The sequence below is a fragment of the Pseudoalteromonas sp. A41-2 genome, assembly GCF_015767615.1.
Lineage (GTDB): Bacteria > Pseudomonadota > Gammaproteobacteria > Enterobacterales > Alteromonadaceae > Pseudoalteromonas > Pseudoalteromonas lipolytica.
In genome coordinates this window covers 2,845,515-2,903,185 of record NZ_CP065231.1, presented here as the reverse complement: position 1 = coordinate 2,903,185, position 57,671 = coordinate 2,845,515, and the positions used below count along the sequence as shown (strand labels likewise).

The window sequence follows — 57,671 nt, the reverse complement described above, 5'->3', positions numbered from 1 at the left end:
GCAGGATTATTAGTATTTATTGAATGTATGAAAGAGCTACCCGCCGCATTGCTCTTGCGTCCATTTAACTTTGAAACTTTGGCCACGCATGTTTTTCAGTATGTCAGTGATGAACAATTAGAGTTAGCGTCTATTTCGGCCTTGTTTATTGTTTTAGTAGGACTAATTCCTTTGTATTTCGTTAATCGTTCGATGGAGCACAATCACTCATGAGTCATTTGATAATTAAAGACTTAGCCTACCAATATAATGGCACTAAGGTATTGAGTGAGCTTACTCTAAATGTGAAGCAAGACGAAATAGTCTGTTTATTAGGCGCCAGTGGGTGTGGTAAAACCACCACGTTAAAAGCAATTGCAGGTATTTTACAGCCATCGCAAGGATACATGAGTATCGACTCACAAGTGGTCAATGACAATCATCATTTTATTGCGCCAGAAAAACGAAATATCGGCATGATGTTTCAAGATTACGCTTTGTTTCCGCATCTAACAGTAAGCGATAACATTGCCTTTGGTTTGAGCAATATGAGTAAAGCACAAAAACGTGAGCGCGTGAGTGAAATGCTCAGGTTGGTTAAACTAGATGGCTGTGCAAAACGATACCCACATCAACTCTCCGGTGGGCAGCAACAACGTGTCGCAATAGCGAGAGCTTTGGCATATAAACCCAGTTTATTACTACTTGATGAGCCATTTTCGAACATTGATACCCAAGTGCGTTTTGAATTAATTGCTGATATTCGTCGGATTATAAAAGACCAACAAGTTTCCGCTGTTTTTGTGACGCACTCAAAAGAAGAAGCGTTTGCCTTTGCTGATACGCTTGCGGTGATGCACGGTGGAAAAATAGCGCAACAAGGCACTCCCGAGCAGTTATTTAGCCAACCTAACTCAAAGGAGGTTGCAGAGTTTCTTGGTACGGGCATATACTTAACGGCAAAAGTCTTAACGCCAACTGAATATGAAACGACGTATGGTGTCATACATTCGCTAACCGAAAGCAAGCATCAAGGTCAACACGGTGTGGTGTATGTACGACCTCATCATATTAAGTTATGTGAGGCAGAGCACGGCGATGTAAGTAGTCAAGCCATACTAAACAGACGTTTTATCGGTACGCGTTATGTGTATAAGGTACGTATTGCTGGGCAGGAGCTAGAAGTTGCTGCCGAAAATGATCGTGTACTAGCGGTCGAGCAACCAGTAAAAATAAAAATAATGCCACATACGGTCAATTTTTTCGAAGATTAAACAGAACGTTATAATCCTGAATTCCTTGTCTGTATGTTTGATAACGAGTAGCTAAGGATTCATTATGGCGCAAGCGCAATCTGGGATTTGTGCTGAAGCAAACTTACACGGTTTGCACCTGTTTTTTAATGTTTATGATGGTCACGATGAGTCATTACGCAAAAAACTTAAACGCGTAAGCGTCATTCAAGACGAGTTTGCAGACCAATTCTCTGAAGCCATGTTGTCATGTGTGGTTGCGCTTGGTGCGCAGTACTGGCCACATATACTGCCAGAGTTTATTCCAAGCCAATTACAAAGCTTTCCAAATGTGACGCACAGTGAGCACGTCATGAGTGCGCAGCCATTCGATTTGTTTGTGCAAATTCGCTCTGATCGTGAAGATGTAAATCACCTTTTTGCTCTACAAATCATTAAATTATTTACACCTGATGTTGAGTTGGTGGAACAAGTTCGTAACTTTCGCTTTTTAGATGGCCGCGATTTTAATGGCTTTATTTATGCGGGAGACACTCCGCATGGGCGACAAAAGCGAAGCACCGCACTGATTGATAAGCCGGGTCATTTTGAAGATCAGGGAAGTTATATTCATGTGCAGCGTTTTGTGCATGACCTAAGCGTGTGGCAACATTTGTCGTTATCTGAGCAAGAGCAAATCATGGGGCGTACACGTCTTGATAACACGTTAATAATGCCAGCTGTTGAAACGAGTCATGCAGTACGAAGTGAATTAAAAGATGAAAAGGGTCAGCCTCTCATACTCAATCAAAGCATGCCGTTTGGTGACGTTCATAAACAGGGCATTTTAATGGTGTCGTGTGCAGCGCAAGGTGATGCGTTTGAACAGGTACTCAAAAGCCGATTAGGGCAGGGCGAATGTTATGACCATTGGCTCGATTTTACACAAGCCGACATGGGGTCTGCATTTTTCGCCCCGTCAGTAAACTTTTTGAAGCAGCTTTAACGTTAAACTGTATCGAATAATGTTCTAACGCGGTCTAGCGTGACATCGATTTCAGAAATTTTTGCAGGGGCGATAAAAATAGTGTCGTCGCCTGCAATTGTACCCAGTACACCGTCTGCCTTACCTAATGAATCAAGTAATCGGGCAATCAGCTGTGCAGCCCCTGGGCTGGTACGAATAATAATCATCATTTCGTTGTGCATGATGTCGATAACAAGCTGACGAAGAGGGCTCTTTGCGGTTGGCACACCCATTTCGGCAGGTAAACAATACACCATTTCTTGTTTTGCATTGCGTGTGCGTACAGCGCCAAATTTACTCAACATGCGTGATACTTTACTTTGGCTAATATTATCAAAGCCTTGGTCTTTTAATGCTTCGACAATCTCACCTTGTGAGCCAAAGTTTTCTTCTTTTAATAACGATTTAAACGCTTTGATCAGTGCTTCTTGTTTGTCTTGTGGTTGCATGTTGTCGTTTCTTTTATTCATCAAATATGAAGTAATTCTACACAATTCTGCATAGTTATGCAGTATTTGTTTGCATTTGTCGTCCAAATACCGTCACGTTACAGCTAAGTTTACAACTATGGTCGAAATTATACGCGAAATAAGCAGGATAAATTTGTTTTTAGTCGCTAATTTCATTATCTTTAGGGCCACAAATATTTCCTACCTCAAATTACGGAGAATTCCAATGAAAGTTGCTGTTTTAGGCGCAGCTGGCGGTATCGGCCAAGCATTGTCTTTATTATTAAAAACAAGTTTACCTGCAGGTTCTGAATTATCGTTATACGATGTTGCCCCTGTTGTTCCTGGTGTAGCGGTTGATCTTTCTCACATCCCAACTGACGTTAAAGTTGAAGGCTTTGGTGCAGACAGCTTGGACGCTGCATTAGTAGGTTGTGATATCGTTCTTATTCCAGCGGGTATGCCACGTAAGCCGGGCATGGACCGTGCGGACCTTTTCAACGTAAACGCAGGTATCATCAAAACATTAGCTGAAGGCATCGTTAAAAACTGCCCTAAAGCGTTAGTAGGTATCATCACTAACCCAGTAAATGGCACAGTGCCAATCGTTGCTGAAGTATTCAAAAAAGCGGGTACTTACGATGCTAACCGTGTATTCGGTATTACGACTCTTGACGTGATCCGTTCTGAAGCGTTTGTAGCTGAACTTAAAGGCTTAAGCGCAACTGACGTTAAAGTCCCTGTTATTGGTGGTCACTCTGGTACAACCATTCTGCCACTTCTTTCACAAGTTGAAGGCGTTACTTTCACTGATGAAGAAGTTGCAGCACTTACTCCACGTATCCAAAATGCAGGTACTGAAGTTGTTAATGCTAAAGCTGGTGGCGGTTCAGCAACACTTTCAATGGGTGCCGCAGCGGCTCGTTTTTGTATGTCTTTAGTGAAAGGCTTACAAGGTGAAGACGTGGTAGATTACGCATACGTTGCTGTTGAAAATGGTGATGCTGCTTACTTCGCACACCCAGTACGTTTAGGTAAGAACGGTGTTGAAGAAATTCTTTCTTACGGTGAGTTAAGTGCATTCGAAGAGCAAGCTAAGAACGACATGCTAGCGACACTTAACAAAGACATCCAAGAAGGTGTTGATTTTATCAACGGTTAATCCCGATTGATGCTAAACGCTTCACATGCATGTTGAAGCGCTTAAAACAAAAAAGCCTGCAATTGCAGGCTTTTTTAATGGCTCGAATAAAGTATCGCTTAGTGATCGCGGGCGACCGCAATCCGCGCTAAGCTTTCTAACGCTTGTTTGTATGGCGTGTCGGGTAAAAAAGCAATGCATGCAATGGCTTTATCAGCTTCTTGCTCTGCTTTTTGCATTGTAAACTCAAGGGCTTTGGTATCAGCGAGCGTCGCTAGAATGCTGTCTAAGTGATCCATACCATTGCCTAGTTCAATGGCTTCACGAACTAGTTTTACTTGCGCTGGTGTGCCTTTTTGTATCGCGTAAATAAGCGGTAAAGTAGGTTTACCTTCAGCTAAGTCATCACCAATGTTTTTGCCAAGTTGCTGTGCATCAGCATTGTAATCAAGTACATCATCTACTAGTTGAAAAGCAGTCCCTAAATGCATGCCGTATAGGTTTAATGCGTCGAGGACTTTTTCGTCTTGCTCGGTAATGATAGCGGCAAGACCCGTTGCGGCTTCGAAAAGCTTGGCGGTTTTGCTGTAAATAACCTGCATATAGCTTTGTTCGGTGGTGTTAGGGTCATTACAGTTCATAAGCTGCAACACTTCACCTTCAGCAATGACATTGGTCGCATCAGCTAAAATTTGCATGATCGGCATTTTGCCAAGCCCAACCATAAGCTGGAATGAGCGAGTGTAAATAAAATCACCCACGAGCACACTGGCTGCATTGCCAAACTCTGCGTTTGCGGTAGGTGTACCTCGACGCAAATTAGACTCATCAACCACGTCATCATGCAGCAAAGTTGCTGTGTGAATAAACTCAATGATGGTTGCTAGGGTAATGTGATCTTTACCCTCATAGCCTAAAGCTTTAGCTGCTAAAATAGCCAACATGGGGCGAACACGCTTGCCACCACTGTTAACTATGTATAAACCAAGTTGATTAACCAACGCGACATCTGAGCGCATTTGGGCATGTATAAGTTGATTGACGTCATCCATTTCATTTTCGATTAACGCCTGGATAGCTTTTATATCCATTGATCTCCGAGCCAATTTTTATGGGTATACGAGGCTGATTGTACATCAAAAATTGCGCTTGCTCGATATTTTGTGATGATTCAATAAAAAAACACGTTAAAGTTTCTGTTTTCGGCTCAATTATAGCGACTTAATTTTATCTGCTTGTTTAATAAGTGAACATTCTAGACTGATTTATTAGCTATATTTGCCTCGGTCATTTAATTGTCACAAGATCGCAAAAACCGCTTGGCAAGCGGTGTTTTTAGGATAAAATAAGGGAAAATATTGAATTGCCCTTAATGCAGCTATTTTTTATTCATTTTATCTAAAAAGAGGCTTGCTAGTTTTTGCGCATTAGCGTAAACTTCGCGCCCTATTGAAGAATATTTTAGTTGCGTCGATTTGAGGGCGCACAGACGGAGTTAATTATGTACGCGGTTTTCCAAAGTGGTGGTAAACAGCACCGTGTGACTGAAGGTCAAACAATTCGTCTTGAGAAATTAGACGTTGAAACTGGTGCAGCAGTTGAATTTGATTCAGTACTTTTAGTTGCTGATGGTGAGAAAATCGAGATCGGTGTACCGTTCGTAAACGGTGGTAAAGTGACAGCTGAGGTTGTTTCACACGGTCGCGGTGAGAAAGTGAAGATTGTTAAATTTAGACGTCGTAAGCATTCTCGTAAGCAAATGGGCCATCGTCAATGGTTCACTGAAGTTAAAATCACTGGCATTAGCGCTTAATTAGAGGTACTTAGAAATGGCACATAAAAAAGCAGCTGGTAGTACTCGTAACGGTCGCGATTCAGAAAGCAAACGCCTAGGTGTTAAGCGTTTTGGTGGCGAATCAGTTCTAGCGGGTAGCATCATTGTTCGTCAACGTGGTACTAAGTTCCACGCTGGTGCAAACGTAGGTATCGGTAAAGACCACACTATCTTCGCAAAAGCAGATGGTAAAGTTCAATTCGAACAGAAAGGTCCTTTAAACCGTAAATACGTAAATATCGTAGCTGAGTAATCATCTCGATATTTGAAAAACCCCGCCTTTGCGGGGTTTTTTGTTTTAAGGCACTCGATTATATAGCTAAGCATCTTCGGCACTGTACGAAGATGCTTAGCTATATAATTAGGTGTATAATACAGTTATTAACAAGCCAATCTTAAAGTGAGTAATCATGAAGTTTGTAGATGAAGTGGAAATTCGTTGTGACGCGGGTGATGGCGGCAGCGGTGTCGTATCTTTCCGACGTGAAAAATATGTGCCGGATGGCGGTCCTGATGGCGGCGATGGCGGCGATGGTGGCAGTGTCTATCTACAGGCCGATGAAAACTTAAATACCTTAATTGATTATCAGTTTGAGCGTTTTCATAAAGCAGAGCGTGGCACCAATGGTCACGGTCGCAATATGACCGGTAAGAAGGGCAATGATTTAGTCCTTAAAGTGCCTGTTGGAACCCGGATTACAGATGTTGACACTGAAGAGTCATTAGGTGATTTAACGATGCATGGCCAGAAACTGGTTGTTGCAAAAGGGGGCTTCCATGGCTTGGGGAATGCACGCTTTAAATCAAGTACGAACCGTGCTCCGCGCCAAAAAACATTAGGTACGCCTGGCGAAGTAAGAAATTTACGTTTAGAACTGATGTTACTTGCTGATGTAGGCTTACTGGGGTTACCTAATGCGGGCAAATCAACATTTATTCGCAGCGTATCTGCGGCTAAACCTAAAGTTGCTGATTATCCATTTACAACGCTTATTCCTAATTTAGGGGTTGTGCGTCCTGATGCTAATAAGTCATTTGTCATAGCCGATATTCCAGGATTAATCGAAGGTGCCTCTGATGGAGCGGGTCTTGGTATTCGCTTCTTAAAACACTTAGAGCGTTGTCGTGTGCTGTTACATATCATCGATATTATGCCTGTCGATGGCACTAACCCAGTGGACAATGCGTTTGCGATTGTTAATGAGCTTCATCAGTACAGCCCTAAACTTGCTGATAAGCCGCGTTGGTTAGTGTTTAATAAAATAGATTTGCTGCCAGAAGACGAAGCTGAAGCACTTTGCCAACAAATAGCTGAAGAGCTGGGTGAAGAAACTAATGTTTACCGAATTTCTGCCGCAAACAAGCAAAATACCCAAGCACTTTGTCACGATATCATGGCGTTGCTTGATAGTATGCCGAAAGAAAAATTCGCTGAAGAAGAGAAAGAAGAAGTTGAATTTAAATGGGATACATACCATCAAAAAGCAACGTCGAAAGATGACGACGACGATTGGGATGATTGGGACGATGATGACTACGATGTTGAAGTTATCTACCAACGTTAAAGTTTAAAACGGAAAAGGAGCCTCGCGCTCCTTTTTTATTAATAAGAAAAAAGTATTAAAGGTGTAGTGTGAAAATTTCAATGATTGCTGCAATGGCAAATAATCGTATTATTGGTCAAGACAATCAAATGCCTTGGCATTTGCCTGCCGACTTACAGCACTTTAAACAGGTTACTATGGCTAAACCTGTGATTATGGGACGTAAAACCTTTGAGTCTATAGGTCGACCATTACCAGGGCGTCAAAACATAATTATTAGCCGTAATGCTGATTATAAAGCGGAAGGGATTGAGGTCGTAACGTCGCCAGATGCGGCGCTAGCCCTAGTAAAAGAGGCAGATGAAGTGATGATCATCGGTGGAGGAAATATTTATCAGCAGTTTCTTCCTCACGCAGAGCGACTTTATTTAACCTTCATTGATCTTGATGTAGAGGGAGATACGCAGTTCCCAGATTACGAAAGTGTTGCTAACTGGACAGTTGTCGAGCAGGAAGAGAAACTGCCAGATAACAACAATCCACACCCGTATACTTTTGTTACTTTGTATAAAAAACCTTAACAATATTGCGATAAAATGGTTTGATTGGTACAATAATAGTCAAGCTTGGTAAGCTAAAAGTATTACATAAGGGCAAAATATGATGAAGTTACCAAATATGTTATTAGCCGCAGCAGTTGTTACGGCTTCAGTTGCGTACACAGCACCTGTTAAAGCCGACGATCAACAGTTGGCGCTTTCACTTTGTGAGTACATTGCTGCAGATGATAAGAATCGTTTACGTGATAAACTAAAAAGTTCACGCGTAAAGATCCGTAATATCATCGACGCTTTTAAGTGCAATGACAACAATATGCTTCGTCATGCAATTGTGAGTGGTGCAAACGATACGGGTGAGTATATTGTTAAGCGTTTACCATCTTCTTCATTTGAAGACGGTGCAGACATCGCATGGGCTGAAGCCAATGGCTTTGGTGGCTCGCCAGTTGTTGCTGCTATTAAAGAGCGCGCAGGTCTTTAATAGTAAAGCCAAACAGATTTATAAAAACCGCACTCGTTGCGGTTTTTTTATGTCTGTGAATAATACCAATTCAAAATCATACTAATACCTATCTGCAATAATTCTTACTCATTTTGAGTGATTACACCAGTCGCTAGCTGCGTTAAAAATGTCTGATTTACGACTGCATGGATGCCGGAGGGAGAGTAATGCAGGAGCAATTGCCGAGCACAACTAAATAACGAAATTTTTGTCTTGTTATCAACACGGTTTTATTGCCTCAAAATAGACCTCTTAATTAAGCGCAGTGCTATGAATGGGGATCATTGAATGAGCTGAAGGGGGAATAAAAAAACCGTGTTTGCAATGCTAAACACGGTTTTTCTATTTAGGTATAGCGAAGGCTATTTAAACTTTAAAGGCATCTACCGACAGTCGTAATTCTTCAGCTAATTTAGCGACTTCTGAGCTTGAGATGTTCGTCTGGTTAGCCCCTTCAGCTGTTTGCTCTGCAATAGCAACGATTGACTCTAAGCGCTCGCTGATCTCTTGCGAGACTTGTTGTTGTTCGTGCGCAGCTGTCGATATTTCTTCACTTACGTTATGTGCTTGGGCAACGGCTGCGGTGATTGAGTCAAGTGCAGTGTTGGCTTGGTCTGATTGCTCAACACATGATTCAGCTTGTTGCTTACCTTTAGACATTGCGGCAACAGCGGCTTCAGCACCAATTTGCAGTGATTCAATCATGGCTTGGATTTCCTGTGTAGACTCTTGAGTTTTGCTCGCAAGAGAGCGTACTTCGTCTGCTACAACAGCAAAGCCACGGCCTTGTTCACCTGCGCGTGCTGCCTCAATAGCGGCATTAAGTGCAAGAAGGTTTGTTTGCTCTGCAATGCCACGTATCACATCTAAGATACCGCCAATTGATGCACTGTCTTTATGCAGCTTATTAATGACTTGAGACGCGTCATCGACTTCACGAGCAAGCTGTTCAATCGTCGCTTTGTTTTGCGATGAGATACCTTTAACACGCTCGGCTTCTTTATCTGCGTTTTTAATTTCACTCAGCGCTTGTTGAGCACTGCTGCTAACCGCTTGAGAGGTACTGCTCATTTCTGTCGTCGCCGTTGCTGCTTGTTCTACTTGTGCTTGCTGGTTACGAATGGCTTGGCTTGACTCTTCGGTAATCGCCGATGTTTCCTCAGACGCAGCGGCAAGTTGCGTAGAACGAGAAATAATACCTTGGATTAGCGTACGTAAGCTTTCTATTAATGTATTACAGCTACGTGAAAGCTCACCAAATTCATCTTTTGCAGTGTCATCTAAACGTTGTGTCATATCACCACTGGCAACGATATCTAGAATACGGTTTACTTCAGAAAGTGGCTTAGTGATACGGTTTACAGTCATGGCTGCAACAACGATTGCAATGAGCGTTGCAATAATCATAGCGACCCAAGTCCAAAGCGTAGCCGTTGTTACGTTACCACTGACGTCTTGCTGTAAATCAAAGGCAAGCACTGTGGCATGATCAACGAGTTCACGCAGTTGTGTTAATGCTTCTGTTGTCGAGTTTTCGGCATTAGCAAGCTCCGCTTCAGTTTGAGCAATGGCATCAATTAAACGTTTTTTGTTGGCCGATAAACTATTTGAACCTTTTACATTGTTGGCAAGTGTTTCAAAGTAGCCGTTTAAATCATTGTATAGGCTTGCATTCGACTCAATAACAGCGGGGCGAATTAAGCTTAAGCTGCGCTCAATTTCTTCAAGGTAATATATTTGCTCTTTTTTAATGATTTCTAGCGTATTCAGTGTTTTCACTGTGAGCATATCAGTGCTGTTAGTCACTAATGATTGAAAATGATTTTCTAAGTTATTTGCCGCTTGATAAGCACGTGAGTGATTCTCTTCTAAGCCATCAATATCAATAATATCGAGTACCACAGAGTTTGCATCTTCAGCGCTAAGCTCAATACTTTCAAGTTGAGTACTGAGAGTTTTGTTAAGTTCAAGCTGCGTTTTTTTATCTTTAAACAGGTTATCAACCGATTTAGCAAAACGTTTATAGGTTTGTTCTACTTGTTGACTACTTTGTTTTAGTTTTGGGTCATCACTAACCACGTTTTGTAAATCTTGATAAGAATTATCATAACGTTTTTTCTGTTCATTAAAGCTGCTACGTGTCGCTGCTAGCTCATCTTGTGATGCTGTGTAAAAGCTCGCTTGTGCGGATTTACTCATTAAGATGAATTCGACCTGTAGCTCATAGCTTTTATCGAGAGCAGGGAGTGACAGCTGATTAACTCGCTGTGTAGATTGATCAATATTGGTAATTCTGATCAATGAGTTACCACCAATAAATAGCAAGAGTAGGGTAATGACAATAAAGCCGCCCCAAATACGCTGTCTAACGGTCAAGTTCATATGTAATTCCACTAATAGTACTAATCAGTATTTATCGGCAGGGTTGCTGATAAGTTAAGTATTTAAATTAAATTGGCTTTTATTTAAATTTACTTTAATTGATATAAATCTAACAGATGTTCAGTTATTTTTCAGTTAATTTAGATAAAAGAGTGAGAACTTTCGACAAAACGCTCTTTTTTACTGAGTTCCATGAGAGTCATTTCTCCTCCCCACACACAGCCTGTATCAAGGCCATGTATATTTGCTCGTTGGGTTTTTCCTTCAATTGCCGCCCAGTGACCAAAAACAATCTGCTGCGTTAATTGCGTTATATTCGGGTGTTCAAACCACGGTATTGTTGAGCTATTTGCACTGGTACTGGTTTTGTTTGTGAGGTCTAAATGGGCCTCTTTGTCTACAAAACGCATGCGTGTGAAGTAATTTACAATGTAGCGAAACTTAGCTTCATTACTGAGTGTTGACTGCCATTTAGGCGGATGAGTATCGTACATATGGCTAAAAAAATGTCGAGCATCAGCACCTTGATAGCAATTCTTTGCAAAGCGAGCGCGTTTCAATGCTTTCTTAATCGACCAATTGGGGTTTAAACCGGCATGACTTATGAACATGTCATACTTTTCAAGCCATAGAGCAAGTGGTTGTTGCTGTAAAAATTGAATATAGTCAGTGAGTTTAGAGCTGCTAAAAACAGCACTGAGCTTATCTTTTGGGTTGTGTGGTTTATTTAAATGATAACACGCGATCATGTGCAGGTCATGATTGCCAAGCGTAATGCTGACACTGCCTTGCATTGCATAGAGTCGCTCAAGGCACCCAAGGGAATCTGGGCCTCGAGCAACTATATCACCAACTAGGTATAGGTGGTCTTTGCTAGGATTAAAATTAACGCGCTTGAGTAGTGCGTCAAATTCACTGTAGCACCCTTGCAAATCCCCTATCGCGTAGTCAGCCATCGATACTTAATGCAGTATGTTAGGGCGTGCTAGACGAAACACGTCAATCGGGGCTTCAAATTCAGTGCCGAATTCGTTACGCATGGTGTAATAACCTTGCATTGTCCCTACAGGGGTGTCGAGCACTGCGCCGCTGGTGTATTTATAACTTTCACCTGGGGCAATAGTGGGGGTTTCACCAACGACACCTTCGCCTTGAACTTCGACTTCCTTGCCATTGGCATCGGTAATTAACCAGTAGCGACTTAATAGCTTAGCACTGCACAAACTATGATTTTTAATCGTGATAGAGTAAGCAAAAACGTATTTATCTTGTTCAGGCTCCGATTGACCTTCAACGTAGAAGGTCTCAACAGAGACCTTAATTGGCGAACCTAAATTACTGCTTGTTGTCATAAATCCAATTAGCTATATCAATAAATTGTTGTAAAGACAGACTTTCTGCACGAAGTGTAATATCAATACCAATGCCTGTAAGCTCTTCAGCAGTCAGAAGGTTTGATAAACTGTTGCGCAGTGTTTTACGACGTTGGTTAAACGCTTCTAAGCACACAGTGTTTAAAAGCTTGGTACATTTAGCTGTACGTTGCTCAGGCTTCTTAGGGATCAAACGAATGACCGCTGAATCAACTTTAGGTGCAGGTTTAAAGCACTCTGGGGGCACATCAATCACTGGCATTGCATGGCAGTAATACTGTGTCATGACAGTTAAGCGGCCAAAAGCTTTGCTACCAGGGCTTGCTACCATGCGCTTAACAACCTCTTTTTGAAGCATAAAGTGCATATGCTCAACGTTGTCAGCAAATTCAAATAAATGAAACAGCAGAGGAGTCGAAACATTGTATGGCAAGTTACCAAAAATCTTTAGTTTTTCGTCTTCTTTAATCAGGGTGCTAAAATCAAACTTCATTGCATCACCTTGATGCACTGTTAGTTTTGGCCCTAAAAAAGGATGGCTTACTAAACGCTCTGCTAAGTCTTTATCTAGCTCAACAACAGTTAGATGGCCACTTAAGTCTGCAACGGGTTCGGTGATAGCACCAAGACCTGGGCCGATTTCTACTAAATTGTCTTCGGGTTTAGGATCGATAGCCGTCACAATTTTATCGATGATCATGTCATCATTTAAAAAGTTTTGGCCAAAACGCTTTCTGGCGCGGTGTCCTAAATGTACTTTATCAGTCATTAATTTTGTGCTTTTTCATGGGCGAGCTTAATTGCTTCGCGGATCGCTAATTCAAAACTACCCACATCGGCGGTCCCTGTGCCGGCTAAATCAAGCGCCGTACCGTGATCCACTGATGTGCGAATAAATGGCAAGCCAAGGGTGATGTTCACCGAGTTGCCGAAACCTTTGTATTTTAGCACAGGTAATCCCTGATCGTGATACATAGCAAGCACGGCGTCAGCCTGTGACAGGTATTTATCTTGAAATAATGTATCAGCGGGCAGCGGACCAATTAAATTCATACCCTGATTATTTAATAATTCGAGGGTGGGGGCTATCGTATCTATTTCTTCGCGGCCTAAATGACCATCTTCACCAGCATGTGGGTTTAAACCACACACTAAAATACGTGGTTTTTCGATACCAAATTTAGTCTGTAGATCGTGGTTTAAAATCGTTGCCACTTTGCTTAGGCGCTCAACGGTGATAGCACGTGACACATAAGCTAATGGAATATGTGTAGTGACAAGGGCAACACGTAATCCCTCGGTTGCAAGCAGCATCACTACATCTGCTGTATTAGATTGCTGCGCAAAGTACTCGGTATGACCGCTAAACGAAATACCCGCTTTGTTGATAATGCCTTTGTGCACAGGGCCTGTGACTACTGCCGCAAAGGTGCCATCCATATTTTTTTCACTGGCGATACGAAGCGTATCTAAGACATATTGACCGTTTGCATCATTTAAGACACCCACTTCAACTTCTTCAGCTAGGTCAACCTGATGCAAATAGACACTGCCTGCCGGTGCAATTGCTGGAGCTTGGTCTTCATCAAATTTGATCAGGTCGATGTTTAAACCAAGCTGTTTGGCGCGTTGTTTTAATAACGCACCATCAGCAATTACGACAAGTTGGGCATCCCACGCGTGTTGCGCTAACTTAATTAATAAATCAGGGCCTATACCTGCGGGTTCACCTGGGGTGATTGCTACTCTTATTGTCATAATGATTATTCTACAGGGAAGATATCAACATGAGCTTGCTCACGCATTTCTTGCTGCCAGTTGAAGCTTTCTTCTTTAAACTTACGATTAAACAGCAGTTGATGCGCACGGTTACGTTTAGCAAGTTCAGTCTTATCTGCGACACGTTTATCAAGCAACTGCACAATATGCCAGCCAAATTGCGTTCTGAATGGCTCACTGATCTCGTTTTTATCAAGTGACAACAAGGTGTTTTTGAACTCAGGCACATAGGTGCTTGGGTCTGTCCAATCGTATTCGCCGCCTTTTAGCGCAGAACCTGGATCTTCAGAGTACTCTTTTGCAAGTTCAGCAAAGTCGGCGTTACCTTCACGCAAGTCTTTCGCAAAGCCTTTAAGCATCTCGCGCGCTTTTTCTTCGCTTAAAATGATAGACGGTTTAATAAGGATGTGACGAGAGCGAACTTCTGTGGTTTCAACCACTTGGCGACCACGTACATCTTGTACTTTAATAATGTGGAAACCTGCGCCTGAGCGAAGTGGACCAACGATATCGTCTTTTTTCTGACCTTTTACAGCCTCTGCAAAGAGTGAAGGCATTTCATTAATACCCATCCAGCCTAACTGACCACCTTCAAGCGCTTTTGAGCCACTTGATGATGAAATTGCAATGCGCTTGAACTCTCTACCTTCTTTTAAAAATTCAATGACTTTGTCAGCACGTGTTTTAGCGCTGGCAATTTCATCGGGTGTTGCATCACTTGGAATATCAATCAAGATGTGGCCGATATTGTACTCTTCGGCATTTTTACCTTGTGTTTCCATTATTTTTAAAAGGTTATCAATTTCTTGTGGGCTGATGTAAATACGGCGATCGACGTTAGCACGTGTAACTTGCTGGGTGGTGATCTCTTTACGTATTTCTTCGCGGTAAGCGGGAAAACTTTCACCAGCCGCTTCAATCGTGCGACGCAAATCAGCAATCGTGCCACCTTGCTCGCGCGCCATGTTTTCTAGCGTTTGGTCAAGCTGTGAATCCGAAATCTCAAGGCCCATACGCTCTGCAAGTTGCATCATAAGAGTTTGGCTTACAAGTCGTTCAATCGCTTGAATGCGCAACGTATCATCCGATGGGAGCTCTTGGCCTTGCTCGGCTGCTTGTGCTTTTACGCGATTAATAATTGTGTCGACTTCGCTTTGTAAGATAACACCTTGGTTAACGATGCCGACGACTTTGTCTATTTCGACAGGTTTTGCGAAAACGCTTTGGCATAAGCCAACTGTTAATAATGCTGATGCAAATAATTTTTTTAAATTCATACTTTTTCTAATACTCTTGCTAATAGTACTGCGGTACTAGTTATTAAGAAAATACGGTCTACGATAGCCAAAAATACCTTGTTGTAATAATTTTTGTGCATCATAACGGCTTTTACTACCAAGTCCTTTTAACACGATATTGAAGCCAATACTGGTATCAAAAGTGGCTTGCTCTTGGCCAATCGCTTGATTCAAATCGGTTTCGATTTGACGACGGCCAGTGATTTGAAACGCCCAGCAGCACGATTCATACTGCAGGCCGCTGAAAACCTCAATGCTACGACCACTTTCTAAATCGCGGTGATAGCTGCCAACAAACTGCCAATCATGTGTTAGCGGAATGCTGGTAAATAGACCAACTTGCTCGATTGTATTGCCTGAGACATCATTTGCATAGCGATGGTTCAATTGTACGAGCTGTTTATCGTCACCTTTATAATCTAAAGTGATATTTGACTGGATTATTTCTTTACCATCGGTGTCATATTGAATCCCCCCAGATAAATACCAGCGACGGTGCCAATGTAACATGGTTTGCGCGGCAAACAAGGCATTGTAGTTTGTATCAGACTGAATCCCTTGCGAAGTCGGTTTGGCATCATCGCTTAAATAAAAGATTTGCCCAGCACTGAAATTAAACACTTCTTCATTGTCGCTGCTAAATAAGCGCGTTGTTGCACCTAAAGTAAATTGATTTGCGGTTGCTATGCGGTCGATGCTCGAAAAGCGACGATCTCTAAACAAACCAAAAAAGTCATCTTGTAACTTGGTGGTATCGTAAAGGCCAATATTCGACTGGTCTTTATTGGGTGTATACAAATACTGAATTTGAGGTTCTAACGTTTGAATGCCTTCTTTGAAGAAAAAAGCGGTTTCACGTTCAAAGTTTAGTTGGCTGTATAAACGTACTTTTGGCAGTGTACGTGTGACTTTTTCTTCAAAGTCAGTGCCCGTTAGATCACCGTGTTGATTATAAGTGGTGTGTAATAGGCTTACTTCAGATAAAAAAGACCACGCATACTCTTGATACCCCAAACTGGCTTTTGGTTCAATGTGAAGGCGGCTTGCTTCATCAATCACTGCATTGTTATTGGTAAAGTAGCTAAGTTCACCGTCGAGTGTTAAATCGACACCATAAAAGTCGTATGGGTTAGTTTGTGAAAAACTAATTTGTGGTAATGCTGCATAAGATTCACGGTGATCACCGAGCACTTCAAAGCTTTGAAGTTTGATGTCGGTACGCCACGTATCACCTAAATGCGTTAGTGAGCCTGTACGATATAACTGGGTATCTGTGCGAGTGGCATAATTCGAGTTTAAATCGGTTAAGTAGTTATCATCGCTCACATTGGTAATATCAATGTTGCCGCGCCAGTTCTCACCAAAATAACTTTGCTGTTGCCAGTGAAATAAATAGCGCGAGTCAACACTTGGCTCTTCGTCGTCTTTATCAAGGTACTCTACAGCGATTAAACCGTTATTTTGTTCTGTTAAATAACGAAACTCACCAATCATTTGTAAGCCACGCTTAGACATATAGCGTGGCGTAATTGTTGCGTCGTAATTTGGCGCTATATTCCAATAATACGGCGTGATAGTTTCAAGACCGTAGCGACCAGAGCTTGAGAAATTAGGTGTTAATAACCCTGACTTACGGCGGTCATCTAATGGAAAAGTGAAATAAGGGATATACAACACGGGCGTATCGAATACGCGTAATACGGTATTGTGAGTTTCACCCCAGCCATCTTCACTCGATAAATCAATTTCATCTGCTTCAATTGCCCATACCGGTGTTTCGCCCGGACAGGTAGTAAAGCTTGCGTTCATAAGGTTTAGGCCAGACTCATTGACTGTCAGTTTTTCTGCGCCACCATGACCGAGTTGGTCGGTGAGCTTATAGTCAGCGCCAAGTAGGCTTAATTCAGAGTTATTTAAATCTGCGTTGAGCCCAGAGCTATTAATTTGGCTAACTTTATCGCGATAAACGATAGGGCCGGTTGCATTAAGTAGACCACGTTGTTTGTCAATCAGTGCACTTTGTGCGGACAAATTCATCGTTAGGGTGTTAATATCTACATTACCGGTAAATTCTGCGCTTTGGGTACCCAATAGTTCAATATCATCGGATTTGATATCGATCATATTAAGTTCAAGGCCAGGGAGCGGTTGCCAAGCTCTGGTTTGCATTGAAGTGCCACAAAAGTTGTGTGCCAGTTCAGTTTCGGCGAACGATGGTGCGCTAAGTACGCTTAGCATCATTATGCCCCAGGTTTTGCTCATTTAATGACCTTAATGCTCTTTGGTTGGATATAAGCTAGACATAATAAAGGAAAACAATGGCAAATACAGTAATTGACTTAGTGAAAAATAGATATCTTACTAAATGAATCGTTATAAAAGTTTACAGCAGTTTTTAAATCCTCATTTTAAGGAGGATGAATATCAATTAGCAGCCATCACTGGCGATGCGAGTTTTCGTCGGTATTTTCGTATTAATACCGCAGAACAAAGCTTCATTGTGATGGATTCTGATCCTGATAAATTAGATAACACGCCCTATATTGAACTAAACAAAGTGTTCTCTAAACATGGTTTTAAATTACCAAAAATTCTTCAGGCTGATGAAAAGCAAGGCTTCTTTTTACTGAGTGATTTAGGCAATACACATTTAGCTGACTTACTTGGCGATGAAGACCGCACGCTACATTATAAGCATCTCATAAAGCTCAGTGCACAATGGGCGCAAACACCGCCTGCTCAATATATGAAAGTGTTTGATGATGACTTTTTGCAATTTGAATTGAGCATTTTTAGCGAATGGCTTGCCGATGCGTTTATTGATTGTTCGTTGTCGGATGAGCAAACACAGATGTGGCAAGATGCCTGTCAACTGCTGGTCAATAATGCGCTGGCGCAACCTATAGTGACCGTACACCGTGATTTTCATAGTAGAAATATTATGCGTACAGGACAGCAGTGGGCGATTATTGACTACCAAGATGCAGTGCAAGGGCCAGTGTGTTATGACTTAGTGTCGTTACTTCGAGATTGCTACTTTCAACTTCCTGAACATGAACTCGACTATTTACTGCATTTTGCCTATGACGAATTTACCAAGCAGCAGTTAATTCACGGAATTACGTTTGAGGTGTTCAAACGGTGGTTTGATTTAACAGGAATACAGCGTCACTTGAAAGCGGCCGGTATTTTTTGTCGTTTAAAATTACGCGATGGAAAATCTGGCTATTTAAATAATGTGCTGCCAACGCTTCAGTATATTAGTAATGTAAGTAAAGATTACCCAGAGTTAAGTGCACTCAGTGAGTGGATTGAACACACTATCATTGTGCAGACTAAAAAGCGGTTAGACAAAGAGATTAAATGAAAGCAATGATTTTAGCGGCAGGCCGTGGAAAACGCATGATGCCGTTGACTAGTACGCTGCCTAAACCGATGTTAAAAGTGGCAGGTAAACCATTATTAGCACACCACATTATTAACTTACGCCAAGCAGGCATTGTTGATATTGTCATAAACCTTGCATGGCAAGGAGATAAAATAAAGCAGTACTTTGGCAATGGCGAAGCGTTTGGCGTCACCATACAGTACAGCCAAGAGTGCGAAGGTGGGCTTGAAACAGCCGGTGGCATACTTCACGCTTTGCCCTTGCTTGGCGAGCACTTTGTGGTGATTAACGGGGATGTATTTACTGATTACGATATGACGTCACTCACACAACTGCATTTAGAACCCGGCGAAGCGCACCTTGTTTTGGTTGAAAACCCAGCCCACAATCCTGACGGTGATTTTGCGTTACGCCATTTAGGTCCCGATAGTCAAAAGTACACGTTTTCAGGTATTAGCCGTTTTCATGCTGACTTTTTTAAAGGCCTAACACCGGGTGTGCTTGCACTAGGGCCTATCCTGCGTGAGAAGCTGGCAGAGTATCAAGTATCCACTGAGCTGTACCTTGGTCAGTGGGACGACATAGGCACACCAGCCAGACTCGACGAACTAAACCAGCGCTTAGCTGTAAAATAACAACGAGGGTTTATCATTATGTGGGGAAAAGTACTGGGATTCTGTTTTGGCTTTATGTTTGGCCGGTTTGTTGGCGCTTTGCTGGGGTTGTACCTTGGTCACATGTTTGATCGCAGCTTAAAACAAGACTTTGATAAAGCGGGCGGTTTCTCCGGCCTGTTTAAAGGTGATGATATTAATGAACGTCAAGCGCTGTTTTTTTCAAGCTGCTTTGCGGTTATGGGTCATATTGCCAAATCAAATGGTCGAGTCAGTGAAACGCACATTAAAGCTGCGAGTGTCTTTATGAATGAAATGGGCTTGTCGGGTGATGAGCGCCGTGAAGCACAAGATGCATTTCGAAGCGGTAAAGAAGCCGATTTTTCACTAAAAGAAACGGTTCATGATTTTAAAGAACGTTTTGCCCGTCGTCATGACTTGCTGCAATTGTTTCTAGAAATTCAAATTCAAATGGCATTCTCTGATGGTCATCTTGCAGAACAAGAAAAACAATTATTGCACGAGGTGAGTAAACAGTTAGGAATTTCGCGCACACAATTTTCATTCTTACTAAAACGTTACCAAGCTGAATTTGCATTTCGTCAGCAGCAACAGCGCTTTTATGAGCAACAAAACCAACAACACAGTACTCATAATGAGCAACAGGGTCATCGAGTCCCGCCAAACAATAGCATGAACCGTGCTCAGGCACTTGCGTTACTTGGCTTAAGTAAGGATGCGTCTGCGCGTGATATTAAAGTAGCTTATCGTAAGCTCATGGCACAGCATCACCCTGATAAGCTGGTATCGCAAGGGCTACCTAAGCACATGATGGAAGTCGCGGTGAAGAAAAGCCAAGATATTCAAGCCGCTTATGAATATTTAAAGAAGGCGGCGTAAAAAGCCGTCGACTTCTTTGAGCAACCGCTCGTGTTGCTCAGGTTCTGTGGGGGTTCCGAACAATTCTCGTTGTCGATAATCATATTTAGCGTTGCGCCTAACCCAGCGTTTTCTATCGTTGACGCTTTGAAGTGTGTCTGGGTTACCTTCACTGTAGAAAATATCTAATAGTGGTGGGCTAATGGTCGACAACGTGGCATTGAGATGCTGGTTTCGAATACTGTTTGGAAGGTAGCTTCCTAAACTAATAAAGGCATTCAACTCGTTATTGGGAAAGCTTGCATAGTGCTCAATAAGTAGCCCAGCACTGGCACCCTGTGCCAGTACTATAATGTTGCCACCTTCATCCATCGCGCTGTTATACAAAGCATTGAATCTAGCAATTAACTTTAGTTTGTAATCATCAAGTATCGCTTCACTTATGTTTGGCTTCGCTGAGACAAAGTGAGGCGCTTGTTGTGTTTGGGCTGGTGGAGCTGAGTCAGCTTGCTGATTATTTTGCGTTGTTGACTCAGTTTCAGAGTTATCAGTGGGCTCTGGCACCGCCATATCGGCAGGGTGCCAGTCAATATCAGGCATAGTCATAGCGAGTGTCGCATAGCCAATATCATTTAATTGCTTACGTAAAAAGTTGATCCCCGCATTATTGGTAGGCACGTCTTGCCAGTCTGGAATAATTAACACGATGCCACGTTGTGTTGGCGCCATAGATTGACGATATAAACTAATGAACTCATCGTCACCGGCCAGTAAAGTACGCACTTCATCGCTGGGTAAAAAACGTTGAATATCGTTTGTAACGAGGCTTGACCAAGGCGAAGGTTTAATAAAATCAGCCCCATTCACTGTGCTAACTAGCGCAAAACTGGCTGCGAAAAGTAACGTCTGTAAAGGGGATAAAGTCATGCCGATATCACTTAATTAAGGTCTAGGTATGTATCGGCAAGTCGGCGTAAATATTTAGTTTAAAATTCTGGAGCAGCTTCAAACACCATTTTTTCATCACTGGCAGGGTGAGTTAAACTCAGCATTTCTGCATGAAGTTGCAAACGAGGAGCCAGCGCTAATGCTTCTGAGTGGGCATACAGTCTATCCCCTAAAATTGGGTGACCTAAAGACAGCATGTGCACACGTAGTTGGTGAGAGCGCCCTGTAATTGGGGTCAGCTCAACGCGCGTTGCCTGAGCTTCATGCTCAAGTACTTTAAAGTGTGTTAATGAAGGCTTGCCTTTGTCGTGATCAACCATTTGTTTAGGGCGGTTCGGCCAATCACAAATAAGCGGTAAATCGACGGAACCTGTTTGCTGTTCAAGCTTTCCAAATACACGCGCAACATAGCGTTTGGCGGTTTTTCTATCTTGAAACTGAATACTTAGATTGCGATGTGCTTCTTTATGCATCGCTAAACAAATAATCCCTGAGGTTGCCATATCTAAGCGATGAACAATTTTAGCGTTAGGAAATACGCGGTTAACGCGTGCAATAAGGCAATCGGCATGTTTTGGGTCCTTACCCGGCACCGTAAGTAAACCACTTGGTTTATTGACGATCAGTAAATCATCATCTTGATAAACAATGCTCAAATAGGGGGTCATTGGGGGATTATAATTGAGTAACACAGCCAGCCTCGATGATATGCAAGGGCGTTATTTTAAAGGAGTATCAATGCTTACACAATGCTAGGAGTGGTTTTGAATTGTTATCCGATATACAGTTGCTTACTTAGCGAATTTGCAAAACAGGAGTCATTGAATGTTTTTTTTGGGCCGTATTCGCAGTAAGCCTTGCACACGATGCGGATTACACGTTAACGACCGCGAACCTGAGTGTTGGCACTGCAAAGACCTTACTGACTTACAAGCTGTGTATTTAAAAAAAGCTTACACAGAAGATGTCATTAAGAAAAATAAAGGCTTAGCCGCTCTCTTTTGCAAATTAGCCGCCGTCGCGTTGGTGATAAGCCTCGCTGCGTTTTTAATATAAAAAACGCGATGTGGGATGACATCGCGTTGCTTATTTATACGTTTTACGTCACTCGCTCTAGTGCGACACAACAATCAAACGAATCGCATCTAATTTAACTTGGGCTTTTTCAATATAGGTCGTCAGGTCACTGCGTTGTTTATCAAAGAAGCTAAGCTCTTCATCACGAATATTCGGATTAATTTGTTTAAGCGCGGTTAAACGGGCTTGCTCTTCACCTAATGCGGTATGCATTTTTTCTAATGACTCAACACGCAATGCGTCGAGTTTTGTTTGGGCTAACCCCTGAGCGCTGGTGATCATTGGGTGAATGGCACTTTGTAGCGCACTGGCTAACTTGCTTGCCGTTTGACGACCAACCGCAGAAAGCTGTTGGTTAAAGGCATCAAAGGCAACATTATCGGCTAAGTTATTGCTGCTTTTATCAAGTAAAACTCGAATAGGAGTCGGCGGTAAGAAACGACCTACCTGTAATGACTTCGGTGCCATGGCTTCTGCAATGAAGATAAGCTCAACAAAAAATGTACCCGCAGGGAGTTTTTTGTTTTTCAGCAGGGCAACCGATGCTGTACCAAAGTCATCATCGCAAATCATGTCTAAACTGCCTTGCACCATCGGGTGATCCCAGCTGATAAAATGCGCATCTTCTTGCGATAGTGCAGTTGCACGGTCAAAGGTCACGGTAATACCGTCATCTTTTAAGCAAGGGAAAGAGGGATTCAACATATGCTCGGTTGGTTTTAAGATAATGGTATTTTCACCTTTATCTTCTTGGCTTACACCAAAAGTGTCGAACACATTGATCATGTAACTTGGCAATGTAAACTGGTCATCTAGCTCTTCGATATCAGCGACTAAGCTTTCAGCACGGCCTTGACCACTTGAGTGCAGCTCTAATAAACGGTCACGACCACTTTCCATTTGTTTGCGCAGTTTTGCATTTTGGCTAGCAACTTGTTCGAGTAGTGGGTCTAGCTCTTCTTCATCACAATTATGTGTACCAATGAATTCAAGCAGCTCTTCACCGAATTCTTTATACAACATTTGCCCTGTGGTTGATGTTGTTTCAAACGCATCTAGGCCTTCGTTATACCAGCGTAGCAAGACTTCTTGTGCTGTATTTTCAAAGTAAGGCACATGAATGTTTACATCTTGCGTTTGACCAATACGGTCAAGGCGACCAATACGTTGCTCTAACAAATCAGGGTTCAAAGGTAAATCAAAGAGCACTAAATGATGTGAGAACTGGAAGTTACGGCCTTCTGAACCAATCTCTGAACACAGAAGGATTTGTGCGCTGTCGTATTCATCAGCAAAAAATGCCGCAGCACGGTCACGCTCAACAATCGACATACCTTCATGGAACACAGATGCTTTAATGGCTTCGCGCTCTCGTAAAATTTGTTCAAGGCTAATCGCTGTTTCAGCTTTAGCACAAATTAGCAGGACTTTTTCGTGTTTTAGTGTTTTTAATGTTTCAATTAACCAGTCAACACGTGGGTCGAAGGCGCCCCAACTGGCGTTTTCACCTTCAAATTCTTGAAATATTTTTTCTGGGAATAACGCGCGCAGGGCGCTTAGTTCAGCACTTTGAATGCCGCCTATATTCCCTAAGACCGACATTGCGGTTTTATATTGCTTTGGCATCGCCATTGGGTAAGCGTGGAGTTTACGGCTTGGGTAACCATCAATACCGCTGCGGCTATTTCTGAACAAAATACGGCCGGTACCATGGCGGTCCAGTAGCATTGATAAAATTTCGTTGCGCGCGGTTTCATCACCTTGCTCAGCTTTAGCAAGCACCTCAGTGATATCGGTTTCTTTTAATAAGGCTTTTAATGTCTCGCGAGCCGTGTCATCTAAGCGTTGCTCACTGAGTAGTTGATTAGCAGCTTCTGCGACATCTTTGTAGTTACTTTCTTCTTCAACAAAAGCATCGTAATCATAAAAACGATCAGGGTCGAGTAATTGCAAACGCGCAAAGTGGCTGCGGTGGCCTAATTGATCGGGTGTTGCTGTCAGTAAAATAAGGCCTGGAATATCTTGGCTAAGTTCAGCCATGCGTTGATATTCTGTGCTTGGTTTACCATTTGTAATACTCAAATGGTGCGCTTCATCAACCACGAGTAAATCCCAATCGGCTAATGTTGCTTGTTCAAACCAGCGTTTTTTCTTGCTTAAAAATTCAAGGCTAGTAAGTACTAACTGTTCTGTTTCGAATACATTCGGTGAGTCTGCGAATGCTTCATCACAACGTTCCTCATCAAAAATAGAGAAACGTAAATTAAAGCGACGAAGCATCTCAACGAGCCATTGGTGTTGCAGGTTTTCAGGCACCACAATTAATACGCGGCTAGCTCGGCCACTAATGATTTGTTGATGTAAAATCATCCCCGCTTCAATGGTTTTACCAAGGCCCACTTCATCTGACAATAAAACACGCGGCGCGAAACGTTTACCCACTTCTTGTGCAATATAAAGCTGGTGAGGTATTAGGTTGGCACGTTGACCAATTAAGCCTTTTAAAGGTGATTGCTGACGCTCGAACTGGTGCTGCCAAGTTTGATAGCGAAGGGTGTAACGATCAAAACGGTCTACTTGGCCTGCAAATAAGCGGTCTTGCGGTTTATTAAATTTAATAAAGTGATCTAAAAAGGTCTCTTTTAACTGAACTTTTTCACCGTTATCAACGCGTGTACCGTGGTAGCATAAAAGCTCACCTTGTTCTTCAACTGACTCTACTTCAAGTTCCCACTCTTCAACGCTGCGAATAACATCGCCTGGATTAAATGCGACACGAGTAACAGGTGCTTCTGTTAAAGAATAAACTCTGTTTTCACCACTGGCTGGAAATAAAATGCTGACCTGACGGCCTTCAAGGGCAACTACGGTGCCTAATCCTAAATCTGACTCAGTATCACTGATCCAACGCTGACCTAAGGAAAAATTCATGTATGTCTCGTCTATGAAGAAAAAGGCGGCTATGTTACCTGTAACATCAGGCTACTTCAAGGCAGTAAACTCGCCGCACACAATTAAATTTAGTCAACCTTTTTAAGTCAATATTACAGGTAAATTTTGTATGTATTTTAACCACTTAAATAATTGTAATTTTGGCTGTCATAAAAAGGACTTTTGCTGCAAATAGACTAAACTGAGTATATACCTAACAAATAAATAACCGCTTTAATCGCTGCTTGTTTAGTTAATTGGGTATAGCATAAAAATCATAAAACGTAAGGAAAGTGCTATGGAAAAAGCTTCGAACCTTGATAGTAAAATGTATGTGCTCGATACCAATGTCTTACTCCACGAACCCCTCGCTTATTTATCTTTTCAAGAACACGATGTTGTTGTCCCGATGACCGTATTAGAAGAGCTCGATCATATAAAGGATAGAAAACATGATGTTAGCCGTGATGCCCGTGTTGCAATTCGTGGTTTGGATGAAATACTCAAAGACGCCTCACCAGAGCAAATGTTGCAAGGTGTCGCGTTGCCAAGTAATAAAAAGGCGAAAACAGAGTCTCGCGGTCGTTTAATTATTGTCAATGACCATTTATTTGCCGATAGCATTTCAGGGTTACCAGGCAACGAAAATGATCACCGCATAATTAACTGCGCGGTACATTTACAAAAACAGCACAGTGATAGCAAAGTTGTGTTAGTTACCAAAGACATCAACATGCGCCTTAAAGCGAAAGGAGCAGGGCTGAAGTTTGTTGAAGACTATCGCACAGACCAATTAATTGATGATATTGCGCTATTAACCAGCGGCTACAAAAAAATAGAAGGTGATTTTTGGCAACATGTCGGTGAGTGTGAAACTGAGCAACAAGGACGCGACACTTACCATCATATAGCAAAGAGTACCATAAGTGATGTGTTTTATAACGAGTATATACTTGATAGCAGCGACCATTTTGCGGCACGAGTAAAAAGCTACGACGATAAAACCATTACTTTAAAAGACATTAGTGTCGAACGTCTAATGAACCAAACTGCGTGGGGCGTTAAGCCAAAAAATGTGTACCAAGGCATGGCGCTTGATGCTTTACTAGACCCAACTATTGAACTGGTTATTTTAACCGGCCCTGCAGGCTGTGGTAAAACAGGTATTACTGCAAGCTTTTTTTCAATATTTGTGCAGACCTATCTACAAACCTTATTTTTACTGAAGAAATTGAGTATTTATAACAGGCTCAGATCTAATCTCTCTAACATGTCATTAAGTGTGACTTAAAGGGGAGAACCATTAATCAATAAATATAAATAACGGATTTAACCTGCAAGAAGGCACAAACAAAAATAATAAAGCTAAGGTAAATCTAAAATGACAATAAATAGAAATCAACTCGATACCTTTTCAGTTAACTGGTATTTGAACGAAGAAAGAAAAAGAAAAGAAAGAATCGCAAGATTCAGGAAAGCAACAGACAAAAGCTCATGTGAAGATGGGTTTGATGAATATTGTGATGACGAATGTTTAAGTGAACAGAATCATCAAGAAAAAGAATTAAATGAGGGAATCTAGTATGAAGAACCCAAATGAAAACAGAAGTCCCCGAGTATTAGATACATCGGCATTAGTTCATGATCCAAAGTCATTGCTCGCTTACAGTGAAGATGTATACATTTGTCTAACAGTCCTAGAAGAATTAGATAATTTAAAAGAAAGAACTAATAAATCGGTAAGTGCTGATGCTCGTGTATGTATTCGTATGCTTGAAGACATTATTAATGGACATAGCGCCGAAGAAATGGAAGCGGGAATTCCTCTGCCTTCTACTGAAACAGCTAAAAGAGGCAAGTTGTTCATTGGCATTGATACTCAATTGGACATGGCAAAAGAGTTAAAGCACACGATTGGTAGCGATGCTGACAACAGAATAATTAACTATGCACTACATCTTCAGAAAGAGTTAGATAAAGACGTTACCATCGTTAGCCGCGACATTAATATGCGACTAAAAGCTCGAACTGTTGGTGTTATGGCCGAAGATGTATCCGTTGATAATCAAATCGCAGATATAGATTTGTTATATACAGGAGTACAGGCTTTTGAAGGTGATCTTTTTGATCGAATTGAATCAGATAAAGATTTCAAAGTCTCAGGAGAGGTTTATACATTCCCAATAAGCTTGTTCAACGATGAAGTTCAGCCAAACATGTATTGGTACGATGAAGCCGGACACATTGGCCGGATTTCAGAGGTAACAGACACTGAAATTTTCACGAAGTTATTGCCGCGTAAGCAAGAAAAGGTATGGGGCATATTGCCAAAAAATCAGCGTCAGTCGGTAGCTTTAAGCCAATTAACAGACCCTTACTATGATTTAAATATCATCCTTGGTCCTGCTGGCTCCGGAAAAACTTTTTTGGCAGTTGCTTCGGCGCTGCATCAAGTATTGGAGTTGAAAAAGTACAAAAAAATCGTTGTGGTGCGCTCCAGAGACTTTATGGACGACGATCCGGGATTCTTACCGGGGGATTTAACTGAAAAATCAATGCCTCTTCTGGCAGGTATTACTGACGCATTAATTTCGATGCACTCGGATGATAATCATGAAGGAAATGTCTACGCTACAGTCGAGCATGTGATTGAAAAAGCCAATATAGAATTTACTAGCATGGCTTATTTTCGTGGCCGTTCAATAGACGATGCTGTTTTAATCATTGATGAAGCTCAAAACATGACTAGAGCGCAAATCAAGGGCATGTTAAGCCGTGGTGGGAAAAATTGTCGGACAATCGTATTGGGCAACCTAGCCCAGATTGACGATAAGTTTGTAACACCTGCTTCTTCTGGTGCAAGTGCGGCTGTTAATGTGTTTCGTCATTATGAAAAAGGATCAGTGCTGATTTTTGATGAAGTAGAGCGTAGTAGCTTGGCTGAATTCACTGAAAAGAATATGTAGGCATCAAACTACCATTCACATTTCCTTATAATATTGCGACAATGGCCACTGCTTTTTGCAGTGGCTTTTCAGAGAAGCCCGTTCCCACGAAAACAGGACGAAATGGATTTACTCTGAACTAAAAGATTAAATATTCACATAAAAACTGAGTGACATAGGTGCGTGGCCTAGCGTTGCCGTTTTTTGGTGTATTGATGTCTTTTAAAAAAGAAGACCTGCTAGTAAATATAAAAAGGCAGGCAAAACGATTATCTAAATTATTAACTATTCCCCTTGGACAAGCCCAAGAAGGGGCAGCTATTTGTCTATATGGCTGTGACAGTTACAGCGATTTACTAGTAAAAATAAAAGCTGAATCCTTTGACAACCCATTGATAGCACTGTCTGCACTCTCACCAAACTCGGAAATATTTTTAGTAAAAATATTAGCTAGCCACCTAGATAGCATTATTGGAAATTTTGAAAAAAAATTTCCCGGCTCCAATATAAATGAAGAGATGGTCGTATCCTTGTTTGGGCTTAGCTTTTCAGAGTTCAAACTCAAAATATCTACCTAAAGTTGTACAAATACGTAAGTTGTCATTTTGTTTTTTGGCGATATTATAATAAGAAGGCTGAACGGACAGCCTACGCCTACACATGTTTTTCGCCTTGAAAAACGTGAACAGTGAAGCGGAGCATCCGTAAAAATTTGGTTATTTGAACAATAAATAAAGCAATGTGTTGGTAGGCCATTGTTTATTAGAAAGTTGTTTGGAGAACTAAATGATCTCACTTTATCAATTAAAGAATAAACTCAATAAACAAGCAAAAGAGTTTGCTGAGTTATTAGAGTTTCCTGATCTTTACGCCCAAGGCCTGTGGGCTAGAGGTGTTTATAACTGCCCTCATTTTTCTGATACCCATAATAGCCTCACTGAAGCATTTGAACAGAAAAAACTGGATTCAATTCTAAAGCACGATTCCCTGAAATACTTAATGATCAATGAATACGATGATCAAGAAATTATTGAATCGCTTCATAAAGAAATTGAGTCAATGGCAAACCGTATTGAAAGCCTGATGCTGGTAGATATCGAAACATTAGAGTTAGTTTCAGTGATATACCAAGTATTAGGGTTGCCAGAAGATGCCAAGTTTATTGTAAACACTGGTGCTGACTTTAGGCTGGAGTGGCGACCATATTTCGATGCTTTTGATGATCCGTTGATAGTTCAATATGCAGATTTAAAAGTTCATGGTTGTTATTTCAGGCTCATAGCTTCAAAGTTTCCGGTTGAAAAGCTTTCCTTGAATGACATTAAAAAATACATGTACATCAATCATGTAAACCATGATAGTGAGTTCGAAGGCTGTATTTCTGAAGGAAATACATTTTCTAAGCATGAGCACTGGCTGGTGTTGACACTTGAATTATTCCGTAGCGGCAAAGTAAATAAGGCTCAGTTCAATCCAACAACCTTCAAAATCGAAGGTATGCGCTATTTGGTATATGGCTTCCCACTGATTCCTTCCTTTGTATCTGATTGGCACAAACCTGATTTATGTCTACAGGTTAAAAATCTAGATGGTGATCAAAAGTTCATTGTTCGTATCGATCAGCAAGCTCTTGTTTTCCATGCACGACGTGTCGATACCAATTTTTTTAACACCATCGATTATGAAAAATATATTTCGTTGTATCAGTCTAGCGTTCTGTCACATTTTGATGCTGACAACAATTTACTAAAAGTTAATGGAGTTAAGTACCTTAGTTTTTTCCGCCCGTTTTGCCTAGAAGATAAGAAGGAAGCAAAAGCATGAGACCAAGAGTAAAACTAACTAACGCAACACTTATCTCAATTAAATCTGACTTAGAAGATAAGGTTGAACAGGTGCTTTACGCTACTTTTGCTGAGGATAGTAAGAACGGTAAAAAAGGTGAGGCTTTGTTTTCCACGAAAGTCATGGAAGTAAACGGTCTTGAATATAGAACTTTTGATGCTGACTTTTATATCTTAGATGCAGAACCCCAAAAGTTTGATGTAGATGTATTTGAGTTCAATTTAATGCATGAGTGTATGTACTCTCCAAATGAGCTATTAGAGTTGCGAGAAATGCTCCCTGCTGGCTATTAGTAGGGAGTAACAAATGGACAAAACATATTTAAAGGATGCTTACATACTCTCGGTCTATGACTATAAAGACTTTGAAAAATCATTTCTTGGGGAGTTTTTGTCAGGGGTTGTTATTGACGATGAAACATTCAGATTTCGGCCATTTGAGCAAATGGTAACTTCAAAGATTGTTAGCAAATCTGCTGATGAGGATAAGTTAGAAATATACACACATAGTGAGAGTTGTTATGTGATTGATGCTGACCATAAGTTAATTGATATTTCGTTTGTTGAACTGGTTGTTATGAGGGCGGGAGCTTATTCGGTAGATCGAGTTTTAGAAATGAGAGAGCAACTTAAGTCTCAAAATAAAAGCCATTGAATAACGAAGATAAGAAGTCTGATGAGATTATTATTTGTCACTTACCTCTTTGAAAAAGTTGACGTTAGTCAAATATTCATAAATGTTTACATGACATCAATTTACTTATTCGAAAATTTGTATTAGCATAGACATGTATATTTTTATGAGAATTTTATGTCTAAAGCATTTTCAAAAGTCTTAGTGATAACGCTTATGCTGTTTGCCTTTGTAGGGCAAGCATTTGCGTATTCTGCTATGCCTTGCGAAATGTCATCAGGTTCTCATGAATCACACATGAACATGAACATGAACATGAACATGAACATGAACATGGATCATGGTGATATGAATAAAAGCAGTAATGGTCAATCAGAAGATTGTTGTGACGTTGAATGTATTTGTCCTGCAAATGCTTGCTCATCTACGACAGTCCTAAATTCCAGTGTTGACTCGACAGATATTCAAATATTGAGTGAATCTGTAGCTGCTATGCAATCTAAACAACCTCATTCAATTTCCACTTCCCTTTATCGTCCACCAATTTTTGCCTAATACAGGATTAGTGCGTCCAAATTTCGCACACATGTAATTAATTTTTCTGTTAGTCAATATAGCGTCGTAGCGCTATAGCTATTTTCCAGCGACGTCTGGGGGCAAAAATGATCAATAAGTATTTAAAAATAGCAGTTGTAATGCTGCTTTCACCTGCGTTTGCAAACGCTAATGAACATAAGCATGCACACAATAACGACGTAACACCTTTGGAGTTAATCGTTTATAAAACCCCAACTTGTGGGTGTTGTAAAAAATGGATAACTCATATTGAAGACAAAGGGATCGTTGCGCATTCCAAAGATTTCCGAAACATCGGCAACATCAAAACTAAGTATGGTATCAAACCTAATTACCGTTCATGCCACACGGCAGTGAGTAGAAATGGGTTTGCCTTTGAAGGTCATGTACCGGCTAAGTTTATTCAGCAGTTCTTGTCAGAAGAGCACCCCAATGCGATTGGATTATCTGTCCCAGCAATGCCTGTTGGCTCTCCGGGTATGGAAGTCGGCGACCGCTTTATGTCATATAACGTATTAATTTTATTTAAAGATGGAACGAGTAAAGTATATGCAGAAGTTAAGGCTTATGAGGAGCAATTCTAATGAGATTAAATGTTTCAAGCCTTACTCTACTTTCAACTTCGCTAATGCTCGGCTTGTCTGTATTCTCAGCTCAAGCTGAGAAAGTAGTGTCACTTGAACAAGCTATCACCTTGGCTCAGCAAAATGATCCTTGGCTTCATGGGAGTCGGTTAAAACAAAGCGCGGTTGAAAATAGAAGTATCGCTTCAGGTACTTTGCCTGACCCCAAAGTATCACTAGGGATAATGAATTTACCAACAGATACTTGGGACTTAGATCAGGAAGGAATGACTCAACTAAAGGTTGGTGTTTCTCAAATGTTTCCTAGAGGTGATAGTTTAAAGATTAAACAAGAGCAATTAAAAATTGAGTCAACGAAATTTCCACTGCTACGAGAGGATCGTAAGGCTAAACTGATAAGCCAAGTATCACAGTTATGGTTAGATGCTTACTTAGCCCAACAAACCATTAAATTGATTGAAGCGGATTGGGCGCTCTTTGAGCAGATGGCGGAAGTTACTAAAGCTAGCTACTCAAATGTTGTTGGTAAAACCAGACAACAAGATGTTATTCGTGCTCAATTGGAAATCGTGCAGTTAGATGACCGATTAACTTCGCAAAAGCAGAAACTAGAAACAACAATCGCTCGCCTTAATGAGTGGCTTCATATCTACGATGCTGCTGGCTTGAATGAATCATTCAACTTTGATACGCAACCATTAGAGTTTAGGGTTTCTAAAAAGTTGCCTACAATTCATTTGAACAATTCAACAGTCCTAAAAGCATCTAATTACTCAAGAAATCTATTGGCTCAGGAGCTTTCGAATCACCCAGCCATACTTGCAATTGATATAAAACGCAAAGCTTCAGAAAAAGCAGTTGAGTTAGCTAAACAGCAATATGAGCCGCAATGGGGTGTTAATGCTAGTTATGCCTATCGTGACAATATGCCCTCTGGTGATAGCCGAGCTGATTTATTTTCTGTTGGAGTAACGTTTGATTTACCCTTGTTCACCGAGAACAGACAAGATAAGCAAGTTGCAGCTTCTATTGCAGATTCAGAGACTATTAAAACCGAGAAACTATTACTGACAAAGCAAATGATCAGTATGGTGGAAAAGGAGCTTAGACAGCTTAAGCGTTTATCTGATAGGCAATCTATCTATCAAGAACAACTCCTTAAACAAACTCATGACCAAGCAGAAGCGTCATTGACAGCTTACACAAATGATGATGGCGATTTTGCCGAAGTTGTTCGAGCAAGAATCGCAGAATTAAATGCCAGAATATCAGCCTTAAGAATTGATGTTGACGCACTTAAAACAGTTGCTCGTATCAACTATTTCTTTGCGCATTCTCAATCTAATTCAAATGCTGAACATAAGTCGATGCAAACTTCACACAAAACTAATCAGCACTTATCCAATCAGCAATTTGGAGAAAAATAATGTCAACGAATACTAAAACAATTATTGCCATCATCATTGGTGCTGCACTAGGTGCTGGAGCATTAAGTTTATATCAAGGTACAGGTTCAAGCGGTAATGGCAATGAAGCTACATCAGGAGAGAAAAAACCGCTGTATTGGGTTGCACCGATGGATTCTAATTACCGTCGTGACAAGCCCGGTAAGTCGCCTATGGGTATGGATTTAATTCCTGTGTATGAAGAAGGATCATCTGGTGATGACTTTGGCCCCGGAGCCGTAAAAATCGCGCCTCATGTAGTGAATAATCTTGGGGTTCGCACTGCTCCTGTTGAGCTTAAAAATATGCATACTGAAATATCAACCGTAGGTTACGTTCAATATGATGAAGATAAGCTAATTCACATCCATCCACGTGTAGATGGTTGGATAGAAAAGCTCTACGTCAAAGCCGCAGGTAATCCTGTTGAGAAAGGGCAGCCTCTATATACACTATATTCTCCTCAGCTAGTTAACGCGCAAGAAGAACTATTAATAGCTATAAAGCGCAATAATAGTTCCTTAATTGCGGCGGCCAAAGATCGGCTTAAAGCGTTACAGCTTTCAGCAGACTTTATTCAAAAGCTAGAAAAGACACGAAAGGTTCAGCAAAACATCACCTTTTACTCCCCTCAGGCAGGTGTTGTTGATGGTTTGAAGATTAGAGAGGGTTTTTATGTAAAGCCGGGAAACACCATATTAAGCATTGGTCAGCTAGATCAAGTTTGGGTTGAAGCAGAAGTGTTTGAACGTGACGCAGCCTTAATTAAAGAGGGACTTCCTGTATCAATGACACTTGACTATTTACCCGGTGAGGACTGGGCTGGTGTCGTTGATTATGTCTATCCAACCTTGAACAGTAAAACACGCACACTCAGAGTGAGGTTGAAGTTTGACAACCCTGACTATCAATTAAAACCAAACATGTTCGCACAAGTCTCTATTCACGCTAATCAAGCTGATAGCACCATACTTGTGCCTAAAGAAGCTGTTATTCGAACAGGTAAACAAGACAGAGTTGTACTTGCGTTAGGGGATGGCCAGTTTAAATCTATTGAAGTGACTATTGGCCGTGTTGATATCGATAGTATCGAAATCTTAGAGGGCCTTAATGAAGATGATGTTGTGGTGACATCAGCTCAATTCTTGATTGATTCTGAATCAAGTAAAAGCTCTGACTTTAAACGAATGACTCACGATGAAGTGCCCAACTCTGTTTGGATGCAAGGAGATGTTAATAGTGTTATGACTGGGCATCGCATGGTTAATATCAGTCACGGCCCCGCTGAAGCTTGGGATTGGCCTGAGATGGTTATGGATTTTACTGTGGCTGAAAAAGTTGATATTGACTCATTAAAGTCTGGTCAATCTTTGCACTTTGAGGTGAGTAAAACCGAAGATGGTGGATATGAAATTACTGGAATTCATATCATGAGTGAGTCTGCTGATATGAGTGAAGAAGTATCTTTTGCAACAGTATCAGGTCTAATCAATGCGATTAATGTTGATACGCGTATTCTAAATATTAGCCGAGGCCCAATAGAGAAATGGGATAGACCTGCTGCGACGATGGATTTTATAGTCGCGGACAATATAGAAATAGTTGATTTCAATGTTGGTGATAACGTCACTTTCACTTTTGAGGTGAGAAATAATTTGGTTATCACTGAAATCTATCTTGAATCAAATGAGCAACTAAAGCATGAACCTAAAAGTGCTGTTGACCATTCAAATCATTAAGTTAGGAGATAAATAATGATTGAATCAATTATTAGGTGGTCGATAGGTAATCGCTTTTTTGTCATCTTAGCTACCTTAATTTTGATTGGTGGTGGGTTATTCTCAATTAAAAATACACCAGTTGATGCATTACCAGATCTTTCTGATGTTCAAGTGATAATTAAAACGAATTATCCCGGTCAGGCACCACAAGTAGTGCAAGATCAAGTTACTTACCCTTTAACAACAGCAATGCTGTCAGTTCCGGGGGCTATTACAGTTCGGGGGTATTCATTTTTTGGAGACTCCTTTGTTTATGTCATCTTTGATGAAGACACCGATTTATATTGGGCAAGGAGCAGAGTACTTGAATATTTAAGTCAAGTAGCCCCTTCGCTACCTGCTACCGCACGCCCACAACTAGGACCTGACGCCACAGGCGTTGGCTGGGTTTATTTATATTCCCTTGTAGACAAAACGGGCAGCTTAGATATTAGCCAATTGCGTAGTATTCAAGATTGGTTCTTAAAATATGAATTGCAAACTGTACCGGGAGTTTCTGAGGTTGCTGCTGTTGGTGGCATGGTTAAACAATATCAAATACAAGTCGATCCCGATAAATTAAGAGCCTACGGTATACCACTTAGTCACATTCAAATGGCACTTAAACGTGGTAACCAAGAAACAGGTGCCTCAGTTGTTGAAATGGCGGAAGCAGAGTACATGGTTACCGCAACTGGCTATATCAAAAGTATTTCCGACATAGAGTTGATCCCTCTTGGTGTTAACGCACAAGGAACCCCGCTTACCATTGGCGATGTGGCGGAAGTCAACCTAGGTCCACAAATGAGACGAGGCATTGCTGAACTAAATGGTGAAGGAGAAGTCGTTGGTGGTGTTGTTGTTATGCGCTTTGGTGAAAACGCACAAAAAACTATTGATGGAGTAAAAGCCAAATTAGAAGAGTTAAAAAAAGGTTTACCCGAAGGAGTTGAAATAGTTACGGTTTATGATCGCTCTGGCTTAATAGGAGAGGCGGTAGAAAACCTATGGAGTAAATTGCTCGAAGAGCTTGCTGTCGTCGCGATTGTATGTGTTGCATTTCTGTTTCATTTGCGATCTTCGATTGTTGCAGTTGTCACTCTACCTATTGGCATCTTAGCTTCATTTATCATCATGCATATGCAAGGTATCAATGCGAATATTATGTCATTAGGTGGTATCGCTATTGCAATTGGTGCGATGACAGATGGCGCAATAGTGATGATTGAAAATATGCATAAGCATATGGAAAAGACACCGCTAACGGATGAAAATCGTTGGCAAATAGTCTCGAAAGCTGCAAGTGAAGTCGGTCCAGCACTATTTTTTAGTTTGCTCATCATTACAGTCTCATTCTTGCCAGTATTTATTTTGGAAGCGCAAGAAGGAAGAATGTTTTCTCCACTTGCTTACACAAAAACATATGCAATGGCCGCATCAGCAGGCTTAGCGATAACATTAGTTCCTGTTTTAATGGGGTATTTTATTCGAGGAAAAATTGTTTCAGAAAAGAAAAACCCTTTAAACAGACTGCTTATTGCTATCTACATGCCTGTTTTAAAGCAAGTTATGAAGTTTCCTAAATCGACAATAGTAGCAGCAATATTAGTGACGATTGTTGGTTTTTGGCCTGTCGATAAAATTGGTAGTGAATTTATTCCTCCTTTAGACGAAGGCGATCTTATGTATATGCCGACTACCTATCCGGGAATTTCCATTGGTAAGGCAAGAGAAATTCTACAGCAGACAGACAAGCTAATTAAAACAGTGCCAGAAGTTGAAACAGTATTTGGTAAAGTAGGAAGAGCTGAAACTGCAACTGATCCCGCGCCTCTAACTATGATTGAGACCTTCATTCAGTTGAAGCCTCAAGAAGAGTGGCGTGAGGGAGTTACAACAGAATCTCTAAAAGCTGAGTTTGATAAGTTGGTTAAGTTTCCGGGCTTGACGAATGCTTGGGTTATGCCAATCAAAACTCGTATTGATATGTTGGCAACAGGTATTAAAACGCCAGTAGGTATTAAAGTAGCAGGAGCTGATTTAAATACGATTCAAGAGATAGGGCAACAAATAGAGCAATTGTTACCAGAGGTGACAGGAACCGCTTCAGTTTATTCTGAACGAGTTGCAGGTGGACGATATATCAAAGTTGATATTTCTCGTGAGAAAGCAAGTCGTTTTGGATTAAACATCGATGACGTACAACAAGTAGTTTCAACTGCTATTGGTGGGATGAATGTCACTCAAACAGTAGAAGGTCAAGAGCGTTATCCTGTCAACTTGCGATACCCACAAGATTATCGTGACTCTCCAGAGCAGTTGTCGCGCTTGCCTGTTGTCACTCCAAATGGACAACGCATCGCACTAGGTGACGTAGCTGAAATAAAAGTAGAAGTAGGCCCTCCGGGGATCAAGAGTGAAAATGCACGTATTAATGGTTGGACGTTCATTGATATAGAGGGCGTTGACGTAGGTACTTATGTTGAAAGTGCAAAAGAGCATTTAGCTAAAAATCTTATATTACCAGCAGGTTATTCGATTACTTGGGCTGGTCAATACGAATATATGGAAAGAGCCAAAGCCAAGCTTACTTACGTTGTTCCATTGACGCTCGCCATTATTGTTATTTTGCTTTATTTGAACTTCAGAGCGTTTAGCGAAGTTGCGATCATCATTGTGACTTTACCGATGGCAATGATCGGTGGGTTATGGTTGATGTATTTAGAAGGGTTCAACTTCTCTGTAGCAGTTGGTGTAGGCTTTATTGCTCTGGCTGGAGTAGCTGTTGAGATTGGCGTAATAATGTTGGTATATCTCAATCAGGCGCTCGCTGAACTTAAGGAAAAAGCGAAAGAGCGAGCAGAACTCATCTCAGAAGATGAATATCAAGATGCCTTATTGCACGGTGCTGGATTACGTGTTCGTCCTGTAATGATGACAGTAGCGACAATCATTATCGGCCTAATGCCTATTTTATATGGTACAGGAACAGGCTCTGAGGTAATGAGTCGTATTGCTGCACCAATGGTAGGTGGGATGACAAGTGCAGTCCTGCTAACTCTAATTGTTTTACCCGCGATTTATTCAATCGTTAAAAAGCCCGAAGTAAACGCCTTTAACAAGGAACTTTCTAACTCGGAGCTAAAAAACAATGCTTAGAAAAGCTAGGAAGTACCATAAATGGCTAATGGCATTTGTAGGGATACAATTCCTTTTCTGGTCGATTACTGGTGTGTATATGGTGACTATGGATATTCACTATATACACGGCGAAACCTTGGCTAAGAGTGAGGAAGCCAAAATAGATTTAGCAAGTATGGATTACTCCATTGTAAAGCTAGCTGCGGATTATCCTAAAGCTAGCCAAGTTACACTTACTCAAAGTATGGGCCGTCCTTTGTATTCTTTTATTAATGGAGAAAATGGAAAAGTAGCAATAGATGCTAAAACTGGAGCTGTTCAGGCCCTTGTAGATGAAACCAAGGCTAAAGAAATCGCACAATACCATTATGCGCTGAATCATCAAATCGACAGCATAAGGTTGATTAAGTCAGCGACAAACTTGCCTGCTGAGTTGTCCCCAAGGCATTTACCTGTTTGGAGAGTGACGTTTGAGCAATTCTCCACACCGACATTTTATATAAGTCAACAAACAGGATCACTTGTTGCCAAGCGTCATGATTACTGGCGATTGTTTGATTGGATGTGGCGGTTCCACATTATGGATTACTATGATGGAGAAAACGTATCAAACTGGTTTTTGTTCTTGGTCGCAACTCTAGGTCTAATGGGAGCAATTACTGGCGCAGTATTGACTTATTACCGAGTGCTTTCCCCAAATAAAAAGAGAGTCATTTGATGCGACTATTTAAGTTAAATACAACGATACACAAGTGGCTTTCTTTATTTGTTGGTTTACAACTGCTTATTTGGTTGGGAACGGGCCTTTACTTCAATTTGATGGATCACAGTAAAGCCAGTGGTAATGAACTTAGAGTTCATTCTCATCATGAAGGTAGCATTACAGGCTTTGACCTATTCCCTATTAAAGACATTACTAGTAATGCTCCGCAGGAAGTAAACCTTATATGGGTTTTACATCAGCCTTACTATCATTTTGTGTTCGATAAGGGGCAGCATAGCTATCAAGAGCGCCACTCAAAGCTATTTGATGCTGTAACAGGAAAGCCATTTAATTTGTCTGAAGAACAAGTACTAACTTTGGCAAAAAACTCCTACTCAGGACAGGGTAAGTTAACTACTCCAGTGTTATCTCAACCTCCGTTTTCTGATCACGTAAGGCAGCAAAATCCTATGTGGCAAGTTGCCGTTGAGGATGAGAACAATACAACTATTTATTTAGATAGTATTACAGGTCAAGTACTTCGCCATGCCAATGATGATTTCAGATTGAAAGATCTGATGATGAAGCTTCACTTTATGGACTATGGCAATTCTGGAGGATTTAACCATTGGTTGATCATTGCATTTGCTTTTGCAACGCTATTCCTTTCAATTACTGGTGTTACTTGGCTGATACAACAGTATAGAAGTGGTTTACTGAAGCTAGGTTGGGGCACTAACAGGCAAAAAGTGGCAGTGACGTTTTCCAATGAAAATACTATTACTGACATCTCAGCAGTTGGTCGCTCAACTGTATTAGAAGGGCTAGCTAGTTCACATGTATACCTTCCTTCAGGTTGCGGTGGTGGCGGTACTTGTGGCAAATGCGTGTTCTTAAGTTCAACTAAATTACCTATCACACTATCTGAACAGGAACATTTATCTCAGGAGCAACTTAAGGAAGGTTATCGGCTTGGATGTCAGCATAGGTTCTCTGAAATTAGTTCGATTGAAGTTAATACTGATCGCAATATTGAAAATCATGAGCTAGTTGTGGTTGCGACTAATTTCATTACTCCTTTTATCAAGGAAGTGAAATTTAAGCTGAAATCAGGCAAACAGTTGGCATTTAAAGCTGGTGCATATATGCAATTTGATGTGCCAGCAGGGATGAATAGCTTACGTCCAGATGATATGCCAGAGTGCTATGAAAAATACTGGGATAGCTACTATCATGGAAAATTTTCTCATAACGGTGTAACTCGCCACTACTCATTAGTTAACTTTGACGAGGAGTCTGATGAGTTAATGTTTAATATCCGTTGGCAGACCGCAAAGAATGGTTTTAAAGCAGGAATAGGTTCAAGTTATTTAGGTTCACTCCAAGTAGGTGAAACGATAACTGCAAGAGGCCCTTTTTCTGATTTTTATGCCACTTCAAATAAAAAAGTTAGTCGCGTGTTTATAGGTGCGGGTTCAGGACTTGCACCACTGAGGTCTATTATTTTTGAACAGTTGAAAAAGCATAAAGATAAAAGTGGTTTGACTCTTATCTATGGTGCGCGAACTGAAGATGACTTGCTATACCATAATGAATTGAAGTCACTGAGTGAGAAGCATAAAAACTTCTCTTATATTCCTACTCTTTCTAATCCTTCAGAAGAATGGCAAGGGCACTCAGGCTATGTTCAAAAAGTACTTCTGCCGTATATGAACCAAAAAGCAGAACTGCATTTGGCTGAGTTTTACTTGTGCGGTCCAGAAGCAATGATGAGTGAAGTGGAAAAAATAATTACAGATGCTGGGATTCCAAGTAATCAAATTTTCAAAGATAAATTTAGTCGTTAATCCATTAAATAAATAGAGGTATATATGAAAACATTAATTAAACTTTTAACCATAATCAGTGTTGTTTTTAGTAGTGCAGTATTTGCACATGTGCATCTTGAAAAAAGCGTGCCTGCTGATAATGCAATGCTAATGAATACTCCAGAAAAATTGACATTGGGATTTAGCAAAGAGGTACGTGTAGTTAAAGTTACGTTGAAAAATAAAAAAGGTGAAAATATTAAATTTGACTTTAAACCATCAAAAGAAGCTTCCAGAGAGTTTTCATGGGAACTACCTAAATTAGCTCCAACAAACTATATCGTTGATGTGACCTATTTAGGTAAAGATGGACATAAAATGAAAGATAGCTTCGGCTTTATGGTTCATTAGTAAGGCTGTGTGATTGATATGGAAATGTATATCTGGAATACAGTCATTGTACTGTCAAAAATTGTATTTTACGTCGGCTTTGCCTGTATTGCCGGCTATACATTTTTCAGACAAATTTTTGAGCATAATGAATCTCATAGTAATGCTGTAATAGCGAATTTAACGTGGACAAGAACTTATATAGTTATGGCTTTGATCGCTAATATTACTTGGTTCTTTGCCAGTACTGGTGCAATGGCAGAAGAGGGAATTCAGGGGGCGATAGACGCTGATATATTGGCTATTATGTGGGACTCCTCTGTCGGCACTGGAGCTTTGCTTCGAGCGCTTGGGCTAGTTACCGCAATAATCGCTTTAGCTTTAAGGTTCAAACTCGCTGTGAACTCGTACTTAAAACAAAGCGCTTTAATGTTGAGTTTATTAATCCTTGCATACTCATTCACGTTACTGGGTCATATTTCTGAGTTAGGCACAATTGAAAAAGGCTTGCTTATTTTGCATGTGCTCGTTATGGCATGGTGGTTTGGGGCGTTATTGCCACTAAAACAGGCTTGCCATCAGCTAAGTTATGCAGAACTTCATTTGCTGATGGAAAGCTTTGGCAAACAAGCAAGTTTTACATTGAGCCTATTGTTGGTAGCAGGCCTCTGGCTCGTGATTCAATTGGTCGGAAGTCTTGATGCACTAATAAGCTCAAGTTACGGACAAACACTGTTGTTTAAATTGGCCCTTGTAGTGTCTATTTTGGCACTTGCTGCTAAACATAAACTAATACTCGTTCCACAACTTAAAAATAGTCAAGGCAGAGAGGCTTTATCTAAATCTATCTCGATAGAAATGGTAGTAGCTTTTGCCATTTTATCTGTAACGGCTGGGCTTACTAGTGTTGTTGGCCCTGCAAATTAAAACCTAAAAGAGAGAATGAAAATGAAAACAATAAATATATTACTCGTTTTATTAATGACGTTTAGTTTCGCAGCAAACGCTCATGGTGATAAGAACAAAGACAAAGGTTTGTTTAAAGGTATAGATACCCCAGCCGCAAAAGTTGTTTTGGCATTTCATCAAGCACTTGAAACTGGCAATCAAAAACAGGCTAGAGCGCAGTTAGCGGATGATGTCACCATTTTCGAGGGAGGCCGCGTTGAAAGGAGCGCTGATGAATATGCTCATCATCATATGTTGTCGGATATGAAGTATTTAGCAGCGATGAAGAGCGACACACTTGAACATCAAGTGACGATACTTGGAAATACCGCTATCTCTGCGTCGCGCAGTCAAACTACAGGTACTCATAAAGGTGTTGAACGCGATTATCAAGGCATGGAAACGATGGTGCTGGAAAAACAAAATGGTGAATGGAAGATTAAGCACATTCATTGGTCACATTAATTTATTGTTCAAACAACGGAGAGTAAAATGAGAAATAACAATCCATTACATCAAGTTTCTACGCCACGTAGACGCTTTGTACAAGGATTAGCTGCTGGCGGTGTATTAGCTGCTTTTCCAAGTGTTCTTCATGCAGCTTCATCTTTGCTTGCTGGAACTTCAACAGGTACTGCGCCCGAACTAAGTGGGGAAGTCATAGATCTGGTGATAGATGAGTCACCAGTAAACTTCACAGGTGTTGTAAGAATGGCTACAACAATCAATGGCTCAATACCAGCTCCTACCTTGCGCCTCAGAGAAGGTGATGACGTTACTATCAGGGTAACGAATAAATTATCAGTGCCGAGTTCAATTCATTGGCATGGGATCATTCTTCCGTATCAAATGGATGGCGTACCGGGTATTAGCTTTAAAGGTATAATGCCGGGTGAAACCTTTGTTTATAAATTTAAGCTGCAACAAAGCGGCACATATTGGTATCACTCACACAGTGGTTTTCAAGAAATGACAGGTATGTACGGCGCATTAATTATTGAGCCAAGAGAAAAGGATATTATTAGTGCTGACAATGAGCATGTCATCCAATTGTCTGATTGGACTGATGATGACCCAATGGATTTGTTTCGCAAGTTAAAAGTACAGAGCGATGTATTTAACTTTAATCAACCTACTGTTCCAGAGTTTTTTGATGACATTTCAAATAGCAGCGTTTCAAATGCGCTACAACGCCGGGAAATGTGGAATAAAATGAGAATGAACCCTACAGATCTTGCAGACTTATCAGCATCTGCAATGACTTTTTTAATGAATGGTTGTGCGCCTTTGACAAATTGGCGTGGAATGTTTAAAGCTGGCGAAAAGGTTAGGCTTAGATTTATTAACGGTTCTAGCAATACGTTTTTTGATGTAAGAATACCTGAGCTGAAGTTAACAGTTGTACAAGCTGATGGACAAAATGTTGAACCTGTGACAGTAGATGAATTTAGATTTGGTCCCGGTGAAACTTATGATGTACTTGTCGAGCCAAAAAATGACGCATATACGATTTTTGCACAAAGCATGGATCGCTCAGGTTATGCTAAAGGTACTTTATCAATGGCACCTAACGTTGATGCACCAGTACCTTCTTTAGACCCCGTTGAGTGGTTAACGATGACAGATATGATGGGCAATATGACCCATGATAGTGTGCATTCTACAATGGCTGATACGGCAGGTATGTGGGGCATGAATTCTAATAAAATGGATCATAGTGCAATGGGTCATGGAGCGATGGCAATGGATCATAGTAAACATGGAATGACTAAAAACCCATTAGCTGTTGCTAGCACTAAAGTGCGTCATGCAAAAACAGAGTATGGAGCTTCTGTTGATATGCGTGTTGATATGCCTAGAACAAACCTTGATGATCCCGGTATAGGTTTACGTAAAAATGGACGCCGTGTTTTAACACTTGCAGATTTACATTCTCTTGAGGGAATTACAAGCCAGCAAGAGCCTGAGGCTGAAATTGAATTACATTTAACTGGAAACATGGAGCGTTATAGCTGGTCATTTGATGGCTTGGAATTTGGAAAAAGCACGCCAGTTCACATGAAGCATAATCAACGTTTAAGAGTTATTTTACAAAACGATACAATGATGACACATCCAATGCACCTGCATGGTATGTGGAGCGATTTGGAGAATGAAAAAGGTGATGTACAGGTTCGTCGCCATACTATCCCTGTACAACCAGCGCAAAGAATTAGTTTTTTAACAACACCTCATGACGTAGGTCGCTGGGCATGGCATTGCCATTTATTATTCCACATGGATGCAGGTATGTTTAGAGAGGTAGTTGTATCATGAGAAAATTAATACTAACCAATACGTTAAAACTATTATTAATAGGTTTGCCCCTTATAAGTGTATCTGTATCTGCAAAAGATGAGATGACTGAGATGGGTGATTCTAAAATGCAAGCACAAGGTGGAGATGCACCTAAAGATGCTAGAGACCCTCATGCTTATGCCGCAGGTACAACATTGACTGAAGGTCCTTATGCACTCAATAGCGACAAACGACTGACTTTGGCAGATGAGCATTCATTTTACGCGCTACTAGGGGATCGTCTTGAATATAATGAGCAAACAAACGCAGGTGTTTTTGACTTTCAGGCATGGTATGGCACTACTTTTGATAGATTAGTCATCAAAACTGAAGGAGATTTTAGCGAAGGTAATTTAGAGGAGAACCAAACAGATTTTCTATGGGGCCACGCAATATCTGCTTATTGGGATACACAAGTCGGTATTCGACTTGATTACAATAACGAAGGTGAAAACCGCAAATGGCTAGCTTTTGGTTTACAAGGTCTAGCCCCCTACTGGTTTGAAATTGATATGACTGCGTATTTAGGAGAGCAAGGTAATAGTGCATTTTCGATCGAAGCTGAGTATGAGCTATTACTTACTCAAAAGTTAATTGTTCAACCACGAGCAGAGTTGACGCTTTACGGTAAGGATGACGTCCAAAATAACCTTGGTAGTGGCTTGTCTAGCAGTGCTATTGGTTTTCGGGTTCGTTATGAGTTTACCCGCCAGTTTGCTCCCTATGTTGGCGTTGAGTGGACAAATAAATTTGGTAATACAGCCGACTTTGCGAAGTTAAATGGGCAAAGTACTCGTGATACTGCTTTTGTTGCAGGTATCAAGTTCTGGCTCTGATGTGAAGAAATACTATATTGACTTGATGAGAGCTACCGCAACTATATTGATGGTAGCTTTCGTTTTTTGGGATTTAAACCATTTTAGTTATGTTAGGAAAGGCCTAGCTAATAGTTTTTTTGGAAAGAACTAAGAGCAGTAATAGTAAGCTACTTCTTGTTTTCAGTCGGTGCCAGTCTGGTGTATACCTATCAAGGTGGAATATCAGCTAAGAAGTAAAGTTGGCGAATGGTTAAGGTTAAAGAGTCAAGGCAAAAAACATCGCCATTGAAAGACCTACAATAGGCCATTTTATCACTTTTGATGAACGGGAATTGGATGTGCCCGGGATAGAACCGATTGTTGCAAAGTACAGCGCTTAAAGCTGAACAATTGGAAAAATGATCCCTTACTCAATACCTAATTATGAGCGTAGGGTTTTTATTTCTTTTAATGGTGCTCATGCTTGGCTTCAATCTCATGAGTATAAATTAGACACCCCTTTTATACTTGTGAAGTTTAAGCTGTTTAAAAAAGTAAAAAGTAAAAAGTTTAGGTTTTAGTTCAAAGGTTGATCAAGATCATAAAATTATTTTTATAAAGTGGCTAATATTGTAGGTGCTAAAGAAGGAATGATAATGTTTGGACTTTTCAGGTGGTTTAAAATAGTAATAATAACTGTGTTGCTTACGCAGCATGGCTTTGCTATTGCTAAACCAATGAATTGTGAAGAGCATCATAATGGCTCATCCGACACGCATATTATACAACCAAGCAAAAATATGCATCATCAATCAATGATTGACAATAGTCACTATCACACTGAAAATTCGCAAGATTCTAAAAACCGTCATGGTGATGAAGACTGTGAAAAATGTAAAGCTGGTGATTGTGTTTGTTGTGAAGGCGGTTTTTGTACAAGCTTTCATTTAAATGCCTATCTTGTGGAAGCGCAAGACGAAGGTATTTGCAATATTCATTCTGAGCTAATTCTACAGCGTACACCCCTACCAAAATCTGGTATCCATCTCTTACTTTATCGTCCACCAATTATTGGCTAATCACAGGATCAGTGCGTCTTTTTTTCGCCACTCCCATCAAAAATAGAATGACTTATTCATTGATTTAAATAATCAATTGTTTTGAACGATTAGTACGATATTTGGAAAGGCATTATGAAAATGCTCAAGTTATTGCCATTTACAGTAATTAATACTGTCGATTTTGGCCGAGATTCCTCTTTTTACCAAAAATTAGTTTTTAGCTTATTCACTAGAATTAGTACTTGACCTGTGTCTTAGACACAGGTCTAAGCTGAAGATGAGAGTACAAACTTAGCTAAAAACTGAGGAGTGAATATGAAAGTTGCGGAGCTGGCAAAAAGCCTTGGAACGACTGCTGATACGGTGCGCTATTACACCAGATTAGGATTGTTAAAACCTGCTAAGTCAGTGAACGGCTACAAGTCATACTCGAATAAAGAAGTATCGAGACTTAAATTCATTTTAAGTGCCAGAAACCTTGGTTTTTCCGTTGCAGATATCAAGGAAATTATTAATGAATCTGAAGATGGTAAAAGTGCGTGCCCATTAGTCAGAAGCCTGATCAAAGAGCGGCTTGAAGAAACAGAAAAGCAGTTTCAAGCAATGTTGGCACTTCGAGGAAAAATGTCTTCTGCGCTTTCTCAGTGGGAAGAAATGGAAGACAAGGCACCGACTGCAAACATGGTTTGTCATCTCATCGAAAACTTTGAGCAAATTAAAAAAGCATAGGAGGAAAAAGGGTGGCTACTAACACAAATATAAAAACTGAATCAGGCTGTTGCTGTCAGGCAAAAGCTCAATCCTCTTCGTGTAAAACTAAGGAGAATACGTTGGAGAAAGTATCACATAACCAACAGCTTATCATTGAAGGCGCTGGGTGTGCTAGCTGTGTAGGCAAAATTGAAGGGGCGTTGAAGGCAACTCTTGGAGTCGTCAGTGCGGAAATGAATTTTGCTGATAGGACAGTAACAGTTTATGGGACAGCTAAAACAGAAGAATTGATCAAAGCTGTTGAGTCAGTGGGGTATAACGCGAAGCCAATTGATGATAGCTCAGCAACAGATGCGCTTGATGAGAAAGAGGCGGCGGATTGGGCATATTACAAAAAGCTAATGCGCGATACGTTTATTGCCCTTTCACTCGGCGTTCCTTTGATGATCTACAGCATTGTGGTTGGAGAAATGACGGTTGAAACAAACCTTGAACGCATGTCTTGGCTAGTTGTAGGCATTTTAACTTTTGGCGTTATGTATTTTTCAGGTAAGCATTTCTATGTAGGAGCATGGAAAAGCTTTAAAAACCACTCCGCTAATATGGACACTCTAATAGCTTTAGGAACAGGTACAGCTTGGGTGTATTCGATGGTTGTCGTGTTTGCACCTGACGCCGTTCCATTGATGGCACGACATGTCTATTTTGAAGCTACCGCCATGATCATTGGCTTAATTGATTTAGGTCTAGCATTAGAAATAAAAGCCAGAGGTAAAACCTCTGAGGCCATTAAACGTCTTATCGGCTTGCAGGCCAAAACGGCAACTGTAGTTCGTGATAATAAAGAGGTTCAGATAGGTATCGAACAGGTTTTGCTTCATGATGTTGTGAAAGTAAAGCCGGGTGAAAAAATTCCCGTAGATGGCGTTGTATTGGAAGGACACACCTCTATTGATGAGTCCATGCTGACAGGCGAACCTATGCCTGTTGAAAAAGCCGAAGAAGATGAGGTTGTCGCTGGTACTTTGAACAAATCAGGCATGATTTTATTTAGAGCGACACGCGTTGGTAAAGACACGGCGCTTGCACAGATCATCAATATGGTGAAACGAGCGCAAAATTCAAAACCGCCGATTGGCCGCTTGGCCGATGTTATTTCCGCCTATTTCGTTCCTGTAGTCATGATCATCTCGGTGTTAAGTGCGTTAGCATGGCTTAACTTTGGCCCTGAGCCAGCAATTGCTTTTGCTATCGTATCAGCAACTACTGTGCTTATTATTGCCTGCCCGTGTGCTTTAGGCTTGGCAACACCCATGTCTGTCATGGTCGGAGTAGGAAAAGCAGCAGAAGCCGGAGTACTTATTCGCAACGGTGAGGCACTGCAAACCGCCTCTAAAATCACTGCCATGATTTTAGATAAAACGGGCACTATTACTGAAGGGGCACCTAAGGTAACCGATATTGTTTTAGCAAAAGCTACTGACGAAAAAGACGTACTACAGCTTGCAGCAAGTTTAGAAAGCGGCTCAGAGCACCCTTTAGCGCAAGCGATTGTTGAAAGTGCTTTAGATAAGGATATTGAGTTACTAAAAATTGAATCGTTTAATGCTATTACGGGTTTTGGTGTAGAAGCAAACTGTAACAATAAAGTCCTGCTTTTTGGTAACGATAAACTAATGAAGTTAAAAGGCATAGACCTCACAGGCTTTGTTGGAAAAGCCCAGTCTTTAGCCAAAGAAGCCAAAACACCTATGTACTTTGCTGTAGATGGTGAACTTGCCGCAATCATTGCTGTCGCAGATCCCATTAAGTCAGACTCAATCTCTGCTATCAAACGGCTTCAGGCTAATGGTATACGCGTCATCATGTTAACAGGTGATAACAAGGAAACCGCTGCCGCTGTTGCCAAAAAAGCAGGTATTAGCGAATTTCTTGCTGAGGTGCTGCCAGAAGATAAAGCCAACAAGGTGAAAGAGCTACAAGGCAGTGGCGAAATTGTTGGTATGACAGGAGATGGCATCAACGATGCTCCTGCGCTAGCGTTAGCCGATGTTGGATTCGCCATAGGCACAGGGACTGATGTAGCTATCGAAAGTGCTGACATTACCCTAATGCGTGGTTCACTTCATGGCCTTGCCGATGCCATAGCGGTAAGCAAAGCTACTTTACGAAATATCAAACAAAACTTGTTTGGCGCGTTTGTCTATAACGTAGCCGGGATTCCTTTTGCTGCGGGGGTTCTATATCCCTTCTTTGGCATTCTGCTTAGCCCTGTAATTGCAGGTGCTGCAATGGCGTTTTCGTCATTGACTGTGGTGTCAAATGCAAATCGACTTCGCTTTTTTAAAGCAAAAGAGCATTAAGGAGAAGAGCGATGATGTTAATTAACTTATTAGGCTTAATGTTAATCGCGCTGATTGTTTGGTGGTTTTGGCTATATAAACCCAATAAAACAATCGTTCAAGGTAATGAAGTACTCATTGAAGTGAGGGATGGCGTGTATTCCCCATCCTCAATTCAGGTGTCTGCTAGCCAACCTGTTACCTTGAAGTTTATACGCAAAGATCAATCCCCCTGCGCTGAAACAATGCTTATTCCTTCATTGGATATAAGCGAACAGCTTAAGTTAAATGAAATTACTCAAATTACCTTATTAAACTTGTCACCGGGAGAGCATGAGTTTCACTGTCAGATGCAAATGTATCGCGGTGTCTTAAAAGTCGTTTAGGAGGGCAATATGAAAAATCAACACCCTAATTTTTGGTCAACACCTACAGGCTGGGCTGCACTGGCACTTATTGCCGCAGTGACCTACTTCTTAGTGCTTGAGCATGGTCAACATACGCTGCAATTTCTTCCCTACTTGATTTTATTGCTATGCCCCTTGATGCACGTATTTATGCATGGCAGTCATGGTAAACATGGTCACGATCATTCACATGCGCCTGATGAAAAAAAGGAAGAGAGCTTTCAAGAACTCACGGATAAAAATGCAGCCTATCGCGATGGCTACATACAAGGCTTAGAAAAGGCACGTAAGGAATCACATAAAAAGGAGAGCAGTGATGAATGAAACATATGATTATGGCTTATGGTCAATGGTGATACTGAACTCAGCAATTTTTATCTTTTTTGCCTTTAGTTTTGTCAAACCAAAAACATCAACTGATTGGAGAAGTCTAAGCGCGTTCTCTGCCTTTATTGTTGCCCTATTTACTGAAATGTATGGCTTTCCTTTAACTATCTATTTTCTGTCGGGGTGGCTGACGGAGACCTATCCAGAAGTAAATTTCTTTGCGCATGAAAATGGGCATTTATTACATACTTTCTTTGGATTTCAAGGTGATGCCCATTGGGACCCATTTCATATAGTGAGTATGGTGTTTATTGTTGCAGGTTTCTTTATGTTGTCTTCAGCATGGAATGTATTGCATCACGCGCAAAAACATCATCAATTGGCTACAACTGGATGGTATGCAAGATGTCGCCACCCACAGTATGTAGCTTTCATTCTAATCATGTTCGGCTTTTTATTGCAGTGGCCGACAATCCCAACACTTGCGATGTTTCCGATCTTAGTCGTTGTTTACGTCAAGCTAGCGAAACGCGAAGAAGCACAGGCGATTGCTGAATTTGGTTCGGAGTACCACAGGTATATGGAATCGACACCAAGTTGGATCCCAAGTTTTAATAAAAGTGTAGAAGGTAAAAATCATGAAAACGTTAATTAAATCAATTTTATTTATTGGTTCACTACTGATAACCACTAGCTTATTTGCCCAAAACAATGAGCATAAACATGAAGGTGCGAACAAAGCTGGTATGCATCAAGGCATGACAATACCACATGAGAACATGGGAGAAATGCATAAAAAGATGATGGAAATGAAAAAGGAAGTCCATGCCATTAAAACTGAAAAAGATCCTGACAAGCAACAGCAGATGATGGTTGAACATCACCGTTCAATGATGAAGATGATGCAATCCATGCACAAAAACATGGAAGAAATGCCAATGCATCAACAAATCAAGATGACTGAACATCATTTAGAAATGATGGAGAACATGATGCCGCAGATGAACCGGAAAATGGAAGAAATGAAAGATAGCAATCAACAGCATTCACACAAACATTAGGAGAAAAATTATGAGCGATTTAGATCATAGAGTTGGCGTTAGAGAGCAAAATTTAGTTGTTCGAAATCTAAAGCTTAGCCATGTCACAGAAGAAAGCTGTGACGAGTTAGTAAAAGAAATAGATCAGCTTTTTGGTATAGATGAAGTTAGTTACAACATCAAAGAAGGTGAAATACACCTTGCCTATGATGCCGCAAACGTAAGCCTTGATGGGATTGAGGAGGTAATCCGTAAGTATGGCGCAGATGTTCATGATGATTGGTGGACACATACTAAAGAAAGTTACTATAAATTTGTTGATCAGAACATCAAAGATAACTCTGTTCATAAGCCTTGGAGTTGTCATCAAGCACCTTCGGGGGCTGGCCGGAAAAACAAATGAATTCATAAAAAAGTGTATAGATAATTAGTTAGTCAAATGAGGTAACAGTGATGAAAACACCCTATATAAAAGCTCTTTTATTGCTTACATTCGGTTTATATTTAGTGGGTTGTTCCAATACCACTTTTTATCATAAATACATGATGAGAGGTCAGGTAGTAGAAAGTTCTGATAATCGAACTCTAATCTGTATTGGTGCTAAGCATGGCGCAGAGGTTGGGCAAAAATACAGTGTTATTAGATTCCATGAAAGAATAGTATTGAGTGAAGGTGAAGATCCCTACACTATCGAAAAGGTAGGAACGGTACAAATTACTAAAATTGTGAATGATCATTTCGCAACTGTAAAGCTAGTGTCTGGTGACATTGCAGCGAAAGATATGGTGGAACTTGAAAACTAATAAAGTGGTGGCGAAAGCCACCACAAGAGCATAACAATAAAACTTAATGAAAAAGCTTTAGTGTTATTTTGTACAACCTTTGAGATTGTTTGCTCAGTTCTGGTTATCTTGATGCCAGTACGACAGAAAAAAATGTTACATATGGATTAGAAAGGTGTGGGCTGGCATCCTAGGTCTAATCTTAACAGTTAAGGGGCCGCCGAATAGAGCTATACCTTTACATCAGCAGCATAATCAATGCTCCCGCGATCATAAATAAGTTTTCAGATAGCGATACAAATCCAAGTGGCACACTGCTATCGCCGCCTACACAGGCACACTTTAACTGGCGTTTGTCAATGTAAACGGCTTTGAAAACTGAAATTGCTCCAACTGTGCCGATAAACAATGAAAATGGTGCCACTGCGAGAGGCTGTAGTTGGGCAACCATACCAATACCTGCATATGCTTCAATGAAGGGATAAATATAACCATATCTTATCCATCTCATCGCTAGTAAATCATAAGTAATAAACGAATTTGTGAAACTGTATAGGTCTTTCAGTTTTTGCACCGCTAAGAGCGTCATTGAAAAAGCTATAAATAGCATCAGTGTTCTGATGGAGATAAATGAGCCGGAAGCAAAATGTTGAGATGCGACAGCAAGAAGTGCAGCTATCGAGAAAATGGCTACAACTGGCGTGTAGGTTGTGCCAGTTTGACCTGCTTCATCTTTACCAAAATACTCTCTTAAGTCATCGTATCCTCCGACACGCTTTCCTTCAATAAAGGTTTGTGGCGTAGTTTTGACATCATGCTTATCTTTGAAGTCATCAGCTTGTTGTCTTGACGTGAGCTTATGATCTTCTACATCATACCCTTGCCTCTCCAGCAAATCTTTCGACCTTAAACCATAGGGGCAGATATGTTCGTCAGTGACCATTCTGTACAGGGTAGCTGTCTTAGTCATCTTAGCCTCCTTTGTTCAGTGTGCCTTCAAACTTTGGGAGCGGTCGTTGCTCAGCCTGAGCTTGTGAGCTGACCTTTCCATTTTCAGAAATATCCTTAATCAGCCATTCCATTTCTTTTATTTCTTTTCGTTGGGCTTTAATAATACCATTTGCCAATTCACGCACGCGTACATCCTCCAAAGTTGAATGCTCACTAGTAAGAATAGCAATGGAGTGATGAGGAATCATCGCTTTCATGTAGGCAGTGTCAGAAATTGTGCTTTGAGAGCGAACAAGATAAAGACATATGGCGAACAGTATTGTCGCCAATAGAAAAATAGCCATGTTGAGCTTCTTGTTACTGTACATGCCAAGCATAAAGGCCAGCATGATCATTGCCATACCTGCTCCCATATACAACGACATATAGATACGCGTTTCACTAAACCATATATGTGATACTGCGTAAGTGTTGAGATACATCATGACAAACATAGCAATGGTTGAGGTGATGATCATTGCAGCAAATCTTGAGTATTTCATAAGTAATCCTTACATTGATAGTGTAAATATTTCCCACTGTTAGCCTATTATTCTCTACATGTGGTCATGTTCTCGAAAAATTGCAAGTAATGAGCCAGTATCAATAAGAGTATTTGTAATACGATTGACTCAATTTCAGCGCAATTATTGTGAATCAGTACTAATCTACACATTTCGGTGTAAGAGTTTATGGGCAAAAAATCTTCTTTGAAGGAGATCAAATCAGCTTATATTTAGAGTTTGAGTTTTGAACTTGTGATAGACACAGGCGGAATTGGCTTTAGTTAACAATCTAATGTGGGAACTCAAAGTACTACAAGCTGAGCTTCAACAAATGTAAGCTCGTGTACAAGTGAAGACACAGTTAAAGCATGTGGAAGAATTAATCTTGATAGTTAGAGTTGTCATTTATTTCACTTTTTAAATGAACGAATATTGATCTTTTATCTCGTTCATGTCCGAAAGCTAAAAGTTTCCTACACATGAAAGTGGTTTTGCAAGAGTATCTACTAGAGAACAAGATTTGAATGCTCAACTGTTCAGTTGGGCTATTATGGTTGTAAAAAAATATTATAAGGCAATGTGTCTGGTACTTCGGTTAGAAATGAAAAAAGTTAAAGAAGCTAATCGATTTCATCAGGTAGGGTGATGAGGTAATAGTTACTCGCCTTGATCGGCTAGGCCGATCATTAAAGTCTATTCTTGAGGACATTGAAAGTACTCACAAACGGGGCGATTGTTCAAAGATTATTAATGGTTCTGTCAGTACAAAAAATGATAATCCGTTTACCAGTTTCATTCATAATCTGCGCAATTAGCAATAATGACGTGCGTTCATAACGGTCATAAAGAGCAATCCCCCTGCGCTGAAATAATGCTTATTCCTTCATTGGATATAAGCGAACAGCTTAAGTTAAATGAAATTACTCAAATTACCTTATTAAACTTGTCACAGGGAGAGCATGAGTTTCATTGTCAGATACAAATGTATCGCGGCGTCTTAAAAGTAATTTAGTTTTAAATAGGTCTTTTTACACACCTGAACGAGCAAAAGTAACTTAACAAAAGGCTTCTCGAAAACATTACGAGAAGCCTCTAAATTAAAGTTAAGATTTGTATTTACTGTAAACAATTCTATATAGAACAGGCAAAACAACTAAAGTAAGTAAAGTAGAGGAAATAATCCCTCCAATTACCACCGTTGCTAATGGCCTCTGAACTTCAGCCCCAGTTCCGACGTTTAATGCCATAGGAATGAAACCTAAGCTAGCAACCAAAGCGGTCATTAATACAGGGCGAAGCCTGATAGTTGCACCTTCGATAATTGAGTTTATTAGCTCTCCTGTTTCAAGTAATCGCTGTTTAATGAATGACAGCATCACCAGTCCATTTAATACAGCTATCCCTGAAAGAGCGATAAATCCAACAGCAGCAGAAATTGAAAGAGGCATGTCTCTTAACCACAAAGCCAATACGCCGCCTGTAAGTGCTAAAGGCACACCACTAAATATGATCAGGGCATCTTTTATTGAACTAAATGCTATGACAAGCAGTGTCAAAATTACAAACAATGTGGCAGGTACTACGATGGATAATCTTTGCGTTGCACTCTCAAGTTGCTCAAATGTTCCGCCGTACTCAAGCCAATAACCAGCAGGCAATTCAACATTTTGTTGAATTTTTTGCTGTGCCTCTTGTACGAATGAGCCTAGATCTCGGTTTCTAACATTTGCTGTAATTACAATTCGTCGCTTACCATTTTCTCGGCTTATTTGACTTGGAACTGTCGTATAATTTAACTCTGCAACTTCGCTTACAGGTACAAACTCACCACTTTCTGTCGCGATTGGCAAATTACCTAGCTGATCAAGGTTGGCTCTCAACAGCTCAGGATATCTAACTACAATTTCAAATCGACGATCACCTTCGAATATTAACCCTGCGCCTTCACCTGACACGACTGTTTTTAACCAAGACTGTAAGTCGCTTGCATCCAACCCGTATAGCGCTAATGCTTCAGGCTTGGGGTTAACGGTAAAGATAGGCACGTCATCAACTTGTTCGAGCCGCGCATCAGCAACACCTGAAATTGTATTGAGTGTAGCCAAAACTTCTTGTGCAGAAATGACAAGTTGGGATAGATCATCACCGTAGAGCTTAATCCCTAAATCAGCTCTTACTCCGCTAATTAATTCGTTAAATCGCATCTGAATTGGTTGAGTAAACTCATAATTATTGCCGGGAATAGAGCTGAGATCTTTTTCCAGCCTTTCAACAAAATCCTCTTTCGTTAAATTAGGGTCGGGCCATTGCTCTCTCGGCTTTAATATCAGAAAAGTATCAGTCACATTTGGCGGCATCGCGTCTGTCGCAACTTCTGCTGTGCCCGTTTTTGAAAACACCGTAACAACTTCATCATATTTCATAATTTGTTGTTCAAGTACCTTCTGCATTTCTACAGCTTGGTCAATACCCGTGCCCGGAATACGCATCGCGTGCAGTGCAATGTCACCTTCATTAAGTTGAGGAACAAATTCAGATCCTAATTTACTACCAAGTAATATGCTAAATGTCACAAGTAAAGCAGCGCCGCAAACAACTAGCCAACGTAGTTTTAAAGCCCACTTCAAAACAGGACTATAAACTGACTTAGCGCCGACAATTACTGGACTTTCTTTTTCGCTGATTTTGCCTTTCAAGAATAAAGCAACCGCAGCGGGGACTAGCGTGAAGGTAAATACCATTGCAGACAATAGAGCGATTATCACCGTTGCGGCCATCGGATGAAACATTTTGCCCTCGACACCCGATAAGGTAAACAAAGGTAAATAGACAATCGTTATGATCAATACGCCAAAAACACTAGGTCGTATAACCTCATTGGTAGCAGAATAAACAATGTCTAGGCGTTCTTTCAGGGAAATGACAGAACTATTTCGTTTTTGGCTTTCTGCTAACCGCCTAATGCAGTTCTCAACGATTATTACCGCGCCATCGACAATCAATCCAAAATCTAAGGCTCCCAGACTCATTAAATTCGCAGAGACTTTGCTTTGAACCATGCCCGTGATTGTTGCCAACATTGCCAAAGGAATTACTGCGGCGGTAATCAAAGCGGCGCGTATGTTACCCAGTAATAGGAACAATACGAAGATAACCAGTAATGCACCTTCAATAAGATTTTTCTGTACGGTGCTAATTGCTTTATCAACCAGAGTTGTCCTGTCATATAAGGGAACTATGGACACGCCTTGAGGTAAACTGTTTTGGATTTCACTAAGCTTGTCACCAACAGCCAATGCCACCGAGCGTGAATTTTCTCCTACCAGCATCATTGCGGTGCCAATCACACTTTCCTTGCCTTCCAGTGATGCAGCTCCTGTCCTTAGCTCTTTTCCTATCGCAACTTCGGCGACATCTTTAACTTTTACAAGTGTGCCGTCGTCGCTTTTTATAATGACGTTTTGGATGTCTTGAATAGATTGCAACTGAGCTTGTGAACGAACAAGAATTTGCTGTCCGCTTCTTTCGATGAATCCAGCCCCTTGATTTGCATTATTTCGCATTATTGCATTTGATAGTGCTTCACTGGTAATACCGAAGTGCAACATCCTTAACGGATCGGGATTGATATGGTATTGCTTTTTATAGCCACCAATTGCATTGATTTCCGTAATCCCTTTAACCAATGCAAGTTGTGGTTTCACTACCCAGTCATGGATCTCCCTTAACGCCATCGCATCATAGGGTAAGCCATTATTCTGCTTTGCACTTTCGTCGGCAGTTATACTGTACATGTATATTTCACCGAGGCCCGTAGCAATTGGTCCCATTTCTGGTTCAATGCCAAACGGTAGTTGCTCCTTAATTGCGCTAAGTCGCTCATTGATTAGGTTTCTGGCAAAATACAAATCTGTGCCTTCTTCAAACACAACAGTCACTTGCGACAGGCCATATCGAGAAAGTGAACGGGTATAATCCAGCTTAGGTAAACCCGCCAAGCCCGTTTCGACGATAAACGTAATCCGTTGCTCTGTTTCCAAAGGTGAATAACCTTGAGCCTGCGTGTTTATTTGTACCTGTACATTGGTTATATCTGGCACAGCGTCAATAGGTAGCTTCTGATAGTTCCATATTCCTAAAGCGATGATAAACAAGGCCATAAGCAACATAGTACCACGTCTACGGATAGATAATTCTAGTATCCAAGCGATCATATTTTCACCTCGATAATACTGAAGCCAATATGTAGAGGACAAAAAGGTCGGAGATTAGTGTTCATGTCCAGCCTCCGATTTTTTTAGATCAGCAACTAGCAGATAACTGTTCTTTACAACCACACTTTCGCCGACGTTCAAACCGTCGATGATAGCAATATTGATAGCGTCTGAAGCGCCAGTTTTTACGGCGCTAGGGTGGTATTCATTGCCTTCTTTAATAAAAACAACATCTTTGCCTTCAAACTCTTGAATGGCTCCTTTTGGCACAACAACTGGAGCAGAGTGTTGACTGGTCGTAACCGCACCTTTAATTACAGTGCCAAGCGGCCACTTGTTGGTTTTGTTATCCAATTTTACAAATGCCAATGAGTATGGCTTGTCGTTTAGTGATGGTGTTAAATAGCTAATTTGCGCACTTTGATTAAATTCAGTGCTATG

The 57,671-nt window shown here is 40.8% G+C and carries 58 protein-coding genes and 1 pseudogene (2 of these 59 cut by a window edge); 43 read left to right on the top strand and 16 right to left on the bottom strand.

Annotated features, from left to right (window positions below):
- From IT970_RS13110 to IT970_RS13100, 3 genes are all read left to right on the top strand, one after another.
- A protein-coding gene (locus IT970_RS13110; protein ID WP_196857404.1) for an ABC transporter permease crosses the window boundary here: on the top strand, positions 1 to 213 show its final stretch. Its footprint begins 1,422 nt before the window's first position; 213 of the gene's 1,635 nt are visible here — the last part of the coding sequence; its start codon lies off the left edge, out of view; the stop codon is at positions 211 to 213.
- Complete coding sequence (locus tag IT970_RS13105) at positions 210 to 1,253, top strand: ABC transporter ATP-binding protein (protein WP_065979650.1); 1,044 nt, start codon at positions 210 to 212, stop codon at positions 1,251 to 1,253. The genes IT970_RS13110 and IT970_RS13105 overlap by 4 nt, the downstream gene beginning before the upstream one ends.
- Before the next feature lie 64 nt (positions 1,254 to 1,317).
- A complete protein-coding gene (locus IT970_RS13100; RefSeq protein WP_118844615.1) occupies positions 1,318 to 2,217 on the top strand; it encodes a Dyp-type peroxidase in 900 nt (299 codons plus the stop codon).
- A gap of 2 nt (positions 2,218 to 2,219) precedes the next feature.
- Here the strand turns inward: IT970_RS13100 and argR are convergent, their stop codons facing one another.
- Positions 2,220 to 2,687 (bottom strand): transcriptional regulator ArgR, encoded by a 468-nt coding sequence (gene argR, locus IT970_RS13095; RefSeq protein ID WP_036965948.1) that lies wholly within the window; start codon positions 2,685 to 2,687, stop codon positions 2,220 to 2,222.
- 226 nt (positions 2,688 to 2,913) lie between these two features.
- Between argR and mdh the strand changes: the two genes are divergently transcribed.
- Positions 2,914 to 3,849 carry a malate dehydrogenase gene (gene mdh, locus IT970_RS13090; RefSeq protein ID WP_036965950.1) on the top strand — a complete coding sequence of 312 codons (936 nt, stop codon included), beginning with the start codon at positions 2,914 to 2,916 and terminating at the stop codon, positions 3,847 to 3,849.
- A 98-nt stretch (positions 3,850 to 3,947) separates the two neighbouring features.
- Here the strand turns inward: mdh and ispB are convergent, their stop codons facing one another.
- Positions 3,948 to 4,919, bottom strand: a complete 972-nt coding sequence (ispB, locus tag IT970_RS13085) for an octaprenyl diphosphate synthase (protein WP_036965954.1) — start codon at positions 4,917 to 4,919, stop codon at positions 3,948 to 3,950.
- A gap of 410 nt (positions 4,920 to 5,329) precedes the next feature.
- Here ispB and rplU point away from each other — a divergent pair, with 410 nt between their 5' ends.
- The 5 genes from rplU to IT970_RS13060 all read left to right on the top strand — a co-directional run bounded on the left by rplU (position 5,330) and on the right by IT970_RS13060 (position 8,247).
- Positions 5,330 to 5,641, top strand: coding sequence for a 50S ribosomal protein L21 (gene rplU, locus IT970_RS13080; RefSeq protein ID WP_036965957.1), 312 nt, complete (start codon positions 5,330 to 5,332; stop codon positions 5,639 to 5,641).
- Between the two features lie 16 nt (positions 5,642 to 5,657).
- The gene (gene rpmA / locus IT970_RS13075; RefSeq protein WP_036965960.1) at positions 5,658 to 5,915 is read left to right on the top strand and encodes a 50S ribosomal protein L27; all 258 of its coding nucleotides are present in this window, start codon (positions 5,658 to 5,660) and stop codon (positions 5,913 to 5,915) included.
- 157 nt (positions 5,916 to 6,072) lie between these two features.
- Complete coding sequence (gene cgtA / locus IT970_RS13070) at positions 6,073 to 7,227, top strand: Obg family GTPase CgtA (protein ID WP_036965963.1); 1,155 nt, start codon at positions 6,073 to 6,075, stop codon at positions 7,225 to 7,227.
- Positions 7,228 to 7,307: 80 nt separating this feature from the next.
- Entirely contained in the window at positions 7,308 to 7,787 is a 480-nt protein-coding gene (gene folA, locus IT970_RS13065; protein WP_036969051.1) for a type 3 dihydrofolate reductase, read from the top strand.
- A 79-nt stretch (positions 7,788 to 7,866) separates the two neighbouring features.
- Positions 7,867 to 8,247: a DUF3718 domain-containing protein gene (locus tag IT970_RS13060; protein ID WP_036965965.1), complete on the top strand. Its 381-nt coding sequence runs from the start codon at positions 7,867 to 7,869 to the stop codon at positions 8,245 to 8,247.
- Between the two features lie 387 nt (positions 8,248 to 8,634).
- Here the strand turns inward: IT970_RS13060 and IT970_RS13055 are convergent, their stop codons facing one another.
- The 7 genes from IT970_RS13055 to lptD form a co-directional block, all read right to left on the bottom strand.
- Positions 8,635 to 10,650 carry a methyl-accepting chemotaxis protein gene (locus IT970_RS13055; protein WP_036965967.1) on the bottom strand — a complete coding sequence of 672 codons (2,016 nt, stop codon included), beginning with the start codon at positions 10,648 to 10,650 and terminating at the stop codon, positions 8,635 to 8,637.
- A 140-nt stretch (positions 10,651 to 10,790) separates the two neighbouring features.
- On the bottom strand, positions 10,791 to 11,606 hold the full coding sequence (locus IT970_RS13050; protein ID WP_036965970.1) for a symmetrical bis(5'-nucleosyl)-tetraphosphatase: 816 nt from the start codon (positions 11,604 to 11,606) through the stop codon (positions 10,791 to 10,793).
- A 6-nt stretch (positions 11,607 to 11,612) separates the two neighbouring features.
- Positions 11,613 to 12,002, bottom strand: a complete 390-nt coding sequence (gene apaG, locus IT970_RS13045) for a Co2+/Mg2+ efflux protein ApaG (protein ID WP_036965974.1) — start codon at positions 12,000 to 12,002, stop codon at positions 11,613 to 11,615.
- A complete protein-coding gene (rsmA, locus tag IT970_RS13040) occupies positions 11,986 to 12,792 on the bottom strand; it encodes a 16S rRNA (adenine(1518)-N(6)/adenine(1519)-N(6))-dimethyltransferase RsmA (RefSeq protein ID WP_065979654.1) in 807 nt (268 codons plus the stop codon). The genes apaG and rsmA overlap by 17 nt, the downstream gene beginning before the upstream one ends.
- Positions 12,792 to 13,781 carry a 4-hydroxythreonine-4-phosphate dehydrogenase PdxA gene (gene pdxA / locus IT970_RS13035; protein WP_065979655.1) on the bottom strand — a complete coding sequence of 330 codons (990 nt, stop codon included), beginning with the start codon at positions 13,779 to 13,781 and terminating at the stop codon, positions 12,792 to 12,794. The genes rsmA and pdxA overlap by 1 nt, the downstream gene beginning before the upstream one ends.
- 5 nt (positions 13,782 to 13,786) lie before the next feature.
- Positions 13,787 to 15,079: a peptidylprolyl isomerase SurA gene (gene surA, locus IT970_RS13030; RefSeq protein ID WP_118844614.1), complete on the bottom strand. Its 1,293-nt coding sequence runs from the start codon at positions 15,077 to 15,079 to the stop codon at positions 13,787 to 13,789.
- 36 nt (positions 15,080 to 15,115) lie between these two features.
- Positions 15,116 to 17,362 (bottom strand): LPS assembly protein LptD, encoded by a 2,247-nt coding sequence (lptD, locus tag IT970_RS13025; RefSeq protein WP_065979656.1) that lies wholly within the window; start codon positions 17,360 to 17,362, stop codon positions 15,116 to 15,118.
- A 103-nt stretch (positions 17,363 to 17,465) separates the two neighbouring features.
- On the opposite strand from lptD, the gene IT970_RS13020 reads away from it, so the two are divergent.
- From IT970_RS13020 to djlA, 3 genes are read left to right on the top strand one after another with little or no spacing between them, the layout of a single operon-like run.
- The gene (locus IT970_RS13020; RefSeq protein ID WP_196857403.1) at positions 17,466 to 18,467 is read left to right on the top strand and encodes an aminoglycoside phosphotransferase family protein; all 1,002 of its coding nucleotides are present in this window, start codon (positions 17,466 to 17,468) and stop codon (positions 18,465 to 18,467) included.
- Positions 18,464 to 19,123: an N-acetylmuramate alpha-1-phosphate uridylyltransferase MurU gene (gene murU, locus IT970_RS13015; protein WP_065979658.1), complete on the top strand. Its 660-nt coding sequence runs from the start codon at positions 18,464 to 18,466 to the stop codon at positions 19,121 to 19,123. The genes IT970_RS13020 and murU overlap by 4 nt, the downstream gene beginning before the upstream one ends.
- 18 nt (positions 19,124 to 19,141) lie before the next feature.
- Positions 19,142 to 20,002: a co-chaperone DjlA gene (djlA, locus tag IT970_RS13010; RefSeq protein ID WP_118844612.1), complete on the top strand. Its 861-nt coding sequence runs from the start codon at positions 19,142 to 19,144 to the stop codon at positions 20,000 to 20,002.
- Here djlA and IT970_RS13005 read toward each other — a convergent pair.
- Together IT970_RS13005 and rluA are read right to left on the bottom strand one after the other, a co-directional pair.
- Positions 19,985 to 20,908 carry a DUF3530 family protein gene (locus IT970_RS13005; RefSeq protein ID WP_196857402.1) on the bottom strand — a complete coding sequence of 308 codons (924 nt, stop codon included), beginning with the start codon at positions 20,906 to 20,908 and terminating at the stop codon, positions 19,985 to 19,987. The two genes, djlA and IT970_RS13005, sit on opposite strands and share 18 nt — an antisense overlap.
- Positions 20,909 to 20,967: 59 nt before the next feature.
- Entirely contained in the window at positions 20,968 to 21,621 is a 654-nt protein-coding gene (gene rluA / locus IT970_RS13000) for a bifunctional tRNA pseudouridine(32) synthase/23S rRNA pseudouridine(746) synthase RluA (RefSeq protein ID WP_074988943.1), read from the bottom strand.
- A gap of 133 nt (positions 21,622 to 21,754) precedes the next feature.
- Here rluA and IT970_RS12995 point away from each other — a divergent pair, with 133 nt between their 5' ends.
- On the top strand, positions 21,755 to 21,985 hold the full coding sequence (locus IT970_RS12995) for a hypothetical protein (protein ID WP_036966004.1): 231 nt from the start codon (positions 21,755 to 21,757) through the stop codon (positions 21,983 to 21,985).
- 57 nt (positions 21,986 to 22,042) lie between these two features.
- On the opposite strand, the gene rapA is transcribed toward IT970_RS12995, so the two are convergent.
- The gene (rapA, locus tag IT970_RS12990) at positions 22,043 to 24,937 is read right to left on the bottom strand and encodes an RNA polymerase-associated protein RapA (RefSeq protein ID WP_074988942.1); all 2,895 of its coding nucleotides are present in this window, start codon (positions 24,935 to 24,937) and stop codon (positions 22,043 to 22,045) included.
- Between the two features lie 298 nt (positions 24,938 to 25,235).
- On the opposite strand from rapA, the pseudogene IT970_RS12985 reads away from it, so the two are divergent.
- The 28 genes and pseudogenes from IT970_RS12985 to IT970_RS12850 form a co-directional block, all read left to right on the top strand.
- A pseudogene (locus IT970_RS12985) lies at positions 25,236 to 26,099 on the top strand (PIN domain-containing protein); the annotation flags it as partial.
- Positions 26,100 to 26,318: 219 nt separating this feature from the next.
- The gene (locus IT970_RS12980; RefSeq protein WP_138522003.1) at positions 26,319 to 26,519 is read left to right on the top strand and encodes a hypothetical protein; all 201 of its coding nucleotides are present in this window, start codon (positions 26,319 to 26,321) and stop codon (positions 26,517 to 26,519) included.
- A 1-nt stretch (position 26,520) separates the two neighbouring features.
- On the top strand, positions 26,521 to 27,903 hold the full coding sequence (locus IT970_RS12975; RefSeq protein WP_196857400.1) for a PhoH family protein: 1,383 nt from the start codon (positions 26,521 to 26,523) through the stop codon (positions 27,901 to 27,903).
- Positions 27,904 to 28,097: 194 nt separating this feature from the next.
- Positions 28,098 to 28,460 (top strand): hypothetical protein, encoded by a 363-nt coding sequence (locus IT970_RS12970; protein ID WP_016708261.1) that lies wholly within the window; start codon positions 28,098 to 28,100, stop codon positions 28,458 to 28,460.
- 208 nt (positions 28,461 to 28,668) lie between these two features.
- Positions 28,669 to 29,706 carry a hypothetical protein gene (locus IT970_RS12965; RefSeq protein ID WP_016708260.1) on the top strand — a complete coding sequence of 346 codons (1,038 nt, stop codon included), beginning with the start codon at positions 28,669 to 28,671 and terminating at the stop codon, positions 29,704 to 29,706.
- A complete protein-coding gene (locus tag IT970_RS12960; protein WP_196857399.1) occupies positions 29,703 to 30,020 on the top strand; it encodes a hypothetical protein in 318 nt (105 codons plus the stop codon). The genes IT970_RS12965 and IT970_RS12960 overlap by 4 nt, the downstream gene beginning before the upstream one ends.
- 13 nt (positions 30,021 to 30,033) lie before the next feature.
- Positions 30,034 to 30,381, top strand: coding sequence for a hypothetical protein (locus IT970_RS12955; RefSeq protein WP_045979609.1), 348 nt, complete (start codon positions 30,034 to 30,036; stop codon positions 30,379 to 30,381).
- 156 nt (positions 30,382 to 30,537) lie between these two features.
- Positions 30,538 to 30,915 (top strand): hypothetical protein, encoded by a 378-nt coding sequence (locus IT970_RS12950; RefSeq protein ID WP_196857398.1) that lies wholly within the window; start codon positions 30,538 to 30,540, stop codon positions 30,913 to 30,915.
- A 107-nt stretch (positions 30,916 to 31,022) separates the two neighbouring features.
- The gene (locus IT970_RS12945) at positions 31,023 to 31,520 is read left to right on the top strand and encodes a DUF411 domain-containing protein (protein WP_016708256.1); all 498 of its coding nucleotides are present in this window, start codon (positions 31,023 to 31,025) and stop codon (positions 31,518 to 31,520) included.
- The gene (locus IT970_RS12940) at positions 31,520 to 32,947 is read left to right on the top strand and encodes a TolC family protein (protein WP_016708255.1); all 1,428 of its coding nucleotides are present in this window, start codon (positions 31,520 to 31,522) and stop codon (positions 32,945 to 32,947) included. Before IT970_RS12945 ends, IT970_RS12940 begins: the two co-directional genes overlap by 1 nt.
- The gene (locus tag IT970_RS12935) at positions 32,947 to 34,704 is read left to right on the top strand and encodes an efflux RND transporter periplasmic adaptor subunit (protein WP_016708254.1); all 1,758 of its coding nucleotides are present in this window, start codon (positions 32,947 to 32,949) and stop codon (positions 34,702 to 34,704) included. Before IT970_RS12940 ends, IT970_RS12935 begins: the two co-directional genes overlap by 1 nt.
- Positions 34,705 to 34,719: 15 nt before the next feature.
- Positions 34,720 to 37,884, top strand: a complete 3,165-nt coding sequence (locus tag IT970_RS12930) for an efflux RND transporter permease subunit (RefSeq protein WP_074988939.1) — start codon at positions 34,720 to 34,722, stop codon at positions 37,882 to 37,884.
- Positions 37,877 to 38,584, top strand: coding sequence for a PepSY domain-containing protein (locus IT970_RS12925; protein ID WP_196857397.1), 708 nt, complete (start codon positions 37,877 to 37,879; stop codon positions 38,582 to 38,584). The genes IT970_RS12930 and IT970_RS12925 overlap by 8 nt, the downstream gene beginning before the upstream one ends.
- The gene (locus IT970_RS12920) at positions 38,584 to 40,416 is read left to right on the top strand and encodes a 2Fe-2S iron-sulfur cluster-binding protein (RefSeq protein WP_045979604.1); all 1,833 of its coding nucleotides are present in this window, start codon (positions 38,584 to 38,586) and stop codon (positions 40,414 to 40,416) included. The genes IT970_RS12925 and IT970_RS12920 overlap by 1 nt, the downstream gene beginning before the upstream one ends.
- A gap of 24 nt (positions 40,417 to 40,440) precedes the next feature.
- Positions 40,441 to 40,788 carry a copper resistance CopC family protein gene (locus tag IT970_RS12915; RefSeq protein WP_016708251.1) on the top strand — a complete coding sequence of 116 codons (348 nt, stop codon included), beginning with the start codon at positions 40,441 to 40,443 and terminating at the stop codon, positions 40,786 to 40,788.
- 18 nt (positions 40,789 to 40,806) lie between these two features.
- Complete coding sequence (locus IT970_RS12910) at positions 40,807 to 41,694, top strand: copper resistance D family protein (RefSeq protein ID WP_045979603.1); 888 nt, start codon at positions 40,807 to 40,809, stop codon at positions 41,692 to 41,694.
- A gap of 15 nt (positions 41,695 to 41,709) precedes the next feature.
- Positions 41,710 to 42,180: a YybH family protein gene (locus tag IT970_RS12905; protein ID WP_008467847.1), complete on the top strand. Its 471-nt coding sequence runs from the start codon at positions 41,710 to 41,712 to the stop codon at positions 42,178 to 42,180.
- A 27-nt stretch (positions 42,181 to 42,207) separates the two neighbouring features.
- Positions 42,208 to 44,031 carry a copper resistance system multicopper oxidase gene (locus tag IT970_RS12900; protein WP_193522133.1) on the top strand — a complete coding sequence of 608 codons (1,824 nt, stop codon included), beginning with the start codon at positions 42,208 to 42,210 and terminating at the stop codon, positions 44,029 to 44,031.
- Positions 44,028 to 44,888 (top strand): copper resistance protein B, encoded by an 861-nt coding sequence (locus tag IT970_RS12895; protein ID WP_016708246.1) that lies wholly within the window; start codon positions 44,028 to 44,030, stop codon positions 44,886 to 44,888. The genes IT970_RS12900 and IT970_RS12895 overlap by 4 nt, the downstream gene beginning before the upstream one ends.
- 581 nt (positions 44,889 to 45,469) lie before the next feature.
- Positions 45,470 to 45,928 (top strand): hypothetical protein, encoded by a 459-nt coding sequence (locus IT970_RS12890; RefSeq protein ID WP_231387284.1) that lies wholly within the window; start codon positions 45,470 to 45,472, stop codon positions 45,926 to 45,928.
- A gap of 297 nt (positions 45,929 to 46,225) precedes the next feature.
- Positions 46,226 to 46,639 (top strand): MerR family transcriptional regulator, encoded by a 414-nt coding sequence (locus IT970_RS12885; RefSeq protein WP_016708244.1) that lies wholly within the window; start codon positions 46,226 to 46,228, stop codon positions 46,637 to 46,639.
- Positions 46,640 to 46,740: 101 nt separating this feature from the next.
- Complete coding sequence (locus IT970_RS12880; protein WP_016708243.1) at positions 46,741 to 48,984, top strand: heavy metal translocating P-type ATPase; 2,244 nt, start codon at positions 46,741 to 46,743, stop codon at positions 48,982 to 48,984.
- An 11-nt stretch (positions 48,985 to 48,995) separates the two neighbouring features.
- Positions 48,996 to 49,349, top strand: coding sequence for a cupredoxin domain-containing protein (locus IT970_RS12875; protein ID WP_045979597.1), 354 nt, complete (start codon positions 48,996 to 48,998; stop codon positions 49,347 to 49,349).
- Between the two features lie 9 nt (positions 49,350 to 49,358).
- On the top strand, positions 49,359 to 49,694 hold the full coding sequence (locus tag IT970_RS12870; protein ID WP_016708242.1) for a DUF2933 domain-containing protein: 336 nt from the start codon (positions 49,359 to 49,361) through the stop codon (positions 49,692 to 49,694).
- The gene (locus IT970_RS12865; protein WP_016708241.1) at positions 49,687 to 50,352 is read left to right on the top strand and encodes a methyltransferase family protein; all 666 of its coding nucleotides are present in this window, start codon (positions 49,687 to 49,689) and stop codon (positions 50,350 to 50,352) included. Before IT970_RS12870 ends, IT970_RS12865 begins: the two co-directional genes overlap by 8 nt.
- Entirely contained in the window at positions 50,336 to 50,758 is a 423-nt protein-coding gene (locus IT970_RS12860; RefSeq protein ID WP_016708240.1) for a hypothetical protein, read from the top strand. Before IT970_RS12865 ends, IT970_RS12860 begins: the two co-directional genes overlap by 17 nt.
- A gap of 10 nt (positions 50,759 to 50,768) precedes the next feature.
- On the top strand, positions 50,769 to 51,140 hold the full coding sequence (locus IT970_RS12855) for a hypothetical protein (protein ID WP_016708239.1): 372 nt from the start codon (positions 50,769 to 50,771) through the stop codon (positions 51,138 to 51,140).
- A 50-nt stretch (positions 51,141 to 51,190) separates the two neighbouring features.
- The gene (locus IT970_RS12850; protein WP_004589646.1) at positions 51,191 to 51,541 is read left to right on the top strand and encodes a hypothetical protein; all 351 of its coding nucleotides are present in this window, start codon (positions 51,191 to 51,193) and stop codon (positions 51,539 to 51,541) included.
- A gap of 217 nt (positions 51,542 to 51,758) precedes the next feature.
- On the opposite strand, the gene IT970_RS12845 is transcribed toward IT970_RS12850, so the two are convergent.
- Both IT970_RS12845 and IT970_RS12840 read right to left on the bottom strand, forming a co-directional pair.
- Entirely contained in the window at positions 51,759 to 52,490 is a 732-nt protein-coding gene (locus IT970_RS12845; protein WP_016708238.1) for a MauE/DoxX family redox-associated membrane protein, read from the bottom strand.
- 1 nt (position 52,491) lies between these two features.
- Positions 52,492 to 53,013: a DUF305 domain-containing protein gene (locus IT970_RS12840; protein ID WP_016708237.1), complete on the bottom strand. Its 522-nt coding sequence runs from the start codon at positions 53,011 to 53,013 to the stop codon at positions 52,492 to 52,494.
- 656 nt (positions 53,014 to 53,669) lie between these two features.
- Here IT970_RS12840 and IT970_RS16140 point away from each other — a divergent pair.
- On the top strand, positions 53,670 to 53,831 hold the full coding sequence (locus tag IT970_RS16140) for a hypothetical protein (RefSeq protein WP_353956868.1): 162 nt from the start codon (positions 53,670 to 53,672) through the stop codon (positions 53,829 to 53,831).
- Positions 53,832 to 53,836: 5 nt separating this feature from the next.
- Complete coding sequence (locus tag IT970_RS12835; protein ID WP_227006812.1) at positions 53,837 to 54,028, top strand: cupredoxin domain-containing protein; 192 nt, start codon at positions 53,837 to 53,839, stop codon at positions 54,026 to 54,028.
- 91 nt (positions 54,029 to 54,119) lie between these two features.
- Here IT970_RS12835 and IT970_RS12830 read toward each other — a convergent pair whose 3' ends face one another.
- Together IT970_RS12830 and IT970_RS12825 are read right to left on the bottom strand one after the other, a co-directional pair.
- The gene (locus IT970_RS12830) at positions 54,120 to 57,230 is read right to left on the bottom strand and encodes an efflux RND transporter permease subunit (protein ID WP_016708236.1); all 3,111 of its coding nucleotides are present in this window, start codon (positions 57,228 to 57,230) and stop codon (positions 54,120 to 54,122) included.
- Between the two features lie 54 nt (positions 57,231 to 57,284).
- Positions 57,285 to 57,671, bottom strand: the 3' portion of a protein-coding gene (locus tag IT970_RS12825; protein ID WP_016708235.1) for an efflux RND transporter periplasmic adaptor subunit. Its footprint extends 528 nt past the window's final position; 387 of the gene's 915 nt are visible here — the last part of the coding sequence; its start codon lies beyond the right edge, outside the window; its stop codon occupies positions 57,285 to 57,287.

Excerpts from the sequence above, each read along its gene's own strand:
- IT970_RS12965 (WP_016708260.1), top strand. The coding sequence starts at position 28,669 with ATGATCTCACTTTATCAATTAAAGAATAAACTCAATAAACAAGCAAAA.
- IT970_RS12910 (WP_045979603.1), top strand. The coding sequence starts at position 40,807 with ATGGAAATGTATATCTGGAATACAGTCATTGTACTGTCAAAAATTGTA.
- IT970_RS12920 (WP_045979604.1), top strand. The coding sequence starts at position 38,584 with ATGCGACTATTTAAGTTAAATACAACGATACACAAGTGGCTTTCTTTA.
- IT970_RS12955 (WP_045979609.1), top strand. The coding sequence starts at position 30,034 with ATGGACAAAACATATTTAAAGGATGCTTACATACTCTCGGTCTATGAC.
- surA (WP_118844614.1), bottom strand. The coding sequence starts at position 15,079 with ATGAATTTAAAAAAATTATTTGCATCAGCATTATTAACAGTTGGCTTA.
- murU (WP_065979658.1), top strand. The coding sequence starts at position 18,464 with ATGAAAGCAATGATTTTAGCGGCAGGCCGTGGAAAACGCATGATGCCG.
- IT970_RS12860 (WP_016708240.1), top strand. The coding sequence starts at position 50,336 with ATGAAAACGTTAATTAAATCAATTTTATTTATTGGTTCACTACTGATA.
- IT970_RS12830 (WP_016708236.1), bottom strand. The coding sequence starts at position 57,230 with ATGATCGCTTGGATACTAGAATTATCTATCCGTAGACGTGGTACTATG.
- argR (WP_036965948.1), bottom strand. The coding sequence starts at position 2,687 with ATGCAACCACAAGACAAACAAGAAGCACTGATCAAAGCGTTTAAATCG.
- IT970_RS12895 (WP_016708246.1), top strand. The coding sequence starts at position 44,028 with ATGAGAAAATTAATACTAACCAATACGTTAAAACTATTATTAATAGGT.
- IT970_RS12905 (WP_008467847.1), top strand. The coding sequence starts at position 41,710 with ATGAAAATGAAAACAATAAATATATTACTCGTTTTATTAATGACGTTT.
- mdh (WP_036965950.1), top strand. The coding sequence starts at position 2,914 with ATGAAAGTTGCTGTTTTAGGCGCAGCTGGCGGTATCGGCCAAGCATTG.
- lptD (WP_065979656.1), bottom strand. The coding sequence starts at position 17,362 with ATGAGCAAAACCTGGGGCATAATGATGCTAAGCGTACTTAGCGCACCA.
- IT970_RS12945 (WP_016708256.1), top strand. The coding sequence starts at position 31,023 with ATGATCAATAAGTATTTAAAAATAGCAGTTGTAATGCTGCTTTCACCT.
- apaG (WP_036965974.1), bottom strand. The coding sequence starts at position 12,002 with ATGACAACAAGCAGTAATTTAGGTTCGCCAATTAAGGTCTCTGTTGAG.
- IT970_RS12975 (WP_196857400.1), top strand. The coding sequence starts at position 26,521 with ATGAAGAACCCAAATGAAAACAGAAGTCCCCGAGTATTAGATACATCG.
- IT970_RS12925 (WP_196857397.1), top strand. The coding sequence starts at position 37,877 with ATGCTTAGAAAAGCTAGGAAGTACCATAAATGGCTAATGGCATTTGTA.
- rpmA (WP_036965960.1), top strand. The coding sequence starts at position 5,658 with ATGGCACATAAAAAAGCAGCTGGTAGTACTCGTAACGGTCGCGATTCA.
- IT970_RS12980 (WP_138522003.1), top strand. The coding sequence starts at position 26,319 with ATGACAATAAATAGAAATCAACTCGATACCTTTTCAGTTAACTGGTAT.
- IT970_RS12995 (WP_036966004.1), top strand. The coding sequence starts at position 21,755 with ATGTTTTTTTTGGGCCGTATTCGCAGTAAGCCTTGCACACGATGCGGA.
- IT970_RS13020 (WP_196857403.1), top strand. The coding sequence starts at position 17,466 with ATGAATCGTTATAAAAGTTTACAGCAGTTTTTAAATCCTCATTTTAAG.
- djlA (WP_118844612.1), top strand. The coding sequence starts at position 19,142 with ATGTGGGGAAAAGTACTGGGATTCTGTTTTGGCTTTATGTTTGGCCGG.
- IT970_RS13050 (WP_036965970.1), bottom strand. The coding sequence starts at position 11,606 with ATGGCTGACTACGCGATAGGGGATTTGCAAGGGTGCTACAGTGAATTT.
- IT970_RS13055 (WP_036965967.1), bottom strand. The coding sequence starts at position 10,650 with ATGAACTTGACCGTTAGACAGCGTATTTGGGGCGGCTTTATTGTCATT.
- folA (WP_036969051.1), top strand. The coding sequence starts at position 7,308 with ATGATTGCTGCAATGGCAAATAATCGTATTATTGGTCAAGACAATCAA.
- ispB (WP_036965954.1), bottom strand. The coding sequence starts at position 4,919 with ATGGATATAAAAGCTATCCAGGCGTTAATCGAAAATGAAATGGATGAC.
- IT970_RS12855 (WP_016708239.1), top strand. The coding sequence starts at position 50,769 with ATGAGCGATTTAGATCATAGAGTTGGCGTTAGAGAGCAAAATTTAGTT.
- IT970_RS12850 (WP_004589646.1), top strand. The coding sequence starts at position 51,191 with ATGAAAACACCCTATATAAAAGCTCTTTTATTGCTTACATTCGGTTTA.
- IT970_RS12970 (WP_016708261.1), top strand. The coding sequence starts at position 28,098 with ATGTCTTTTAAAAAAGAAGACCTGCTAGTAAATATAAAAAGGCAGGCA.
- IT970_RS12950 (WP_196857398.1), top strand. The coding sequence starts at position 30,538 with ATGTCTAAAGCATTTTCAAAAGTCTTAGTGATAACGCTTATGCTGTTT.
- IT970_RS12900 (WP_193522133.1), top strand. The coding sequence starts at position 42,208 with ATGAGAAATAACAATCCATTACATCAAGTTTCTACGCCACGTAGACGC.
- IT970_RS12870 (WP_016708242.1), top strand. The coding sequence starts at position 49,359 with ATGAAAAATCAACACCCTAATTTTTGGTCAACACCTACAGGCTGGGCT.
- cgtA (WP_036965963.1), top strand. The coding sequence starts at position 6,073 with ATGAAGTTTGTAGATGAAGTGGAAATTCGTTGTGACGCGGGTGATGGC.
- IT970_RS12835 (WP_227006812.1), top strand. The coding sequence starts at position 53,837 with ATGACGTGCGTTCATAACGGTCATAAAGAGCAATCCCCCTGCGCTGAA.
- rapA (WP_074988942.1), bottom strand. The coding sequence starts at position 24,937 with ATGAATTTTTCCTTAGGTCAGCGTTGGATCAGTGATACTGAGTCAGAT.
- IT970_RS12865 (WP_016708241.1), top strand. The coding sequence starts at position 49,687 with ATGAATGAAACATATGATTATGGCTTATGGTCAATGGTGATACTGAAC.
- IT970_RS12845 (WP_016708238.1), bottom strand. The coding sequence starts at position 52,490 with ATGACTAAGACAGCTACCCTGTACAGAATGGTCACTGACGAACATATC.
- IT970_RS12875 (WP_045979597.1), top strand. The coding sequence starts at position 48,996 with ATGATGTTAATTAACTTATTAGGCTTAATGTTAATCGCGCTGATTGTT.
- IT970_RS12940 (WP_016708255.1), top strand. The coding sequence starts at position 31,520 with ATGAGATTAAATGTTTCAAGCCTTACTCTACTTTCAACTTCGCTAATG.
- IT970_RS12960 (WP_196857399.1), top strand. The coding sequence starts at position 29,703 with ATGAGACCAAGAGTAAAACTAACTAACGCAACACTTATCTCAATTAAA.
- pdxA (WP_065979655.1), bottom strand. The coding sequence starts at position 13,781 with ATGACAATAAGAGTAGCAATCACCCCAGGTGAACCCGCAGGTATAGGC.
- IT970_RS12840 (WP_016708237.1), bottom strand. The coding sequence starts at position 53,013 with ATGAAATACTCAAGATTTGCTGCAATGATCATCACCTCAACCATTGCT.
- IT970_RS12915 (WP_016708251.1), top strand. The coding sequence starts at position 40,441 with ATGAAAACATTAATTAAACTTTTAACCATAATCAGTGTTGTTTTTAGT.
- rsmA (WP_065979654.1), bottom strand. The coding sequence starts at position 12,792 with ATGACTGATAAAGTACATTTAGGACACCGCGCCAGAAAGCGTTTTGGC.
- IT970_RS12930 (WP_074988939.1), top strand. The coding sequence starts at position 34,720 with ATGATTGAATCAATTATTAGGTGGTCGATAGGTAATCGCTTTTTTGTC.
- IT970_RS13100 (WP_118844615.1), top strand. The coding sequence starts at position 1,318 with ATGGCGCAAGCGCAATCTGGGATTTGTGCTGAAGCAAACTTACACGGT.
- IT970_RS13005 (WP_196857402.1), bottom strand. The coding sequence starts at position 20,908 with ATGACTTTATCCCCTTTACAGACGTTACTTTTCGCAGCCAGTTTTGCG.
- IT970_RS12885 (WP_016708244.1), top strand. The coding sequence starts at position 46,226 with ATGAAAGTTGCGGAGCTGGCAAAAAGCCTTGGAACGACTGCTGATACG.
- rplU (WP_036965957.1), top strand. The coding sequence starts at position 5,330 with ATGTACGCGGTTTTCCAAAGTGGTGGTAAACAGCACCGTGTGACTGAA.
- IT970_RS12935 (WP_016708254.1), top strand. The coding sequence starts at position 32,947 with ATGTCAACGAATACTAAAACAATTATTGCCATCATCATTGGTGCTGCA.
- IT970_RS13105 (WP_065979650.1), top strand. The coding sequence starts at position 210 with ATGAGTCATTTGATAATTAAAGACTTAGCCTACCAATATAATGGCACT.
- IT970_RS13060 (WP_036965965.1), top strand. The coding sequence starts at position 7,867 with ATGATGAAGTTACCAAATATGTTATTAGCCGCAGCAGTTGTTACGGCT.